This is a genomic window from Escherichia sp. MOD1-EC5189 (assembly GCF_002966045.1).
GTDB lineage: Bacteria > Pseudomonadota > Gammaproteobacteria > Enterobacterales > Enterobacteriaceae > Escherichia > Escherichia coli_F.
In genome coordinates this window covers 111454-169124 of the sequence record NZ_PTRX01000003.1, presented here as the reverse complement: position 1 = coordinate 169124, position 57671 = coordinate 111454, and the positions used below count along the sequence as shown (strand labels likewise).

The following is a 57671-nucleotide window of genomic DNA, read 5'->3' as shown; positions in this document are numbered from 1 at the left end:
ATTGATATCAGTGCCACTTCGAAGAAAATCATTTTCTGCGGCACATTAACTGCGGGCAGTTTAAAAACAGAAATTGCCGACGGCAAATTAAATATAGTCCAGGAAGGACGGGTGAAGAAATTTATTCGGGAACTACCGGAAATTACTTTCAGCGGAAAAATCGCTCTCGAGCGAGGACTGGATGTTCGTTATATCACTGAGCGCGCCGTATTCACGCTAAAAAAAGACGGCCTGCATTTAATCGAAATCGCTCCTGGCGTCGATTTACAAAAAGATATTCTCGACAAAATGGATTTCACCCCAGTGATTTCGCCAGAACTCAAACTGATGGACGAAAGATTATTTATCGATGCGGCGATGGGTTTTGTCCTGCCTGAAGCGGCTCATTAACAGGAGTATAATGATGGATTTTTCTTTAACTGAAGAACAAGAACTGCTGCTGGCCAGTATTCGCGAGTTGATTACGACCAACTTCCCGGAAGAGTATTTCCGCACCTGCGATCAAAACGGGACATACCCGCGTGAGTTTATGCGGGCACTGGCGGATAACGGCATTTCTATGCTTGGCGTGCCGGAAGAATTTGGTGGCATCCCTGCGGATTACGTCACCCAGATGTTGGCGCTGATGGAAGTGTCAAAATGCGGTGCTCCGGCATTTTTGATTACCAACGGTCAATGTATTCACAGCATGCGCCGTTTCGGTTCTGCGGAGCAGCTACGTAAAACGGCAGAAAGCACCCTGGAGACGGGAGATCCCGCCTATGCCCTGGCGTTGACGGAACCAGGCGCAGGATCAGACAACAACAGCGCCACCACTACTTACACGCGTAAAAACGGCAAGGTTTACATCAACGGCCAGAAAACCTTTATTACCGGCGCGAAAGAGTACCCATATATGCTGGTGCTGGCGCGCGATCCAGAACCGAAAGATCCCAAAAAAGCCTTCACCCTGTGGTGGGTCGACTCCAGTAAGCCCGGCATTAAGATTAACCCGTTGCATAAAATCGGCTGGCATATGCTCAGCACCTGCGAAGTCTATCTCGACAACGTTGAGGTTGAAGAGAGCGACATGGTGGGCGAAGAAGGAATGGGGTTCCTCAATGTGATGTATAACTTTGAGATGGAACGCTTGATCAATGCCGCGCGCAGCACCGGCTTTGCCGAATGCGCCTTTGAAGATGCCGCCCGCTATGCCAATCAGCGTATCGCTTTTGGTAAGCCAATTGGGCATAACCAGATGATTCAGGAAAAGCTGGCACTGATGGCAATTAAGATCGACAACATGCGCAATATGGTGCTGAAAGTGGCATGGCAAGCTGACCAGCATCAGTCACTGCGCACCAGCGCGGCGCTGGCAAAACTGTACTGCGCACGTACCGCAATGGAAGTCATTGATGATGCGATTCAAATCATGGGCGGTCTGGGCTATACCGATGAGGCGCGCGTCTCCCGCTTCTGGCGTGATGTCCGTTGTGAACGTATCGGCGGCGGTACAGACGAAATTATGATTTACGTAGCAGGTCGGCAGATCCTGAAAGATTATCAGAACAAATAATCTGCAGGCGGCGCAGCTTCTTAACAAACTGCGCCGCCAGATTTATCCGGCAAGACTTACCGGTTGAGGAAATTCAGATAGGATTTCTTGTTCTGCAAAACAGTTTTTAAATTGCCTGCGGTAATCGCTGGGCGAACAGCCGACATGGCGCAAAAACAGTTTGGCAAAGTGATCGACATTTTCATAACCCACACGCCAGGAGATCTCTGCCTGTGATAATTCAGTATTGGTGAGTGACCATTTCGCTTCCGTCATACGCCGTTGAATAACATAGTTAATAGGGGAAATACGATACTCTTTGGTAAATTCATGGCAAATATAACTGACGCTGGCACGAAATTTTTTCGATAACTGCTCTAAAGTGATTTTTTCGCGATAATTATTATTCAGATAGAAAAGAATATCTTTTATCAGAACATCTTTTTTAATATATCCCTGCTCCGAACGATAAGCATTTTTAAAGTTTTCGTAGTAAAGAATTGCTAACGTATAGGCAAATGCGTCCCATAACGAAGATGTTTGGCTATTTTTACTTTGCGGCAAAATCACACTTAGCTCATTAAATAAGGTTTTAATGACTTCTTTTCCCTGCCCTGCGGCAATGACCGGGCAAGAATGCGGTTGCAGTAGCTGATTTTCCTCAGTCCCCTGAAACTGAAAGCCGTACAGCGCACAGGTACACGTCGTTGCTGGATCGTTAACGTCAGAGGCCACCGCATGCAACCTGCCACGTTCTATCACCACAATGTCATCGGCATGCGCGACATATAACGAAGAATCGATGGTAAACCTTGCTACCCCTTTCTTGACGTAAATCAGCTCGGTTTCATTGTCATGAACGTGATGTCCGGACTCCCATTTTGGATCATCGCTAAATGCAAAACGTGAAAGCCGTGGCGTTTTACCGGCGACAAACAGCGTTTCGCTGGCGTTATCAAAACAGCGTTGATACATGACAACCTCCCTATTCCATGAGCAAGCAAAAACAATATATGCCGGATAAAATACGGCGTGTATTGCGGTTATACAACCGCGTTTAGCGAGAGCTAAACAAGATTATTTACACTGAATGCAAGATTGTACGGTCATGGAATAACTATATTGCCGCAAATTGCACTTTTGTTTTAGCGATCGCATTTTTTTTGCAAGATTGTTGGCAAGGAAAACAGCTTGCTCCGTCGAAAACCCCGCACCGCTATCGCACACTATTTTCAGGCCATTTTTACCTTCCATCGGAGATGGTTCCGTATGCGACTCACAGGAGAAATCATGAAAATAATAACCTGCTTTAAGCTGGTGCCTGAAGAACAGGACATTGTTGTCACTCCAGAATATACCCTGAATTTCGACAATGCCGACGCCAAAATCAGCCAGTTCGATCTCAATGCCATTGAAGCTGCAAGCCAGATTGCAACAGATGACGATGAGATAGCCGCGCTGACCATTGGCGGCTCATTGTTGCAGAACTCGAAAGTGCGCAAAGACGTGCTATCCCGCGGGCCGCATAGCCTGTATTTGGTGCAGGATGCGCAACTTGAACATGCACTGCCTCTCGATACCGCAAAGGCGCTGGCGGCAGCAGTTGAAAAGATCGGCTTCGATTTACTGATCTTTGGTGAAGGTTCCGGCGACCTTTATGCCCAGCAGGTTGGCTTGCTGGTCGGAGAAATTCTGCAACTTCCGGTGATTAATGCAGTGAGTGCTATTCAGCGTCAGGGCAATACACTGGTGATTGAACGCACGCTTGAAGATGATGTTGAAGTTATTGAGCTCTCTGTTCCAGCCGTGCTCTGCGTCACCTCCGATATTAACATGCCACGCATTCCTTCGATGAAAGCCATTCTCGGCGCGGGTAAAAAACCGGTAAATCAGTGGCAGGCAAGTGATATTGGCTGGAGCCAGAGCACACCACTTGCTGAACTGACCGGCATTCGCGTACCGCCGCAAACAGAACGTAAGCACATCATTCTCGATAACGATTCGCCGGAGGCCATTGCCGAGCTGGCGGAACATCTGAAGAAAGCCCTGAACTGAAGCCTACGGAGAAGAAACGATGAGTCAATTAAACAGCGTCTGGGTCTTTAGCGATAATCCTGAACGTTATGCTGAACTGTTTGGCGGCGCTCAGCAATGGGGCCAACAGGTGTATGCCATTGTACAAAATACCGACCAGGCGCAGGCAGTTATGCCTTATGGGCCAAAATGTATTTATGTTCTTGAGCAAAACGACGCGCTGCAACGTACTGAAAATTACGCCGAAAGCATTGCTGCCCTGCTGAAAGATAAACACCCCGCTATGTTGCTGCTGGCCGCGACGAAACGAGGTAAAGCTCTGGCAGCACGGTTAAGTGTGCAACTGAATGCGGCGCTGGTGAACGATGCCACTGCGGTGGATATTGTCGATGGTCACATTTGCGCCGAACACCGGATGTATGGCGGGTTAGCGTTCGCACAGGAAAAGATCAACAGCCCGCTGGCGATCATTACCCTTGCGCCCGGTGTTCAGGAGCCGTGCATCAGTGATACCTCTCATCAGTGCCCAACAGAAATAGTACCTTATGTTGCCCCGCGTCATGAAATTCTCTGTCGCGAACGCCGTGCGAAAGCGGCAAGCAGTGTGGACCTGAGCAAAGCAAAACGCGTGGTTGGCGTCGGTCGCGGTCTGGCGGCGCAGGATGACCTGAAAATGGTCCACGAACTGGCGGCGGTGCTGAATGCTGAAGTCGGCTGTTCACGTCCAATTGCCGAAGGCGAGAACTGGATGGAGCGTGAACGTTATATCGGTGTCTCCGGCGTGTTGCTGAAATCCGATCTCTACCTGACGCTGGGGATCTCCGGGCAGATCCAGCATATGGTTGGCGGCAACGGTGCAAAAGTGATTGTCGCCATTAATAAAGATAAAAATGCGCCAATCTTCAACTATGCCGACTACGGTCTGGTGGGCGATATCTACAAAGTCGTCCCTGCCCTGATTAGTCAGTTGAGTCGCTAATTCCCTTTCAACCACATCTCCCGCTGTAAACGCAGCGGGAAGGGAGCATAACGCATGTCGGATGACAAATTTGATGCCATTGTGGTCGGTGCGGGCGTTGCCGGTAGCGTTGCTGCACTGGTCATGGCGCGCGCCGGGCTGGATGTCCTGGTGATAGAACGCGGCGACAGTGCCGGATGCAAAAATATGACCGGCGGGCGTCTTTATGCCCACACACTTGAAGCTATCATTCCGGGCTTTGCTGCATCAGCACCGGTAGAACGCAAGGTCACACGCGAGAAAATCTCCTTCTTAACCGAAGAGAGTGCCGTTACCCTCGATTTTCACCGCGAGCAACCAGATGTTCCGCAACACGCGTCTTATACCGTATTGCGTAATCGTCTGGACCCGTGGTTGATGGAACTAGCGGAACAGGCTGGCGCGCAGTTTATCCCGGGCGTTCGTGTCGATGCGCTGGTTCGTGAAGGAAATAAGGTCACTGGCGTTCAGGCCGGGGATGATGTTCTTGAAGCGAATGTGGTGATTCTGGCTGATGGCGTTAACTCGATGCTTGGCCGCTCGCTGGGAATGGTTCCCGCCTCCGATCCGCATCATTACGCTGTTGGCGTTAAAGAAGTTATTGGCCTCACGCCGGAGCAAATCAACGATCGCTTTAATGTCACCGACGATGAAGGTGCCGCCTGGCTGTTTGCCGGTTCCCCTTCTGACGGCCTGATGGGCGGCGGATTCCTCTATACCAACAAGGATTCCGTATCGTTGGGGCTGGTTTGTGGATTGGGTGATATCGCCCATGCACAAAAAAGCGTGCCGCAAATGCTGGAGGATTTTAAACAACACCCCGCAATTCGCCCGCTGATTAGCGGCGGCAAACTGCTTGAATATTCCGCGCATATGGTGCCGGAGGGCGGTCTGGCAATGGTACCGCAGCTGGTTAATGAGGGTGTGATGATCGTCGGTGACGCCGCAGGTTTCTGCCTCAATCTGGGCTTTACGGTTCGCGGAATGGATTTAGCCATCGCATCGGCCCAGGCTGCCGCCACAACGGTGATCGCCGCCAAAGAACGCGCGGATTTCTCCGCCAGCAGTCTGGCGCAATACAAACGTGAGCTGGAACAAAGTTGTGTTATGCGCGATATGCAGCATTTTCGCAAGATCCCGGCGCTGATGGAAAACCCGCGCCTGTTTAGCCAATACCCACGAATGGTCGCCGACATCATGAACGAAATGTTCACTATCGACGGTAAGCCTAACCAACCGGTACGCAAAATGATCATGGGACATGCGAAGAAAATTGGGCTGATCAACTTGCTGAAAGATGGCATTAAGGGAGCAACCGCGCTATGAGCCAGAACGCTACGGTTAACGTCGACATCAAATTAGGTGTCAATAAATTCCATGTTGATGAGGGCCATCCGCATATCATTTTGGCGGCAAATCCCGATATCAATGAATTCCGTAAATTAATGAAAGCTTGCCCTGCCGGACTTTATAAGCAGGATGACGCAGGAAACATACATTTTGATTCCGCCGGTTGTCTGGAGTGCGGCACCTGTCGGGTGCTGTGCGGCAACACTATTCTCGAACAGTGGCAATATCCCGCAGGCACCTTCGGTATTGATTTTCGCTACGGCTAATCATGCATCCCACAGGCCCGCATCTCGGGCCTGATGTTCTGTTTCGAGAGTCCAAAATGAAAGTGACATTAACGTTTAACGAACAACGTCGTGCGGCGTATCGTCAGCAAGGGTTATGGGGCGATGCTTCACTGGCCGATTACTGGCAGCAGACCGCTCGTGCGATGCCAGACAAAATTGCCGTGGTCGACAATCATGGTGCAACGTACACCTATAGCGCGCTCGATCACGCCGCGAGCTGTCTGGCAAACTGGATGTTAGCGAAGGGTATTGAATCAGGCGATCGCATCGCATTTCAACTGCCAGGCTGGTGTGAATTTACCGTTATCTATCTTGCCTGCCTGAAAACCGGTGCGGTTTCCGTGCCGCTGTTACCTTCCTGGCGGGAAGCAGAACTGGTGTGGGTGCTCAATAAGTGTCAGGCAAAAATGTTCTTTGCACCGACGTTGTTTAAACAAACGCGTCCGGTAGATTTAATCCTGCCGCTGCAAAATCAGCTTCCACAACTACAACAAATTGTCGGCGTGGACAAACTGGCTCCCGCCACCTCTTCCCTCTCATTAAGTCAGATTCTCGCCGACAATACCCCACTGACTACGGCGATAACGACCCACGGCGATGAATTAGCCGCTGTGCTATTTACCTCCGGAACCGAGGGTCTGCCAAAGGGCGTGATGCTAACGCATAACAATATTCTCGCCAGTGAGCGGGCTTATTGCGCGCGGCTGAATCTGACCTGGCAGGATGTCTTTATGATGCCTGCGCCACTTGGTCACGCAACGGGCTTTCTGCATGGCGTAACAGCACCTTTTTTGATTGGTGCTCGCAGCGTGTTGTTAGATATTTTCACTCCTGATGCGTGTCTCGCGCTGCTTGAGCAGCAGCGTTGCACCTGTATGCTCGGCGCAACACCGTTTGTCTATGACCTTTTGAATTTACTGGAGAAACAGCCCGCAGACCTTTCAGCGCTGCGCTTCTTTCTTTGCGGCGGCACCACGATCCCCAAAAAGGTGGCGCGTGAATGCCAACAACGCGGCATTAAATTATTAAGTGTTTATGGTTCCACAGAAAGTTCGCCGCATGCGGTGGTAAATCTCGACGATCCTTTGTCGCGCTTTATGAACACCGATGGTTACGCTGCCGCAGGCGTAGAGATTAAAGTGGTCGATGATGCACGCAAGACCTTACCGCCTGGTTGTGTAGGTGAAGAGGCTTCGCGTGGTCCCAATGTGTTTATGGGTTATTTTGATGAACCGGAATTAACCGCCCGTGCGCTGGATGAAGAAGGCTGGTATTACAGCGGCGATCTCTGCCGAATGGATGAAGCTGGCTATATAAAAATAACCGGGCGCAAGAAAGATATTATTGTCCGCGGCGGCGAAAATATTAGCAGCCGTGAAGTGGAAGATATTTTATTACAGCATCCTAAAATTCATGATGCTTGTGTTGTGGCAATGCCCGATGAACGCTTAGGTGAACGTTCATGCGCTTATGTCGTGCTGAAAGCGCCACATCATTCAATATCGCTGGAAGACATAGTGGCTTTTTTTAGCCGTAAACGGGTAGCAAAATATAAATATCCTGAACATATTGTGGTAACAGAGAAATTACCGCGTACTGCATCAGGTAAAATACAAAAGTTTTTGTTAAGGAAAGATATTATGCGGCGATTAACTCAGGATATCTGCGAAGAGGTTGAATAAGTTTCATACTCGGGGATCACGTAAACCCGGCGACAAAACGCCGCCGGGTATTTATTTTATTTCTTCAGTTCAGCCAGGCTTAACCAGGTTTGTACCACAGTGTCCGGGTTCAGGGACAAGCTATCGATCCCCTCTTCCATCAGCCAGGCGGCAAAGTCTTCATGGTCGGACGGACCCTGACCGCAAATCCCGACATATTTGCCCTGCTTCTTCGCGGCACGAATCGCCATCGACAGCAGTGCTTTCACTGCATCGTTGCGCTCATCGAACAGTTCAGACACCACGCCAGAGTCTCGGTCCAGACCAAGCGCAAGCTGCGTCATATCGTTTGAGCCAATTGAGAAGCCGTCGAAATATTCGAGGAACTGCTCTGCCAGTAAGGCGTTGGACGGAATTTCACACATCATGATGATCTTCAGCCCGTTCTCACCACGTTTCAGCCCCTGACGCGCCAGTTCGTCAACCACCGCTTTCGCCTGATCTACGGTACGCACGAACGGGATCATGATCTCAACGTTGGTCAGTCCCATGTCGTTGCGCACACGTTTCACCGCTTCACACTCCAGTGCGAAGCAGTCGCGGAAGCTGTCGGAAACATAACGTCCCGCGCCACGGAAGCCGAGCATTGGGTTCTCTTCATCTGGCTCGTAACGTTCACCACCGACCAGGTTGGCGTATTCGTTCGACTTAAAATCAGAGAGACGGACAATGACACGCTTCGGATAAAACGCAGCACCCAACGTCGCGATCCCTTCAGTCAGACGACCAACGTAAAACTCACGCGGAGAATCAAAACCTTTCATCATCTCGCGGATTTCGTTTTGCAACTGCGGTTCCTGATCGTCAAACTCAAGCAGTGCGCGTGGGTGGACGCCAATCATACGGTTGATGATAAATTCCAGACGCGCAAGGCCCACGCCTTCGTTCGGCAGGCAGGCGAAATCGAAAGCACGGTCCGGGTTACCGACGTTCATCATCACTTTCAACGGCAGATCCGGCATCGTTTCCACGCTGGAGCTTTTCACGCTAAATTCCAGCAACTCAGCATAGACGTAACCGGTATCACCTTCTGCACAAGAAACAGTGACGTTCTCACCGTCTTTCATCCGTTCTGTTGCATCACCACAGCCCACTACCGCCGGAATGCCCAGTTCACGAGCGATGATCGCCGCGTGACAGGTACGTCCGCCACGGTTAGTGACGATAGCCGATGCTTTCTTCATGATCGGTTCCCAATCTGGGTCGGTCATGTCAGTGACCAGCACGTCGCCAGGTTCAATGCGGTTCATTTCGCTGATGTCATGGATGACTTTCACCGGACCCGCGCCGATGCGATGACCGATAGCGCGGCCTTCGGCGATAATCTTGCCCTGTGAATGCAGCGTATAACGTTCCATAACCTGACCGCGAGAACGCACGGTTTCCGGACGCGCCTGCACAATGAACAGTTTGCCGGTGTGGCCATCTTTCGCCCACTCAATATCCATTGGGCGACCGTAGTGTTTCTCAATTTGTACGGCCTGTTTTGCCAGTTCCTGCACTTCTTCGTTGGTCAGCGAGAAGATGTCACGCTGTTCCTGCGGTACGTCTTCGATTTTAACCTGCTTGCCGTGCTCCTGGGTCGGCGCGTAAACCATGCGGATTTTTTTTGACCCCATGGTGCGGCGCACGATAGCCGGGCGATTCGCCGCCAGTGTCGGTTTGTGCACGTAAAACTCATCCGGGTTAACCGCACCCTGCACGACCATTTCACCAAGGCCCCATGCGGAAGTGATAAACACCACCTGGTCAAAGCCGGATTCGGTATCAATGGAGAACATCACGCCAGAAGATGCGAGGTCGGAGCGCACCATCCGCTGAACACCGGCGGAGAGCGCCACGCCACGGTGATCGTAACCCTGGTGCACACGATAAGAGATGGCGCGATCGTTAAACAGAGAAGCAAATACATGTTTCACTGCCACGAGAACGGCGTCAAAACCCTGAACGTTGAGGAAAGTTTCCTGCTGACCGGCAAACGAAGCGTCCGGCATATCTTCTGCAGTAGCAGAGGAACGCACCGCAAAAGAGGCGTTTTCGTCATCGGCGGAAAGCTGTGCATAGGCTTCGCGGATGGCGTTTTCCAGCTCAGGCTGGAAGGGAGTGTCGATAATCCACTGGCGGATTTGCGCGCCCGCTTTCGCAAGCTGGGTAACATCGTCAATATCCGTTTTATCCAGCAGTTCATAAATGCGCTGGTTTACGCCGCTTTGGTCCAGAAACTGGTTAAACGCGTCGGCGGTTGTGGCGAAACCATTCGGAACGGAAACACCCATTCCGGAAAGGTTAGTAATCATTTCACCCAGGGAGGCATTTTTGCCCCCAACCCTGTCTACATCATTCATGCCGAGTTGGTTATACCAAAGCACCAGCGGTGACGAGCCATTGTTGGACATCGAACAATCCTTTTGTGATAAATGAACGGTTTGAGAAACACATTTCTGCGCATTTATCTTTGCATATTTAACCGGATGAAAAAAACGGTGAATCGTTCAAGCAAATATATTTTTTTACTTTTTAAGACTGATCCCAGCGTTGCGCAAATCTGCTCTCTTCGACAATTTCCACATAAACCATCGGTATAAACGAAACCGTAAAAATGAAATACTGTTTTCATAAAAAATAAAATTGAAGGTTCATTTTATAAACCAGACATAACGTTCTACGCTTCTGTGCGTTTTTAATTTATGCTTTCATAGAATTATGTCTGCATTACGGGAAGAACAAAATGGATAATGCTGTTGATCGCCACGTTTTTTATATTTCTGATGGTACGGCAATAACTGCGGAGGTATTAGGACACGCAGTAATGTCACAATTTCCCGTCACTATCAGCAGCATTACGCTGCCGTTTGTCGAAAATGAGAGCCGTGCACGGGCAGTGAAGGATCAGATTGACGCAATTTATCACCAGACAGGTGTGCGCCCACTGGTCTTCTACTCCATCGTGTTGCCGGAGATTCGCGCCATCATTTTGCAAAGCGAGGGATTCTGTCAGGATATTGTTCAGGCGCTGGTTGCCCCGCTACAACAAGAAATGAAACTGGACCCGACGCCGATTGCTCATCGTACCCACGGCCTTAACCCTAATAATCTCAATAAATACGATGCGCGCATTGCGGCGATTGATTACACCCTTGCCCATGACGACGGCATTTCGTTGCGCAATCTGGACCAGGCTCAGGTGATCCTGCTCGGCGTTTCTCGCTGTGGTAAAACCCCCACCAGTCTGTATCTGGCAATGCAATTTGGTATCCGCGCGGCAAACTACCCCTTTATTGCCGACGATATGGATAATCTGGTGCTACCCGCGTCGCTCAAACCGCTTCAGCATAAATTGTTCGGCCTGACTATCGACCCGGAACGTCTGGCGGCGATTCGCGAGGAACGTCGGGAGAACAGTCGCTATGCCTCGCTTCGTCAGTGCAGGATGGAAGTCGCGGAAGTGGAAGCGTTGTACCGTAAAAATCAGATCCCATGGATTAACAGTACCAATTATTCGGTAGAAGAGATTGCCACCAAGATCCTTGATATCATGGGCCTTAGCCGTCGAATGTACTAGAGAACTAGTGCATTAACTTGTTTTTTTGTTATCATGCTAACCACCCGGCGAGGTGTGACACACCTCGCACTTGAAATCAGCTGCGATTGGTTTATCGTGATGCGCATCACTTCCCGGTAGTCCTGCCGTAGAAGCAACAAATTTCTGAGACTTGTAATGAACAGAACTGACGAACTCCGTACTGCGCGTATTGAGAGCCTGGTAACGCCCGCCGAACTCGCGCTACGGTATCCCGTAACGCCTGGCGTCGCCACCCATGTCACCGACTCCCGCCGCAGAATTGAAAAAATACTGAATGGTGAAGATAAGCGACTGTTGGTCATTATTGGCCCCTGCTCGATCCACGATCTCACCGCTGCAATGGAGTACGCCACCCGTCTGCAGTCGCTGCGCAACCAGTACCAGTCACGGCTGGAAATCGTAATGCGCACCTATTTTGAAAAACCACGAACTGTTGTCGGCTGGAAAGGGCTAATCTCCGATCCGGATTTAAACGGCAGCTATCGGGTAAATCACGGTCTGGAGCTGGCGCGCAAATTACTTTTACAGGTCAATGAGCTGGGCGTCCCTACCGCGACTGAGTTCCTCGATATGGTGACCGGTCAGTTTATTGCTGATTTAATCAGTTGGGGCGCGATTGGCGCACGTACTACCGAAAGTCAGATCCACCGTGAAATGGCTTCGGCACTCTCCTGTCCGGTAGGTTTTAAAAATGGTACCGATGGCAACACGCGGATTGCCGTGGATGCTATCCGCGCAGCCCGCGCCAGCCATATGTTCCTCTCGCCAGACAAAAATGGTCAGATGACCATCTATCAGACCAGTGGCAACCCGTATGGCCATATTATTATGCGTGGCGGCAAAAAACCGAATTACCATGCCGATGATATTGCCGCAGCCTGCGATACGCTGCACGAGTTTGATTTACCTGAACATCTGGTGGTGGATTTCAGCCACGGCAACTGCCAGAAGCAGCATCGTCGCCAGTTAGAAGTTTGTGAGGATATTTGTCAGCAAATCCGCAATGGCTCTACGGCGATTGCTGGAATTATGGCGGAAAGTTTCCTGCGCGAAGGAACGCAAAAAATCGTCGGCGGTCAGCCGCTCACTTACGGTCAATCGATTACCGACCCGTGTCTGGGCTGGGAAGATACCGAACGCCTGGTCGAAAAACTCGCCTCTGCGGTTGATACCCGCTTCTGAATGCGTGCCCATTCCTGACGGAATGGGCATTTCTGCGCAACTTGTTGTCTTCTCAACAAATTACTGCTTGCTCTGGCCCGCCAGAATATTGATAATAAGAATCATTGTTATATCAATTATTATTAATTTTTATGCGTTATACGGATAGCAGAAAACTCACGCCTGAAACGGATGCCAATCACAAGACCGCCTCCCCGCAGCCCATTCGGCGAATTACCAGCCAGACACTGTTAGGTCCGGATGGCAAACTGATTATCGATCATGACGGGCAAGAATATCTGCTCCGTAAAACTCAGGCTGGCAAGCTGCTGTTGACCAAGTAGCCTTTAACTCGAGCAGCTGACTTCAAGCCGTTTACCCCAGTCAGGTGGACGACTGACATAGTCATCATCCCTGTCGCTGAAAGGATTTCGCAACGCCTCATGCAGGCGGTGCAATTCCGTCATATCACCCTTTTCTGCCGCTTCAATCGCCCGTTGCGCCAACCAGTTGCGCAACACCAGCGAAGGATTTACGCTTTGCATCAGCTGCTGACGCTCACTATCGGTAACCTCGTCTTGTTGCAAACGTACCCGATAACGTGCAAACCAGTCATCAAATGCCGCACGATCGATAAACTCATCACGTAGCGGTGACGCCGCGCTGTACTGCTCGGTCAGACTCAGCATGCGGAATGTTCGGGTATAATCGCTGCGCTCTCGCGCCATCAGACTGAACAATTCATTCAGTAGCGCGTTATCCTCTTTTTGCTCCGTCATGAAGCCCAGTTTCTGCCGCATCCGTTGTCCATAATGCGTCAACAAAACCTGCTGATAGCTGTCCAGGGCCTCATTCAGGGCATCTACGGCAACAAATGGTGACAATGTCTGCGCCAGACGCTGTAAATTCCACAACGCGACGGCAGGTTGATTATCAAAGCTGTAACGCCCCTGGTGATCCGAGTGATTACAAATAAAACCGGGTTCGTAATCATCAAGAAAACCAAACGGCCCGTAATCAAGCGTCAGCCCCAGCAGCGACATGTTGTCGGTATTCATCACCCCATGAGCAAAGCCGACCGTCTGCCATTGGGCAATTAACGATGCGGTACGTGCGACAACATCGGTAAACCAGAGACGGTATTTGTCCTCATCATCTGCAAGATGTGACCAGTAATGACGAATAGCAAATTCAGCTAACTGACGAACCTTTTCCGGCTCGCGGCGATAGTAAAAATGTTCGAAATGACCAAAGCGCAGATGGCTTGGTGCCACACGCATCAGCATCGCGCCTGGCTCCACCGTTTCCCGATACACTGGCGAATCGCTGGTGACGATACTCAACGCGCGGGTCGTCGGAATGCCCAGATAATGCATCGCCTCACTGGCGAGACTTTCTCGTATCGTCGAACGTAAAACCGCCCGTCCATCACCCATTCGCGAATAAGGCGTCAGGCCAGCACCTTTCAGATGCCAGTCCATTGTAGTGCCATCAGCAAGCCGTTGTTCGCCGAGTAAAATGCCGCGCCCATCACCCAGTTGGCCCGCCCAGACGCCGAACTGATGACCACTGTAAACCTGCGCCAGTGGTGACATACCAGGCAGTAGGGTTTCGCCACCCCAGACACCTGCGCCATTTTTAAACAGTGACGATGGAATACCCAGCGTGTTAGCCAGTTCGGCATTATGCCAAATCAGCCGGGCATTATTTAAAGGCGTAGGGGAAAGTGTTGTATAGGTTGCTGGCAATTCATCGCGCCAACGGGTAATAAAAGACAGGGTCATAGATCCTCCTGTTTGATAGTGTAGACGGTTACTCTCGTCTTAAACACCAGCAAACAGGAGGGTTATCGCTGAACCAACGTCGTTATCTGATTTACAGGAACGGCAGGCCACAGGCATCCCTGGAGAGCATGGAAATCAAAGGGGGTAATCTGTGCCATTATTTCTGGCGTATCAATGCCCCCCGCGATGATGCAATTGCAACATGGGGAAATTTGCGCCTGGATCGCACGAATAAACGGTTCGAAGGAGCGATGCGTGATTTGTTGCTGAATAAAACTTTTATCCAGCATGACGCGGGTGAAAAGACCATCAAAAACCGCTTTCATTGTGCTATTGCCTGCGCCCAAATTACCTAACACAAGGGGATACATTTGCGATAAGGACAAAAGATCGCGATTATCTTTTCCTTCATCGAGATGCGGGTAATTCTCATTAATCAACAGTTCAATAAACGGATATTTTAATAGTTCGCCCGCGTAATTATCCCTGTCTAATAATAAAGTAGCCACTTGTGGGGTTAAATTAAGCCAGGCAAAGAGTTTATGTTGAATAAAAAAGTGTTGGCATGATTTTAGCAATTCCAACTGCTCAGAAAATAATTGCCAATGTTGCTCCTCGGTAAGTTGCGCTATAACCCGACTCGTCGGTATACGAACCGTACCATCTTCACTGGAGAAATGGGTAATTAACTCAACGCCGACAAGGTCTTGCTGGTTATCTCTTATCGGCAGGAAATAGCAATCAGAATGATAAAGATTCTCCAAAAAAATCTTCATGGTAACCGTCCCTCTCGAAGGATGTTTTTCAGTATCCGGCTAAAAGGGATGAGGCCATAAGACATAACAATTACAGAAGGAGTAACTTTCATTTGTTCCATGTTAACCACTTTTTCAGGGGTCCTTTTTTTAGATTATCCTGATTATAAACGAATAATCCATTTACGGTATTTTTGTCTGTAAAATACTACTGTATTCAGGAGTAAATGGACGGAGATGTATCATCGCCGTCCATTTTTCGACATACTAGATTCGTCTCGCCTGCCAGAAATTTTTCTGCCAATAGACATTATCAAGAGAGGAACGCATCACTCCCTTGCTGGTAGAGGCGTGGATAAATTGGTTGTTGGTATCGTAAATACCTACATGCAAACCATTTTGTCCAGAACCCGTTTTGAAAAAGACCAGATCGCCAGGCAGCAACTCGTCTTTATCAATTTGCGTGCCGATAGAGGCTTGTTGTTTGGTTTCACGGGGCAGCTGCAAATCGAAACGATCGCGCATCGTCACAACCACAAACCCCGAACAGTCCACACCGCGCCGCGTCATGCCACCATAACGATACGGCGTGCCATGCCAGCTCTGTAGCTGGTCGTTCAAACCGGCAATAACGGTAATCGAATCAGAAAGTCTGGCATTTGGCGGCGGTGCTTTATGGTGGCTACACCCGGCCAGAAACAGTGCTGTGATCAAAATAAGGCAGAAACGCATTCCGTACGGTTCCTCTGTTTTTTATTCTTGCATTAATTTAGCGTCGTAATTACCCGATTTTCAAGATACTCATGAAATCAGATGGTCGAAATCAGCATTCTGTGACCTTCGATATCCAGACGGCGAAAATTCATCCCATAGGCCTGCGCCAGATTTGGCGGCGTGAGCACCTCTTCTCTGCGTCCACTGGCCAGCATTTTTCCACCTTTTAGCAACCACGCCCGATGCGCATGACGCAAGGTGTGGTTGAGATCGTGACTGCTCATCACAATCGCCAGTCCTTGCTGACACAGCGCGCTCAGAATTTTGTCTAACGCACTTTGTTGCGCAACATCAAGACTGTTCATAGGCTCATCAAGAAGTAGTAATTGGCCTGCGGGATTGGCTTGTGGTGTGATTTGCAGCACCACCGCAGCAAGACGTACGCGTTGCCATTCGCCGCCGGAAAGTTGATTGGTGCTACGTCCGAGTTTGTCATCAAGAGCCAGCGCCCCTGCGACATCATTCAGCAGTTCGGTACGCGTTTTATCGTGCTGATGCAGTGTCAGGTAGTGCCAGACCGGCATTGCAAACGGTGGCGTCTGTTGTTGTGAAAGATAGGCGCGATGCAGCGCGAGTTTTGTTGCGGACCATGCTTCCAGTGGTTGCCCCGCGAACTGAATGCTTCCCTTACCGCTGGTCATTCCGGCCATTCGCGCCAGTAAGGTACTCTTACCCGCGCCATTCGGCCCCACCAGATGCAGGATCTCCCCAGCCCGAACCTCGCCAGAAAGCGGCCCAAGGCGGGTTGATTCCGCAACATCCTGTAGCTGCATCACAATAGACATTATTTCGCCAACGCCAGTTTAATGCTTTCCATCACAATGGGATCTTCCGGCGTCATATCCGGGGAAAAACGCTGGATGACCAATCCGTCCCTGCCAACTAAAAATTTCTCAAAATTCCATAAAATATCATCAGGGTACAGCGGTGCACGACCTTTGCTGACCATACGGGCATAGAATCCGCTCTCTTCCGGCGCGACTGCCGTCGGCGCTGCGGCAATCAATTTTTGATACAGCGGATGGCGTCCTTCGCCATTAACTTCAATCTTACTGAACATCGGGAACGTCACCCCCCAGGTAGTGGTGCAGTAAGTTTTAATCTCTTCATCGCTGCCCGGTTCTTGCTCCAGAAACTGGTTGCACGGGAATCCCAGCACCACAAAACCACGATCGGCCCAGGCTTTCTGAATATTCTCCAACTGCTCATATTGCGGCGTTAAGCCACACTTTGAGGCGACATTGACAATCAACAGCACATTACCGGCGTACTTCTCCAGCGTGGTCACTTCACCGTCGATATCTTTCACTACGGTCGTCAGAATGGAATCTTGCATCGTTTCTCCTGGGTGGTCAGTAAAAATCTTAGCTTTTAATCATAGACCGTCTTTTTGCGGCTAACGTCCTGCTTTTAACAATAACCAGATAAACACCGGCGCACCCAACGTTGCGGTGACCACGCCAATAGGCAGCTCTGCGGCAGCTAATGCCAGGCGCGCTACAACATCGGCCAGCAGCAATGCGCTCGCCCCTGCCAGCGCGCAGCCGGGAAGTAATACGCGATGATCGGTCAAACCACATAACCGGAGAATATGTGGGATCACCAGACCAATAAAGCCGATAGCACCCGCCAACGCCACACTGACGCCAACCATCCAGCCGGTCGCTGCCACCAGCACATTGCGCCAGAACCACAGGGGTAAACCCAGTTGCCGCGCCGAGATCTCGCCAAGTGCTAACATATTCATCGGTCTGGACTGACAACAGATCCACAACAACACGGGGATCAATGCCAGCATCAGCCAACTTTGCCGCCAGTCTACGCCGCCAAAACCGCCCATCATCCAGTACATCAGCTGACGTAAATCAACAGAGGTGGAAAAGTAGATAGCCCACGTCATTAGTGCGCTACAGATAATCCCTAATGCAACGCCTGCCAGCAATAACCGACTGGTCGAAAGATGACGACGGGCAAAACGTAAGAGTATTAAAGTGATGATAAGCGCGCCAGCAATCGCACACAGCCCTAGTGCCCAGTTTGGGAGTTGCCCTTGCCCAAGCAATACCGCGGCGATAAGCCCTACGCCTGCGCCGTTAGAGACGCCAAGTAGTCCAGGTTCTGCCAGAGGATTTTCAAACAATGCCTGCATTACAGCGCCGGATATAGCCAGCGCCGCACCAACCAGCAATACAGCCAGCGTACGTGGCAGGCGAATTTGCCAGACGAACAGTTCGCCACGAGGAGTAAACCAGTCACCTGGCGAAATCCATTGTTCACCGGCGCAAAGGCTTAAGAGAAGCGCCAGCAGCATCAAAACTGACAGGCATAATAACCAGCGAATATTTTGTCGCTGTTGTTGGCGGGCAAGTGTCAGCATGGTATCCGTTCTGCTGAAGTGTCATGGCGTTGATTTTACGGTGACTCTTCGACAGTGAAAAGAAAAAAGGCCGCAGAGCGGCCTTTTTAGTTAGATCAGATTACTCGTCTTTGGGCGAAGCGTTTTCGACCCGGCTTTTTAACTTCTGCCCGGGTCTGAAGGTCACCACGCGCCGTGCTGTAATGGGAATATCCTCGCCCGTTTTCGGGTTACGTCCCGGGCGTTGATTCTTATCACGCAGATCGAAGTTACCAAAACCAGAGAGTTTCACCTGTTCGCCGTTTTCCAGAGCTCGACGGATCTCTTCGAAAAACAGTTCAACCAGTTCTTTGGCATCCCGCTTGCTAAGCCCAAGCTTATCAAACAGATATTCTGACATTTCAGCTTTTGTAAGCGCCATAGGTTCAATCCCTCAATGATGCCTGGAATCGCTCTTTTAATGCCTCTACACATTTGGCGACGGTAGCGGCAATCTCCTCTTCTTCGAGTGTACGGCTGGTATCTTGCAGGATCAGGCTTATGGCGAGGCTCTTATACCCCTCCGCAACACCCTTACCGCGGTACACGTCAAATAAGTTTACGCCAACTACCTGATTTACGCCAACTTTCTTACATTCGGATAAAATATCCGCTGCGGGAACGTTTTCTGCGACCACCACCGCGATGTCACGACGGTTCGCCGGGAAGCGAGAAATTTCGCGCGCCTGAGGCACCACGCGGTCTGCGAGCTTGTTCCACTCCAGTTCGAACACCAGAGTGCGACCGTTAAGATCCAGTTTACGTTCCAGTTCAGGATGAACAACCCCAACAAAACCAATACGTTCACCTTTCAGATAAATCGCTGCGGATTGCCCCGGATGCAGTGCCGGATTCGCTTCTGCACGGAACTCAACCTCATTCAGTTTACCGGTCAGGTCGAGAACGGATTCAAGATCGCCTTTCAAATCATAGAAATCAACGGTCTCTTTTGCCAGGTTCCAGTGCTCTTCGTAACGGTTACCGCAAATCACACCGGCTAACATCAGATCCTGACGAATGCCCAACGGTGCCTGAGTATCTGGCACGAAACGCAGACCACTTTCGAAAATGCGCACACGGTTCTGCTGACGGTTCTGGTTGTACACCACGGTTGCCAGCAGGCCGGTCCACAGGGAAAGACGCATTGCTGACATTTCAACGGAAATAGGGCTTGGCAGCAGTAAGGCTTCAACGCCTGGATGGATCATCTGCTGCACTTTCGGATCAACGAAGCTGTAGGTGATCACTTCCTGATAGCCTTTGTCGTTGAGCAGCGTTTTCACGCGCTTGAGCGACAGATCGGCTTCGCGGTGAGTACCCATAATCAGGTTTGCCTGCACCGGCTCATCAGGGATGTTGTTGTAGCCGTAAACACGCGCGACTTCTTCGACCAGATCTTCTTCAATCTCCATGTCGAAACGCCAGCTCGGCGCAACTGCCTGCCACTCGTCTTTGCCTTCGGTCACTTCGCAGCCGAGACGACGCAGAATGTCAGTGACCTGCTCATCGGCAATATGATGGCCAATCAGGCGATCCAGTTTGCTGCGACGCAAAGTGATGGTTGCACGCTTCGGCAGCGTTGCTTCGTTGGTGATATCAATTACCGGACCAGCCTCACCACCGCAGATGTCGATCAGCAGACGGGTCGCACGTTCCATCGCTTTGTGCTGCAGTGCCGGATCAACGCCACGCTCATAACGGTGAGACGCATCAGTATGCAGGCCATGACGACGAGCACGACCGGTGATAGACAGCGGGCTGAAGAAAGCGCATTCCAACAGGACGTTTTGCGTTTCGTCATTCACGCCAGAGTGTTCGCCACCAAAGATGCCGCCCATCGCCAGCGCCTTGTTGTGGTCGGCGATGACCAGGGTGTCAGCGTTCAGCTTCGCTTCGGTACCGTCGAGCAGTACCAGCGTTTCGCCCTCTTTCGCCATCCGCACCACAATGCCGCCTTCAATGCGATCTTTATCGAAAGCGTGCATCGGCTGGCCCAGTTCGAGCAGCACATAGTTGGTGACGTCAACAACTGCATCGATAGAACGGATCCCGCAACGACGCAGTTTTTCTTTCATCCACAGCGGAGTTGGCGCTTTAACGTTAATGCCTTTTACCACACGGCCAAGATAACGCGGGCAGGCTTCCGGCGCTTCTACTGCAATCGGCAGCGTGTCGTCGATGGTCGCACCAACCGGAACGATTTCCGGTTCAACCAGCGGAAGCTGGTTCAGCACGGCAACATCACGCGCCACGCCGATAATGCCTAAGCAATCGGCACGGTTTGGTGTCACGCTGATTTCGATGGTGTTGTCATCGAGTTTCAGGTATTCGCGGATGTCGGTGCCAATCGGCGCATCCGCTGGCAGTTCGATAATGCCGCTGTGATCGTCAGAAATTCCCAGCTCAGAAAAGGAGCACAGCATCCCTTCAGACGGTTCGCCGCGCAGTTTTGCCGCTTTAATTTTGAAATCACCCGGCAGAACAGCACCAATGGTCGCTACCGCCACACGCAGGCCCTGACGGCAGTTTGGCGCACCGCAGACAATGTCCAGCAGGCGATCGCCGCCGACATTCACTTTTGTCACTCGCAGTTTGTCAGCGTTCGGATGCTGCGCACACTCAACCACTTCACCCACAACCACGCCGTGGAAGCTACCGGCAACCGGTTCTACACCGTCAACTTCCAGGCCCGCCATAGTGATTTGATTTGCCAGCGCATTGCTATCAATCGCCGGGTTCACCCATTCGCGTAACCACAGTTCACTGAATTTCATAATCTATTCCTGCCTTATTTAAACTGTTTGAGGAAACGCAGATCGTTTTCGAAGAATGAACGCAGGTCGGTGACGCCGTAACGCAACATAGTCAGACGCTCCATCCCCATCCCGAAGGCGAAACCAGAGTAAACTTCCGGATCGATGCCAACATTACGCAGCACGTTCGGATGCACCATCCCGCAGCCCAGTACTTCCAGCCATTTACCGTTTTTACCCATGACGTCCACTTCTGCAGAAGGTTCGGTAAACGGGAAGTAGGAAGGACGGAAGCGGATCTGCAAATCTTCCTCAAAGAAGTTACGCAGGAAGTCGTGCAGCGTGCCTTTCAGGTTGGTAAAGCTGATGTTGGTATCAACAATCAGACCTTCCATCTGATGGAACATCGGCGTGTGAGTCTGGTCGTAGTCGTTACGATAAACGCGGCCAGGCGCGATGATACGAATCGGTGGCTGCTGAGCTTTCATGGTGCGGATCTGTACGCCAGAGGTCTGGGTACGCAGCAGGCGGGTAGCGTCAAACCAGAAAGTGTCGTGGTCAGCGCGCGCCGGGTGGTGACCAGGAATGTTCAGAGCATCGAAGTTATGATAATCGTCTTCGATTTCCGGCCCGGTTGCCACGGTAAAGCCAAGCTCACCGAAGAAACTTTCGATACGGTCGATGGTACGGGTCACCGGATGCAGACCGCCGTTTTCAATACGACGACCCGGCAGGGAGACATCAATCGTTTCCGCAGCCAGACGCGCATTCAGCGCTGCGCTTTCCAGTTCCGCTTTACGTGCATTCAGCGCCTGCTGAACCTGCTCTTTCGCTTCGTTGATAACCGCACCGGCTGCCGGGCGTTCTTCTGGCGGCAGCTCACGCAGGGTCGTCATCTGAAGGGTTAAGTGCCCTTTTTTACCCAAATATTCGACGCGCACATTGTCTAACGCGGCAACATCTGACGCCTGGCTAATGGCCGCCTTCGCACTGGCAACCAGTTCTGCGAGATGTGACATGGTTTTCCTCATTGTGTCAGTGGTGACACTGGTTCGTTGGACTTAGAGCCTATCCCATCAGGCTATTTTACTTGCCATTTTGGTCCCGGGCAGTGCTCGAAATCCTCACGTACTTAAGTACGCTCCGGTTTCTCCGCGCTGGCCGTGCCCAGACTGGCTGCGACAATTACGCCTGATGAGACAGGCTTTTTATTTTTCAAAACGCGCATACAAAAAAAGCCTCCACTGGGAGGCTTTCAGGCGCTGTTTTCCGTTTCTCTTCTCACGCGCTAGCCTCCTGGAGTCAGGTGCTAAAGTAAAAAAAGAAGCGGAAAATAGCAGCATTCATTGCTTGCGTTACCTTTTGGTACTTTTCAAAAGACCTTTATTGAAAAGGCTACGGCGATAAAAGTCAATGTTTTGATGGCGTTGAAACGAAAAGAGGGAGACTAGCTCCCTCTTTCAACTGGCTTATGCCAGAGCTGCTTTCGCTTTTTCAACCAGAGCGGTGAACGCTACTTTGTCGAATACTGCGATATCAGCCAGGATCTTACGGTCGATTTCAACAGAGGCTTTTTTCAGGCCATTGATGAATTTGCTGTAAGAAATACCGTTCTGACGTGCTGCTGCGTTGATACGCGCAATCCACAGTTGACGGAACTGACGCTTACGTTGACGACGGTCACGGTAAGCATACTGACCAGCTTTGATAACAGCCTGGAAGGCAACGCGGTATACGCGAGAACGCGCACCGTAGTAGCCTTTAGCTTGTTTCAAAATTTTCTTGTGACGTGCGCGTGCAATAACACCACGTTTTACGCGAGCCATATGTGCTCTCCTGTATCTATATTCTAATTAAAAAGTTAAAAAACGTTAACGGCTTATGCGTACGGCAGGCACGCGATTACCAGGCCCAGATCGCCTTTGGAAACCATGGCTTTCGGACGCAGGTGACGTTTACGTTTGGTCGCTTTTTTGGTCAGAATGTGACGCAGGTTAGCGTGCTTGTGCTTAAAACCACCTTTACCGGTTTTTTTGAAGCGCTTAGCAGCACCGCGTACGGTCTTAATTTTTGGCATTTTAATAACTTCCACTTCGCATTGTTAATAAACGAAACAAAGGCGAACAAAGCCTATGAAGCCCAAAGGCTCCACAGACAGTGCTACTTGAAGGCCTTACTGTTTCTTCTTAGGAGCGAGCACCATGATCATCTGGCGGCCTTCGATCTTCGTTGGGAAGGATTCGACCACTGCCAGTTCTTGCAAATCGTCTTTCACGCGATTAAGCACTTCCATACCGATTTGCTGGTGCGCCATCTCACGACCGCGGAAACGCAGCGTGATTTTGGCTTTATCACCCTCTTCGAGAAAGCGAATCAGGCTGCGGAGTTTTACCTGATAGTCGCCTTCATCTGTACCAGGACGGAATTTAATTTCCTTAACCTGGATAACTTTTTGCTTTTTCTTCTGTTCCTTAGAAGACTTGCTCTTTTCATAGAGGAATTTGCCGTAATCCATTATACGACAAACCGGCGGCTCGGCGTTAGGGCTGATCTCGACTAAGTCTACTCCGGCTTCTTCTGCTTTCTCCAGAGCTTCTCTCAGACTCACAATACCAAGCTGCTCGCCTTCCAGACCTGTTAAGCGAACTTCCTGGGCGCGAATTTCGCCATTGATACGGTTAGGGCGCGCCGTTTGAACTCGTTTTCCGCCTTTAATACCTTATTCCTCCAATTGTTTAAGACTGCGGCTGCGAATCTCTTGTTGCAGCTTCTCGATCACTTCATTTACGTCCATGCTTCCCAGGTCTTTACCACGGCGGGTGCGAACGGCAACTTTGCCTGATTCCACCTCTTTATCACCACAGACCAGCATATATGGGACGCGACGCAAAGTGTGCTCGCGGATTTTAAAGCCAATCTTCTCATTTCTCAAGTCTGCTTTAACACGAATGCCCGCATTTGATAGTTTTTGCGTCAATTCGTTAACGTATTCAGACTGTGAATCGGTAATATTCATGATAACAACCTGAACCGGCGCAAGCCAGGTCGGGAAGAAACCAGCGAATTCTTCGGTCAGGATACCGATGAAACGTTCCATCGACCCCAGAATTGCGCGGTGAATCATTACCGGTACCTTACGCTCGTTGTCTTCACCCACATAGGAGGCGCTCAGACGAGACGGCAAGGAGAAGTCCAGCTGTACTGTACCGCACTGCCATGCACGATCGAGGCAGTCATACAGGGTAAATTCAATTTTCGGACCGTAGAAAGCGCCTTCACCCAGTTGATATTCAAACGGGATGTTGTTTTCTTCCAGCGCAACTGCCAGGTCCGCCTCAGCACGATCCCACATTTCGTCGCTGCCAATACGTTTTTCAGGACGAGTGGAGAGTTTGACGACGATCTTCTCGAAGCCAAAAGTGCTGTACATATCATAGACTAAACGGATACATCCGTTAACTTCATCGCGAATTTGTTCTTCAGTACAGAAGATATGCGCGTCATCCTGGGTAAAACCACGTACACGCATCAGGCCATGCAGCGAACCTGACGGCTCGTTACGGTGGCAGCTACCAAACTCGGCCATACGCAGCGGCAGATCGCGATAAGACTTCAGCCCCTGGTTGAAAATTTGTACGTGACCCGGGCAGTTCATCGGCTTAATGCAGTATTCACGGTTCTCAGAAGACGTGGTGAACATTGCATCTTTGTAGTTGTCCCAGTGACCGGTTTTTTCCCACAGAACACGGTCCATCATGAACGGACCTTTAACTTCCTGATACTGGTACTCTTTCAGTTTAGAACGAACAAACACTTCCAGTTCACGGAAGATGGTCCAACCGTCGTTGTGCCAGAAGACCATACCCGGCGCTTCTTCCTGCATATGGTACAGGTCGAGCTGTTTACCGATTTTACGGTGGTCGCGTTTCGCGGCTTCTTCCAGGCGCTGCAGGTAAGCGTTTAGCGCTTTTTTGTCTGCCCACGCCGTACCGTAAATACGTTGCAACATTTTGTTGTTGCTGTCGCCACGCCAGTAAGCCCCTGCCGTTTTCATCAGTTTGAAATGATGGCAGAAACGCATGTTCGGTACGTGCGGACCGCGGCACATGTCGACATATTCTTCATGGAAGTACAGACCTGGCTTGTCATCATGGGCGATGTTTTCGTCAAGAATGGAGACTTTGTAGCTCTCCCCACGGTTGGCGAAAGTTTCACGCGCTTCGTGCCAGCTGACTTTCTTTTTAATGACGTCGTAGTTTTTCTCAGCAAGCTCATGCATCCGCTTCTCGAGTGCTTCGACATCTTCCTGGGTTAACGTGCGGTCAAGATCAACGTCGTAATAAAAACCGTTGTCAATAACCGGGCCGATTGCCATTTTGGTATGCGGCCAAAGTTGTTTAATCGCGTGCCCTAACAGGTGCGCACAGGAGTGACGAATGATCTCCAGACCTTCTTCGTCTTTGGCGGTAATGATCGACAGTTGTGCGTCGTTTTCAATCAGATCGCAAGCATCAACCAGTTCACCATTAACGCGCCCTGCGATACAGGCTTTCGCCAGACCTGGACCAATGTCCAGCGCAACATCCATGGGGCTTACAGCGTGGTCGTAATGGCGTTGGCTGCCATCAGGAAGAGTTATAACAGGCATTTTATATCCTTATTTGCAGTGGTGACCCACACGAAAGATCACATACAAAGAAAAATTTGTTTATTAACAGTTCATTGCGAAACCATCTAGCCAACAAATGCTAAATTGGTTCGCAATCAGGTACACAAATGAAAGACATTAACCTCTCACCTTCCACCCGGTTGAACGATGTTAACACTAAAAAAAGGGAGATTGTACCTTTCCGTTTCACATTGATTCGATTCGCAATTCGTTTGTAGTGAGTACACCAGCAAAACGCTTAAAGAACCACTGATAACATCACGCAGCGTCTGAAAGGTTTACTGCGAGCGGATTTACGCAGATAAACTGAATCCAGCAAAGTTCGTTGCGCTATTTGGCGGTGGTATTTAAACGATCATGAGATTAATGACGAACTGGTCATATCGCAATGATAAAAGTGACACAATTCTTATAGCAATTTTTCGTGCACATTTCGTTCTGGCGATAATAATTAATCATCATACTCAAAACCTCCAGACATATATAAGGCGAATAGATTATGAGTGAAAACGATATCATTATCAGAACTCATTATAAGTCTCCTCATAGAGTGCACATCGATAGCGACATACCAACACCTTCAGCAGAGCCTATTAATCAATTTGCGCGCCAGCTCATCACCCTACTTGATACCTCTGATTTAAGTTCGATGCTGTCATACTGTGTTACTCAGGAATTTACCGCAAGCTGTCGAAAAATATCACAAAATTGTTATTCCACTGCCCTTTTTATCATTAACTTTGCCACTTCCCCCATCCATGCAGAAAATATACTAATTACATTACACTATAAAAAAGAAATCATTTCCTTACTTCTGGAAACCACGCCCATTAAAGCTAACCATTTGCGAAGCATACTGGATTATATTGAACAGGAACAGTCAACTGCCGAAAAACGTAACCATTGCATGAAGCTGTCAAAAAAAACCCATAGAGAAAAAACTATACAACCAACAGTAAATCTCAATGGTAGTGCATTTTTTTTGCAATCTCCTTCTGACGCTATTTTTTGTCGCCATCTGTCATTACAATACGCCCTTGATTCATTGGGAAATGGAAAAGGCAAAGTCAACCTGATTAAACATTACTCCTCCGTTGAATCCATACAACAGCATGTCCCTATAGTCCGGGACGCGGAGTTCAGAGCATTACTTCGCCATCCTCCTGCAGGGAGTCGCGTTATCGCGAGTAAGGATTTTGGCTTCGCTTTAGATATTTTCTTCTGTCGAATGATGGCAAACAATGTCAGTCATATATCCGCGATTTTATATATAGACAATCATACTTTGTCAGTAAGGCTACGAATAAAGCAGTCAGCGTATGGACAATTAAGTTATGTTGTGTCCGTTTACGACCCGAACGATACCAACGTTGCTGTCAGAGGTACCCACAGGACTGCACGGGGCTTTCTCTCGCTTGATAAGTTCATCAGTTCAGGTCCCGATGCTCAGACCTGGGCTGATATGTATGTTCGCAACTGTGCAATTGCAATTCTCCCTCTATTACCTGAGGGAGTTCCAGCGGCTATTTTCGCGGGTATTGCGACACGAATGCCATTTGCCCCTATACATCCATCGGCAATGTTGTTAATAATGGCCACAGGACAGACTCAACAGCTTATTACATTATTCAAACAGTTACCCATACTCCCTGAAAAAGAAATCATTGAAATAATAACTGCGCAGAATAGCGTTGGTACTCCTGCTTTATTTCTGGCTATGATGAACGGACATACTGACAACGTAAAAATATTTATGCAAAAAATTCAGTCACTGGTAAATAGTCGCATCATTCATAAAAATAATCTAGTTAAGTTACTGCAAACTAAAAGTGCCAATGACACACCTGGACTCTACATTACCATGTTGTATGGATTCGATGAAATAATCAATATCTTCCTTAATACATTAACCACTCCAATAGCACAAGAGCTTTTAAACAAAAAGCTGGTAATGGATATTTTAGCAATGAAAACACGTGATGGTGAGCCTGGATTATTTGCTGCAATGGAAAATAATCACCCTTTGTGTGTCACACGGTTCCTCTCAAAAATTTATGGAATCGCCTTTAAATATAACCTCAGTAAAATTAACATCATGGATTTATTAAAAGGCGCAACAGCACATGGAACTCCTGCTTTATACATCGCCATGAGCAAGGGTAATGAAGACGTCGTGCTATCTTATATATCGACGCTGTGTACTTTTGCAAAAAAATATTCTTTTAGTCAACATCAGTTATTCACACTGTTGGCCGCTAAAAATCATGACAACATATCAGCTGTTCATATAGCCATTCATCATAATCATTATAAAACGGTAGAAACATATTATGCAGCTATAAATGTAATCAGCCAAAGCCTGAGCTTTAGTCCAGATGAACTACAGGCGTATTTATAACTAAATATTTACGATGTATATGTTGATACATATACTTTAAACTCAATAACAGTGACCGGGTGCACAACGCCACCCGACGGCTGCAATTGCAAAAAATCCCTTGTTGCCTGTCCCTTTTGTTACACTCCGTTATCACGCACAAGAGATATGCAGGACACTGGTATGCCGACTAAACGCTTTGATAAAAAACACTGGAAGATGGTGGTGGTGCTACTGGCAATCTGTGGCGCTATGTTGTTGCTACGTTGGGCAGCAATGATTTGGGGCTGAGCAGTGACAAACGAAAACAGCCAGACCGCATACTACGGTCCGGCAGATAATGTTACATGCTGTAGCCCAGCGATAAGGTTGTCCGACGATCGGTATGTTCCGGTGCAGACTCTGGAGGTTCAGAGTTCCATGTGACGTTGTAAGCCACCTTCAGTCCAAAATGTTCATTAATAGCAACATTTAATGCGCTTTCAGAGTTCAGCGTTGTGTCTTCCGCGCCAAAGACGGAAACACCCTGCGTAAATTTAGCGTTGTCAGTCAACTGCCATGCATAAGCCCCGGAGGCATAACCCAGCGGCTGGGTTTCACTGGCATTGTCGGTATATTTGTCGTAACGCACACCTGGACCGAATTCAAAGCGGAAACTGTGTACCGGGCCATTCAAAAACTGGCGACCATAACCCGCGGTCAACACATCGCGCTCTCGATAGCCGTTATAACGGTCTGTCAGCCAGCTTGCCTGCCCAAATAAATAGTCATAATCAGTTAAATTAAAACGGCTACGCCCGCCCGCCGCATATTTTTCTGAAGAACGCTCATCATTAGAAGAGGTATTACTGGCGTTCCCCCACAGCGACCAGGCAGTGGTTTGTCCATACCAGGTCATGGTAGTGTCAGCCGTAAGTGAGGAGCTTTTCGTATTGCCTGATTGTGCAAGATATCCTGCATTCAGATTACCTTCGAAAGGTTTTTTAGCGCTGGCAGGATCGTCCATGACAGTAAAAACGGAATCATCGGCAGCTGCATTCAGTGACGCAAACATGCCCCCCGCCAACATAACGATGGCAGGAACTGTCTTCAAAAGCTTCATTTATCAAGAGTCCGTACAACAAAAAAAGAGACCTTCGCGGTCCCGGAAACTTTCTTAAGGATCAAAGATTAGCGTCCCTGGAAAGGTAACGAATTATAAAAAGGCGCGAATAACTTAGCAATGTATTCTTATTTCATTTTTTGAATAAGCATGTGGCGAAAACAGATTTTTATTTATATATATTTATCTGCAAAATTTTAAATAAAGCTCTAATAAATCATATTGTTAATTTCTTCACTTTCCGCTGATTCGGTGCCAGACTGAAATCAGCCTATAGGAGGAAATGATGGTACGTATCTATACGTTGACACTTGCGCCCTCTCTCGATAGCGCAACAATTACCCCGCAAATTTATCCCGAAGGAAAGCTGCGCTGTACCGCACCGGTATTCGAACCCGGAGGCGGCGGCATCAACGTCGCCCGCGCCATTGCCCATCTTGGAGGCAGTGCCACAGCGATCTTCCCGGCGGGTGGTGCGACCGGCGAACATCTGGTTTCACTGTTGGCAGATGAAAATGTCCCCGTCGCTACTGTAGAAGCCAAAGACTGGACCCGGCAGAATTTACACGTACATGTGGAAGCAAGCGGTGAGCAGTATCGTTTTGTCATGCCAGGCGCGGCATTAAGTGAAGATGAGTTTCGCCAACTTGAAGAGCAAGTTCTGGAAATTGAATCCGGTGCTATCCTGGTCATAAGCGGAAGCCTGCCGCCAGGTGTGAAGCTAGAAAAATTAACCCAACTGATTTCCGCTGCGCAAAACCAAGGGATCCGCTGTATCGTCGACAGTTCTGGCGAAGCGTTAAGTGCAGCACTGGCGATTGGTAACATCGAGTTGGTTAAGCCTAACCAAAAAGAACTCAGTGCGCTGGTGAATCGCGAACTCACCCAGCCAGACGATGTCCGCAAAGCCGCGCAGGAAATCGTTAATAGCGGCAAGGCCAAACGAGTTGTCGTTTCCCTGGGTCCACAAGGGGCGCTGGGCGTTGATAGTGAAAACTGCATTCAGGTTGTGCCACCACCGGTGAAAAGCCAGAGCACCGTTGGCGCTGGTGACAGCATGGTCGGCGCGATGACACTGAAACTGGCAGAAAATGCCTCTCTTGAAGAGATGGTCCGTTTTGGCGTAGCTGCGGGGAGTGCAGCCACACTCAATCAGGGAACACGCCTGTGCTCCCATGACGATACACAAAAAATTTACGCTTACCTTTCCCGCTAACTGAAACATTCCCCCTGCATTGGGGGAATCACCACCAACCTGTCGGCAACGCGTTTCTCCGACTATGCTCAAAAGTCATGTGATAACAAAGGGGTGAACTATGGCCAGTGGCGATCTTGTCCGTTATGTCATAACCGTCATGTTGCACGAGGATACATTGACTGAAATTAACGAGTTGAATAATTACCTGACTCGCGACGGTTTTTTGCTCACCATGACGGATGATGATGGAAATATCCATGAGCTGGGGACTAACACTTTTGGACTTATCAGTACCCAAAGTGAAGAAGAAATTAGAGAACTGGTTTCGGGGCTTACCCAAAGTGCAACCGGCAAAGATCCTGAAATCACCATCACGACCTGGGAGGAATGGAATAGCAACAGAAAATAAATGGTTTTTGGGCAATAATCAGTCTGTGGTGTGCGTTAGCTCGTGTTTTTACACCGCATTCTTGCGCTAACCTTATGATCTGGCAGACAACATGGGAGAGACATCATGTGGCAGGCAATCAGTCGTCTTTTGAGCGAGCAGTTAGGTGAAGGCGAAATCGAACTGCGTAATGAACTGCCTGGCGGAGAAATCCATGCCGCATGGCATTTGCGCTATGCAGGACGTGACTTTTTCGTCAAATGTGATGAAAGGGAACTGCTTCCCGGTTTTACCGCCGAAGCCGACCAACTGGAGTTACTGTCGCGTAGTAAAACCGTCACCGTGCCTAAGGTTTGGGCAGTTGGCGCTGACCGTGACTACAGTTTTCTGGTGATGGATTATCTCCCACCTCGCCCGCTGGATGCGCATAGCGCATTTATTCTTGGTCAGCAAATTGCGCGTTTACATCAATGGAGCGACCAACCGCAATTTGGCCTCGATTTCGATAACGCGCTCTCCACAACTCCCCAGCCCAACACCTGGCAACGTCGCTGGTCAACTTTTTTTGCTGAACAACGGATTGGCTGGCAGCTGGAACTGGCGGCAGAAAAAGGGATCGCTTTCGGCAATATCGATGCCATCGTCGAGCATATTCAGCAGCGTCTGGCCTCGCATCAACCGCAGCCTTCTCTGTTGCACGGCGATTTATGGTCCGGCAACTGTGCGCTGGGTCCGGATGGCCCGTACATTTTCGACCCGGCCTGCTACTGGGGTGACCGAGAGTGCGACCTGGCGATGTTACCGCTGCATACTGAACAGCCGCCACAAATCTATGACGGCTATCAGTCAGTATCCCCGCTACCTGCCGATTTCCTTGAACGTCAACCGGTTTACCAACTCTACACGCTGTTAAATCGTGCAAGGTTATTTGGCGGTCAGCATTTGGTTATTGCTCAGCAGTCACTGGATAGATTATTAGCAGCATAATATGGGGTGAGGATAATGGCCGCTCCGTGCGGCCTTTTGATTAAATAAACCCCAGCAGAGAAAAGAACACATAACCTGCAGCAATACAAATAACCGGCAGGATATACAGCGAGAAAAACTGCAGGAAAATAGTATGGTGCGGCACAACAATACGTGACTCAATTTGTTCACGCGTTAGCCCCTCTTCCCCTTTGGCTTTTTCCAGAATGAGTTGATCTTCAACACCTTCCCGCAAGAAGCGCGCCTGGCGACTCATCCGGGCACCGGAATCCTGCAACGCTAGTCCGACAAAAATCAGGATGAAAATCACCCAGAACATAACGTTCACGCCACCATTAAAATTGGGCGTCGGGGAGTTATACCAGAACAGATTCAAAAAAGGCGTATTCGCCTGCATCATATCGATCATGACATGAGTAAAGTCGAGCATGACCGCATTAATGCCTTCCTGGTTTTCCTGCCGGGTATTCATAAATTTCAGCAAAGAAATCAATGTAGAGATCAATGCAGGTATAAAAATCACCCAACCTAAAATCCTTTTCAAAACAGCAATGCGTCCAGCTTGTTGATACGTCATGAGTTCTCCTTGATTAAGACGCGTCGTTTCACTTAGTTTACCTGTAGATATCTGTTTTCGCCCATTCTTTAAAGGCGATATGATAGGCGCTTAATCATAAGCACGGCTTAATACCTTACACATAATGCTCTAAAGGAGAGGTTGTAATGTCAACCCCGCGTCAGATTCTTGCTGCAATTTTTGATATGGATGGATTACTTATCGACTCAGAACCTTTATGGGATCGGGCCGAACTGGATGTGATGGCAAGCCTGGGGGTGGATATCTCCCGTCGTAACGAGCTGCCGGACACCTTAGGTTTACGCATCGATATGGTGGTCGATCTTTGGTACGCCCGGCAACCCTGGAATGGTCCAAGCCGTCAGGAAGTAGTAGAACGGGTTATTGCTCGTGCCATTTCACTGGTTGAAGAGACACGCCCATTATTGCCAGGCGTGCGTGAAGCCGTTGCGTTATGCAAAGAACAAGGTTTATTGGTGGGACTGGCCTCCGCGTCACCACTACATATGCTGGAAAAAGTGTTGACCATGTTTGACTTACGCGACAGTTTCGATGCCCTCGCCTCGGCTGAAAAATTGCCTTACAGCAAGCCGCATCCGCAAGTATATCTCGACTGCGCAGCAAAACTGGGCGTTGACCCGCTGACCTGCGTAGCGCTGGAAGATTCGGTAAATGGCATGATCGCCTCTAAAGCAGCCCGCATGCGTTCCATCGTCGTTCCTGCGCCAGAAGCGCAAAAAGATCCACGTTTTGTATTAGCAAACGTCAAACTCTCATCGCTGACAGAACTCACCGCAAAAGACCTTCTCGGTTAATAACCAAGGGCAGTTATCACGCTGCCCCTGGTTCTTTATCTGAATTTGCATTCAACTGGCGGATTAATCGTCAATTTAAGAGAAAGAGTTACACCGTCACTACTTCCGTGCACTGTATAAAAACCCTATACTGTACGTATCGACAGTTTAGTGAGTTTTATCATGACGGCGGAAGGTCACCTTCTCTTTTCTATTGCTTGTGCGGTATTTGCCAAAAATGCCGAGCTGACGCCCGTGCTGGCACAGGGTGACTGGTGGCATATTGTCCCTTCCGCAATCCTGACGTGTTTGTTACCGGACATCGATCACCCAAAGTCGTTTCTTGGGCAGCGATTAAAGTGGATATCAAAACCGATCGCCCGCGCTTTTGGGCATCGTGGTTTTACCCACAGTCTGCTGGCGGTATTTGCGCTGCTGGCAACCTTTTACCTTAAGGTTCCTGAAAGCTGGTTCATTCCGGCTGATGCGTTGCAGGGAATGGTACTGGGTTATTTGAGCCACATACTTGCCGATATGCTGACACCCGCCGGTGTTCCCCTGCTCTGGCCATGCCGCTGGCGTTTCCGCTTGCCTATCCTGGTTCCCCAAAAGGGCAACCAACTGGAACGTTTTATCTGCATGGCATTATTTGTCTGGTCGGTATGGATGCCCCATTCATTACCCGAAAACAGCGCTGTTCGTTGGTCATCGCAAATGATCAATACCTTGCAGATCCAGTTTCATCGGCTTATTAAGCATCAGGTTGAATACTAAAAAGGCAAAAATCGCCTTTCTGGAATAAGCAATTCCATTTGAATATAAGAGCCAGCTCACAGTTCTGTTAATCTTGCGCCAACACTATGACTGCTACGCAGTGATAGAAATAATAAGATCAGGAGAACGGGGATGAACTTTCCATTAATTGCGAACATCGTGGTGTTCGTTGTACTGCTGTTTGCGCTGGCTCAGACCCGCCATAAACAGTGGAGTCTGGCGAAAAAAGTGCTGGTGGGTCTGGTGATGGGTGTGGTTTTTGGCCTCGCCCTGCATACCATTTATGGTTCTGACAGCCAGGTACTTAAAGATTCTGTACAGTGGTTTAACATCGTTGGTAACGGCTATGTTCAACTGCTGCAAATGATCGTTATGCCGTTAGTCTTCGCCTCTATTCTGAGCGCGGTTGCCCGTCTGCATAACGCATCACAGTTAGGCAAAATCAGTTTTCTGACCATCGGAACGCTTTTGTTTACCACGCTGATTGCGGCGCTGGTCGGTGTGCTGGTCACCAACCTGTTTGGTTTGACGGCTGAAGGTCTGGTTCAGGGTGGTGCAGAAACTGCACGTTTGAACGCCATCGAAAGTAACTATGTTGGTAAAGTCTCTGACCTGAGCGTTCCGCAGTTGGTCTTGTCCTTTATCCCGAAAAACCCGTTTGCCGATCTGACCGGAGCCAATCCGACGTCAATTATCAGCGTGGTAATTTTTGCCGCATTCCTCGGTGTAGCTGCGCTGAAACTGCTGAAGGATGATGCGCCGAAAGGTGAACGCGTCTTAACCGCTATCGATACCCTGCAAAGCTGGGTGATGAAACTGGTTCGCCTGGTCATGCAGCTGACCCCTTACGGCGTTCTGGCGCTGATGACCAAAGTGGTTGCAGGTTCTAACCTGCAAGACATCATCAAACTGGGTAGTTTCGTTGTCGCGTCCTACCTCGGTCTTCTGATTATGTTTGCAGTGCATGGCCTTCTGCTGGGCATTAATGGCGTGAGCCCGCTGAAGTACTTCCGTAAGGTATGGCCAGTACTGACGTTTGCCTTTACCAGCCGTTCCAGCGCCGCGTCTATCCCGCTTAATGTGGAAGCACAAACGCGTCGTCTGGGTGTACCTGAATCTATCGCCAGTTTCGCCGCCTCTTTCGGTGCGACCATTGGTCAGAACGGCTGTGCCGGTTTGTATCCGGCAATGCTGGCGGTGATGGTTGCGCCTACGGTTGGCATTAACCCGCTGGACCCGATGTGGATTGCGACGCTGGTCGGTATTGTTACCGTTAGTTCCGCAGGCGTTGCCGGTGTCGGTGGTGGCGCAACTTTCGCCGCACTGATTGTGCTGCCTGCGATGGGCCTGCCTGTAACGCTGGTGGCATTGTTAATCTCCGTTGAACCGCTTATCGACATGGGCCGTACGGCGCTAAACGTTAGTGGCTCGATGACCGCTGGCACGCTGACCAGCCAGTGGCTGAAGCAAACCGATAAAGCCATTCTGGATAGCGAAGACGACGCCGAACTGGCACACCGTTAATTCTTATGCTGGCAACGGTCCGTTTTGTATAGGGGCCGTTGCCTTACTTTTTAAATATTCCATCGCGGCGATGCATACTGACTCATATTTAAACAGATCGTCAGCGAAAAAAATGGCTAACTTATCAATACATTCCTGACTCAATGAATGTGCTTGTAGCGAGAAGCTTAAAACCTCATACCCAAGACGTTTTCTAAGTGAACTATCTGAAATACTCATAATCTCTTCAAGCACACCACTTCCCATTCCCGGAAGATTCAGTGGATTAAAAAGAAGATTGACATTAAGCATTGATATTACCGAAGGGAAGTTTAACAAACGTTCATTATTTTGAATTGCAGAAAAAATACTCCCGGCAGGATGTATATAATCTTGATCATAGTAAATGGTTGTCAAATAATAAATCACCAACTTATTTTTTATATTAATCAAATTAGTCATCTTATCTGGGCGAAAGACAAAAGCGAAATCCATTCCGGCAAAACTCTCATTAACACTTCTTATACGAAGTTCACTACCATTGGGATTGTCAATTATAACTTTATATTTAATATTATCTGGCAGAGACGTGTCAAAACTAAGCACTGGTGCTCTGGGTATGGATACGTCATACTTAATATTAGACATAGAGGCAATCATATAATTAAAGTGTGATTCAACGATTTCATCGCTGCCACATTGCCCCGTTGATATAAAGAAAGCGAGTTCTGTCAGGGTCGATTGAAGCTTTCCCTTATAGAGTTCGAATGCCTGATTTTGAATATTCACATTGTAATAATTACTCTGTATTAGACTTGTATAAATCATCTATCACCTCAGTTTATAAACCCTAATCATTACGCATTTTGATTTGAGTAATTGACAATCTAAGTTTAAGAGTAACGTCACAGAATGAACTATCAAAAATAGCTCATCCTGACCAGGATAATTTTGACATTTTAGAACTAATAACCAGTTAAAGAAAAAAGAGCATTTATTTTATAGCAGTAGATCGTTAAATGCAGTTTTTTGTTACAGGTGATTTGAATGAATGTAGCATCGAAATACAGAATTTCAGGCCATGTAACTCCCGGCAAAACCGGGAGGTACGTAATCCTTACTCAGTCACTTCCCCTTCCTGGCGGATCTGATTTGCCCAACGCTGGGCGGATTCAGGCACAGTAAACGCCGGTGAGCGCAGAAATGACTCTCCCATCAGTACAAACGCAACATATTTGCCACGCAGCATCCAGACATCACGAAACGAATCCATCTTTATCGCATGTTCTGGCGGCGCGGGTTCCGTGCGTGGGACATAGCTAATAATCTGGCGGTTTTGCTGGCGGAGCGGTTTCTTCATTACTGGCTTCACTAAACGCATATTAAAAATCAGAAAAACTGTAGTTTAGCCGATTTAGTCCCTGTACGTCCCGCTTTGCGTGTATTTCATAACACCGTTTCCAGAATAGTCTCCGAAGCGGGATCTGGCTGATGGTCTATAGTTAGAGGGTTTTTTGACCAAAACAGCGGCCCTTTCAGTAATACATTAAGGAGACGAGTTCAATGTCGCAACATAACGAAAAGAACCCACATCAGCACCAGTCACCACTACACGATTCCAGCGAAGCGAAACCGGGGATGGACTCACTGGCACCTGAGGACGGTTCCCATCGTCCAGCGGCTGAACCGACGCCACCGGGAGCGCAGCCAACCGCGCCAGGGAGTCTGAAAGCCCCTGATACGCGTAACGAAAAAATCAATTCTCTGGAAGACGTTCGCAAAGGTAGTGAAAATTATGCACTTACCACCAACCAGGGCGTGCGCATCGCCGATGATCAAAACTCACTGCGTGCCGGTAGCCGTGGTCCAACGCTGCTGGAAGATTTTATTCTGCGCGAGAAAATCACCCACTTTGACCATGAGCGCATCCCGGAACGTATTGTTCATGCACGCGGCTCAGCCGCTCACGGTTATTTCCAGCCATACAAAAGTTTAAGCGATATCACCAAAGCGGATTTCCTCTCAGATCCGAACAAAATCACCCCAGTATTTGTACGCTTCTCTACCGTTCAGGGTGGTGCTGGCTCTGCTGATACCGTGCGTGATATCCGTGGCTTTGCCACCAAGTTCTATACTGAAGAGGGTATTTTTGACCTCGTTGGCAATAACACGCCAATCTTCTTTATCCAGGATGCGCATAAATTCCCCGATTTTGTTCATGCGGTAAAACCAGAACCGCACTGGGCAATCCCACAAGGGCAAAGCGCCCACGATACTTTCTGGGATTATGTTTCTCTGCAACCTGAAACTCTGCACAACGTGATGTGGGCGATGTCGGATCGCGGGATCCCGCGCAGTTACCGCACCATGGAAGGCTTCGGTATTCACACCTTCCGCCTGATTAATGCTGAAGGGAAGGCAACGTTCGTACGTTTCCACTGGAAACCACTGGCAGGTAAAGCCTCACTCGTTTGGGATGAAGCACAAAAACTAACCGGACGTGACCCGGACTTCCACCGCCGCGAGTTGTGGGAAGCCATCGAAGCAGGCGATTTTCCGGAATACGAACTGGGCTTCCAGTTGATTCCTGAAGAAGATGAATTCAAGTTTGACTTCGATCTTCTCGATCCAACCAAACTCATCCCGGAAGAACTGGTACCCGTTCAGCGTGTTGGCAAAATGGTGCTCAATCGCAACCCGGATAACTTCTTTGCCGAAAACGAACAGGCGGCTTTCCATCCTGGGCATATTGTCCCCGGTCTGGATTTCACCAACGACCCGCTGTTGCAGGGGCGTTTGTTCTCTTATACCGATACACAAATCAGTCGTCTTGGCGGACCAAATTTCCATGAGATTCCGATTAACCGCCCGACCTGCCCTTACCATAATTTCCAGCGTGACGGCATGCATCGTATGGGGATCGACACTAACCCGGCGAATTACGAACCGAACTCGATCAACGATAACTGGCCGCGCGAAACACCGCCGGGGCCGAAACGTGGCGGTTTTGAATCATACCAGGAACGCGTGGAAGGCAATAAAGTTCGCGAGCGCAGTCCATCGTTTGGCGAATATTATTCCCATCCGCGTCTGTTCTGGCTAAGTCAGACGCCATTCGAGCAGCGCCATGTTGTCGATGGTTTCAGCTTTGAGTTAAGCAAAGTAGTTCGTCCGTATATTCGTGAGCGCGTTGTTGACCAGCTGGCGCATATTGATCTCACTCTGGCCCAGGCGGTGGCGAAAAATCTCGGTATCGAACTGACTGACGACCAGCTGAATATCACCCCGCCTCCGGACGTCAACGGTCTGAAAAAGGATCCATCCTTAAGTCTGTACGCCATTCCTGACGGTGATGTAAAAGGTCGCGTGGTAGCGATTTTGCTTAATGATGAAGTGAGATCGGCAGACCTTCTGGCCATTCTCAAGGCGCTGAAGGCCAAAGGCGTTCATGCCAAACTGCTCTACTCCCGAATGGGTGAAGTGACTGCGGATGACGGTACGGTGCTGCCTATAGCCGCTACATTTGCCGGAGCGCCTTCGCTGACGGTCGATGCGGTTATTGTCCCTTGCGGCAATATCGCGGATATCGCTGACAACGGCGATGCCAACTACTACCTGATGGAAGCCTACAAACACCTTAAACCGATTGCGCTGGCGGGAGACGCGCGCAAGTTTAAAGCAACAATCAAGGTCGCTGACCAGGGTGAAGAAGGGATTGTGGAAGCTGACAGCGCCGATGGTAGTTTTATGGATGAACTGTTAACGCTGATGGCAGCACACCGCGTGTGGTCACGCATTCCTAAGATTGACAAAATCCCGGCGTAAATATGGATAAGGTCACGCCCCCTGGGGAGTGACCTTACCACCTTACTTACACATCAAGATAACTCCCCAACCGATAACCACGCTCAGCAATCGCATATTTCAACGACGCTGAAGTCAGCACATCCAGTTCCGTTAACCGAGGGAAGCAATAAGCACTCTGGCGAATCGTATTATCGATAAACGCCGGGTGGCACATCACTTCCAGAGAGCGCTCGCCGCGATGACTGGAGTCATCAAGCACTTGCAGGAACAGTGTCTCGCTAATCTCTTCACCATAAAACGCGCTACTGAATCCCTGCGAACTGCGCAGATTAGCCGGTAAATCACCAACGTTAGATAGCGGCTGACGGTCGATGCGTAACGCTATCCCCTCTTCAGCCGCAAACCTGGCAACAATCGGGAAAATCTGCGGGAACATATGCACATGATGATGGCTATCAAGATGCGTAGGTTTGCGTCCAAATAGCTCAATGAAACGCAAATACTGACTGGCGAGCTCCTGAGTAATTTCTTCCAGCGGTAAAGCATCTTCTTCTGCCAACTGCCAGATCCATTTTCCCAGCACACCATCGCGGGTTAACCCCGGCATAGCTGTCAGTGCCTTGCCCATAGTAAGGACAAAGTGCATCCCTATGGCCAGACTCGGTTCATCACGACTCAACTGCACTGCATGGTCAATAGCCTGCCCATTCACCAGCGCCGTCGTCGACGTGACAATCCCATTGCGACAGGCCTCGATAATGCCGTAGTTCTGACCTTTGCTTAAGCCAAAATCATCGGCATTAACAATCAGTAAGCGTTCCATAATCAGCCTCGGTTAATGTGCTTTTTTAAGCTCTGCGATGCAGTCGGCAAAATTTGGCAGCCATTTCTCGTGCGCCAGAATCATCTCGCGTGCCAGCAGCTCAGCATCGCGATCGGAATGCACCAACGGACTAAGGTTTAGCGCCAGTAACACATCGTTAAATTCCCCGCTAAGAGCGGCGTTGCTGGCAGCAATCTCGAAGCCTTTGATGGTGTGAATCAGCCCCATCACTTTATCATCGAAATGCGTAATGCGCGGATGTGGCGTCGCGCCATCGCGCCCCAGCGTACAGGTCATTTCTACCGCCCAGTCTGCCGGAATATTATCAATATGCCCATGATGCGGGATATTAACGTAATGTTCTGCTTGCTTGTCGTTGTAGATAGCGTTGATCACTTCGCACGCTGCATCAGAGTAATAAGCCCCACCGCGCTGTTCCAGCTCTTTCGGCTTAACATTCAACTCCGGGTTTTTATATAGCTCAAAAAGTTGTTTCTCGACTTTCTGTACTACCTGCGCACGTGCGCCGCCTTTGTAGTATTCGCCCATTTCAATAGCCAGCATCTCTTTTTGCTTGAAGTAATAAAGCAAATAAGAACACGGCAACAGATTCAGAGAACGAATTAAGCCTTCGCTAAATGGCAGATCGAAAATATTTTTAACGCCAGATGCTTTTAACTGCCCGGATGCCACACCATCAAGCAATTCGGCAAAGCGTGATTTGCCATTTACCAGCACATCCTTAATGAACACCATATGGTTGAGGCCGAACAAATCGATAGATAAATCATCGCTGTCTTTCAGCATCAGAACATCGCAAATAAACATCTTCATGCCGATCGGAATATTACACACGCCGATAAAGCGTTTAAATCCGGTATGACGATAAACGGCTTCAGTGACCATTCCCGCCGGGTTAGTGAAGTTAATCACCCATGCATTCGGACAAAGTTCTTCGACATCTTTTACGATGTCAAAAATCACCGGAATGGTACGCAGACCTTTAAACAAACCGCCCGCGCCGTTAGTTTCCTGACCAAGATAACCATGACTTAATGGAATACGTTCATCCAGTTCGCGCGCCGGTAATTGGCCTACGCGCAGTTGGGTAGTAACGAAATCAGCATCTTTCAATGCTTCGCGGCGATCCAGCGTTTTATAAAGCTTCATCGGGACGCCAGCGTTATCAATCATCCGTTGGCAGAGATCAAAAATAATATCCAGTTTCTCTTTACCATCTTCGACATCCACCAGCCATAATTCGCTGACCGGCAATTCGTGATAACGCTTAATAAATCCTTCCAGTAATTCCGGGGTATAGCTGCTCCCGCCACCAATAGTGACGACTTTTAATATCTGGTTCATAAACTCTCCCTTCAGTACAGAGTACTGATATCTGGCATATCTGCCCCCCCGGACATAAATAATCCAGCAACAGGACAGATATGTGAATTGTCAGGTATAACGACTTACTGATTAAATTCAGTCAATTTCTTACGATAGCTCTTAGGCGTAAAGGACGTTAATTTCTTAAACGTTTTAATAAACAAGCTCGGGCTACTATAACCGGCCTCAAACGCAATATCCGTCACAGAATAGTTGGTCATTTCCAGTTGTTTTTTGGCAAAATTAATACGGATCTCATTAATAATCTGCATTGGTGTTTTGCCATAATATCGTTGAGTCGCTCGCGTCAAATATTCCTGTGATTTGGCTGACAACGTCACCATATTCTCCAGTGCCGATTCACTAAACTGCTCTTTATCATGCATCTTTTCTACCGTACTTTTCAGCCACTGCGGTACATCATCAATCACCTGTTCTTCGCGGTAATGACGCAAACGGTTAATGACATAAAAAGTAACCATCTCAACAAACTCTTCCAGCCCTGTTTCGCGGAAATTCAATGAAGAAATCACGGTTTCCACATAGGTGAGAAAAGCGTTATTGGTCCGGTATACCTGCGAAGCGACAAAGCAATAAGGCAACAACGGCAGGTAATGCTGCTCAAAAAAGCGTTTACTGATCCCAACGTTCAATATGCGCGTGGCACCAAACTCATAAAAACTTTGATGGTGCGAACCTAACGGAATAAAAACAAAATCGCCCCGTTCCAGTAACACGCGCTTACCGTTAATCTCCTGGAAATAACGCCCGGTTAATACCAGAGTAAATTCATAATAGTCGTGCTGATGCAGTCCGCTGATACTCTCAGTTTTGTTGTAGATAAACACATGGAAGTTTTTGCCATTAAACAACTGCTGTTCTCGGGCAGTGGCAATTTCCGGCGCGTTAATCACTGGCTGCATCATCGACTCCTTATGCCTTCAGTTTTTCATGAAGCTCAATTAATTCAGTAATCAGTTCACGCGCAAGCATGGACGTCATTAAATGATCCTGAGCGTGGACCAGCACCAGACTCACTTTCATCTTACCTTCGCCCGCATCGCCTTCAATCAGTTTCGTCTGTACCAGATGCGCTTCATTCAATGCCATCCGTGACTGATCCATCATCGCTTTTGCTGCGGCAAAATCGCCCTGCTTCGCCTGTTTCAGTGCGGCATACGCCAGGCTGCGCGCTTGTCCGGAGTTGATGATAAGCCCCATCACCACTTCTTCCAGCTCTTCAGCTTCTGTTTACGTATCAGGAATATTGTCAAGATCCATCATATATCGTTCCTCATTTATTCCCGGTACAGCGTTACCCGTACCGGTATCGATTAAAATTTCAGGGCATTAGCAATATCTTCTTCACTCTCTTCTTTATCAATCGCGTTTTGTGCTTTGTTAGCCACCACAACAAAGGGCAGATAAATTAACGTTGCGATACCAAGGTTGAAGAGTGCGACCAGCAATGCAGCGACGCTACCGTTGGTGTTAAAGAAGGCTCCCAAACCGGTTGGCATGGTCCACGGTGCAATATTGGTCACCGGAGGAATAATGCCCATGTAGTACGCTGCCAGAGTGATTGCCGCCAGAATCGGTTGTACCAGTACAAACGGGATAAACATCACCGGGTTCATGATAATTGGCAAACCAAACAGAATCGGTTCGTTAATCTGGAAGATGCCGGACGGCAGCGCCAGTTTTGCCACCTGACGATAATCAGCACGGCGAGAAGCGATAAAGATAGCCAGGATCAGACCCAAAGTCGCACCACTGCCACCGAGGAAAATAAAGGAGTCCAGCATCGGCTTGGCCCAGATATGGAAGGTCTTACCGGCTGCCAGCGCCGCTTCGACGGAACCATATTGCTGATAGGTCGCGATATTTTCCAGCGCCCAAGGCGTCATAATGCCGTTGTCCAGTGCGGTCAGCGCCAGCGCACCATGAATACCGAAGAACCAGAGTAGTGGAACAAAGATCACATAGGCCCAGCCCACCACGCTACCCAACGATGCCAGTGGGGTTGAGATGGTATCCATAATGATCTGATGGAAGTTGGTGCCCCAGGTATTCAACGCCCAGGCAATAATCCCCATCACGGAAAGAATAATAAAGCCGGGAATTAATGCCGAGAAGGAACGCGATACTGAAGCAGGTACGCTGTCGGGCAATTTAATGACCCAATTGCGGCGGACAATAAAGGTAAACATTTCTGCCACCACCAGGCCAATAATAATCCCGGAGATGATATTCGCCCCACCTAACCAGTTTGCGCCAACCGCATAGGCCTCACCGACACTATATGGGGTGACGGTCATAAATGCTGCAACGGATAACAACCCAGCCGCCAGCGCATCGACTTTACGCTCTTCTGCCAGCGCCATGCCAATAAAGAACGGTGCCATTAAAGACATTATCCCTAATGTTCCGTTATATACGTTGCCGCCAATACCTTTCAGACCATTAAGTGTTTCAATGGTTGAGGCATCCAGGCGAATACCTAAGGAATAAAAAAACGACCCCTCCCCAAAGCTTAGAAAAACGTTGTTAATTAATACAAACATGGCCCCCGCAAGGGTTAACGGCATTAAGCGAATAAAGCCATTTTTGATTGCATTAACGTGTGGCTGCTTTCCTATTTTAACTGCAAAAGGGAGGAGTACCTTTTCAAGCGATGCAATAACATTACTCATAGAAAAATACCCTTAAAAACCGCAATTTAAATATTGCGGTATTGATTTATGAAATAACTCTTTGACGGGAAAATTTAAAATAAATTAATTTGCTGCGGCTTTTTTAATCGCTGCAACCGCAGCCTTAAGCACGCCTAAACCATCGACTTTGCCATAAAGCAGCGAGTCAATTACTTCAACCGGTTTGTTGGGTAACAAACGCTGGATTTCGGGCAACATATAAGCAATCTGCGGCCCTAATAACACGACATCGGCATTCTGACCTTTTTCACCAGCCAGTGTTTCCGGAAATGCTTCAATAATGACCGGAACTTCATATTTTTCTGCCTGTGCGCGCATTTTTGATACCAGTAAAGAGGTAGACATGCCCGCAGAACAAAACAGATAAATGTGTTTCTTTTCCATAAAACAGCCCTCATCGACGATTATCTGTCAGCCAGACACTCCGCAAGCCTTAACCTGCTTCCATGCTCTGGGTAACTTGCGAAACCAACATGACTTTTTTTGTGGCTGAAAGGAGTATACGGTATAGACCTGAGCAATAGTATTTCTTTGACCTTATAAATTGTCTCTCCTTGACCTGTGGTTATGACCCTCTTCACATTTCGGGCAAATAATTCGCGAAGATAATTAAGAACACAGGCCAAAAAAAACCGGCGCAATGGCCGGTTTCCGTTGTTACTCAAGCTTTCAGGCGAAGTGATTAATTCGCAGCCTGTGGATCAGTGTCGTATTCAGCACAGGTCTGATAACCGGAGTTGATGACATGTCCGGTATCATCTAACGCGACAAAGTAGGTTTCTGCTTTACCATCACGTTGACCCAGGATGTAGGTCTGGCAAGTACCACGAGCATGAATCATGCTCACTTCAGACGAAGGTTTACCCGCAATTTGTGCAACCTGCGCCCGGCTCATGCCTTTTTTGACGTCTTTCACCACAGGCTGTACAAACTGGTCTTTGGTACGATCATAAGCCGTACAACCCGCCAGCATGGTTAATACCGCCGCTGCACTCAGAATTCCTGCCATATTCTTGTTCATATTCCGTCCTCTTGTTTATCAGCGTGTTAGATAAGCCTGGAATACATTGGGCGCTTTTTCAAGCCCGTGAACGAAACGGCTCCGCTTTCAGAGGATTCCTGTATGACGTTTTAACCACCATTCAGCCCGCTGTCGCTTGTCGTTTCAGTAGCAACGGGTTAGCTTTAAGGAAGTTTTGTCTTTTCTGTCTGGAGGGGTTCAATGACATTGCAACAACAAATAATAAAGGCGCTGGGCGCAAAACCGCAGATTAATGCTGAAGAGGAAATTCGTCGTAGTGTCGATTTTCTGAAAAGCTACCTGCAAACTTATCCGTTCATTAAATCACTGGTGCTCGGGATCAGCGGCGGTCAGGACTCCACGCTTGCCGGTAAGCTGTGCCAGATGGCAATTAATGAGCTGCGCCAGGAAACCGGCAACGAATCGCTGCAATTTATTGCCGTACGCCTGCCCTATGGTGTTCAGGCCGACGAACAAGATTGTCAGGATGCCATTGCCTTTATTCAACCGGATCGCGTATTAACCGTTAATATCAAGGGCGCGGTATTGGCCAGCGAACAGGCGCTGCGCGAAGCGGGTATTGAATTAAGTGATTTTGTCCGTGGCAATGAAAAAGCGCGTGAGCGGATGAAAGCACAATATAGCATTGCGGGTATGACCAGCGGTGTCGTGGTGGGCACCGATCATGCAGCAGAAGCCATTACCGGATTCTTCACTAAATATGGTGACGGCGGTACGGACATTAATCCGCTGTATCGCCTCAACAAACGTCAGGGTAAACAGTTACTGGCAGCATTAGATTGCCCGGAACACCTTTATAAGAAAGCCCCAACTGCCGATCTGGAAGATGATCGCCCTTCTCTGCCAGATGAAGTGGCACTCGGCGTGACCTATGACAATATCGACGACTATCTGGAAGGGAAAAACCTACCTGAACAGGTCGCCAGAACAATAGAGAACTGGTATCTGAAAACCGAACATAAACGCCGTCCGCCAATTACCGTTTTCGATGATTTCTGGAAAAAGTAATAATTTGCACATTTGGTTTGTGCGAAAAAGAGTACTTTGTTCACGCCGGATGCGGCGTGAACGTCTTATTCGACCTACAAAACTATGCAAATTCAATACATTGCAGGAGTCGAATAGGCCTGACAGGCGTAGCACGTCTCATGGTGTAACCTTTGTCATCGACCCGCCTCTTTTTTAATCGCTCCCCGCCTGTTACACTGGATAGATAACCAGCACTCGGAGTCAACAGTGGTACGGCGTTTAACTTCTCCGCGGCTCGAATTTGAAGCTGCGGCAATTTATGAATATCCCGAACATTTACGTTCATTCCTTAATGACTTACCCACCCGACCAGGGGTGTATCTGTTTCATGGCGAAAGTGACACCATGCCGCTCTATATCGGCAAAAGCATTAACATCCGCAGCCGCGTCCTTTCTCATTTACGCACCCCTGATGAAGCCGCCATGCTGCGACAATCCCGACGCATCAGCTGGATATGTACCGCCGGTGAAATCGGCGCTCTGCTCCTTGAAGCGCGATTAATCAAAGAGCAGCAGCCGCTATTTAATAAACGCTTGCGCCGCAATCGCCAGCTCTGCGCCCTGCAGCTGAATGAAAAGCGTGTTGATGTGGTGTATGCCAAAGAGGTGGATTTTTCACCAGCCCCCAACCTGTTTGGCCTGTTTGCCAATCGCCGTGCGGCTTTACAAGCATTGCAGACCATCGCTGATGAACAAAAACTTTGTTATGGCCTGTTGGGACTGGAACCGTTAAGCCGCGGTCGTGCATGTTTTCGTTCTGCATTAAAACGTTGCGCTGGAGCGTGTTGCGATAAAGAGAGCCCTGAGGAACATGCGCTACGCTTGCGCCAGGCTCTGGCGCGTTTGCGGGTGGTGTGTTGGCCTTGGCAAGGTGCGGTGGCACTGAAAGAACAGCACCCGGAAATGACTCAATATCATATTATTCAAAACTGGCTGTGGCTGGGGGCGGTTAATTCGCTGGAAGAAGCGACAACGTTAATTCGGACACCCGCGGGGTTTGATCACGACGGTTATAAAATTCTTTGTAAGCCGCTGCTTTCCGGTAACTATGAAATTACTGAACTTGATCCGGCGAATGACCAGCGAGCCAGTTGATTTCACTGAATAACAGTTTACCTTGCGGTTGTAAAAGCCGCAGGGTGTGTTTGCCATCATACCAGCACGCTCCCTGGTCAGTAGTGAGCAGTTTATCGCCCAATTGCCACGCCCCGTTAATGACAAACACTACCCCGCCGCGTGAGCCAAAGGTAGTAAACGTACGTTCGGCAATTCTGACTTTCGCCTTACAGACATCCAGGCGTGTCATGATGTTGAAATCCATCGACATCTGCCCTGCCGTCAGTTTCGCTTTAACCACCTGGTCCGCCGCAAAGGCAAAAGGCTGTAACGGTTTTAAGGTATGTTTAAAGCGGTCTGCACTTTCAAGGAACATCTCGCCGCCTTCCAGCAACGTCACTATCCTTTCCATACCTGGAAACAAAGAAAACTCCCCATTCGCCGCGATGGATGCAATGCTGGCTCGCCAGTAAAAATCACGTTTTGCCGGTGGAAAAGTACAGATTTCGCGGGTTTCACCGGCAGCGTTTCGCCACAGATTCACCGACATTTTACGTATATCAAAGTATTCCATACTCGCTCCCGGCCCGTTCTTTTCATTGTTATCGTTCAGGTAACCGTGGATGGTTATCGGCAACTCGGGTGATTTACGTTAGTGGCGATCAGTTTTTTTTTGCATCTGTTTGAGAACAAAAAAGAAAACCGCCGACCCTGTCCACCGCATTACTGCAAGGTAGTGGACAAGACCGGCGGTCTTAAGTTTTTGGCTGAAAGATTATTCAGCAGTTGCAGGCATTTTACCTTTTGCCGCTGGACGTTCTGTCAGACGCTTCTCAAAATTAGCATTAAATTGCTTTTTCTGTTCCGGCGTCAGGATGTTGTAAATCTTGTTCTGGGTTTCCATGTGCGCCAACATATTGGCTTTGCGCTGTTCTTCCATTTTTGCGATCTGCGCTTCAGCTTTTGCTTTATCGAAGGTATCGCTGGCAATGATGTCATGCATTGCGCGACGTTCTTCCAGCGGCGGACGTTTCATCTGGTCACGCTGGCCTTTCATGATTTCGCGAATCTGCTGTTTCTGCGCGTCGGTCAGGTTCAGGTCTTTGAACATCATGTCCTGATGCGGACCGAACTTGCCTTTGTGGTGCATCATCGGCTTCGCGTCAGCCGGTGCTGCGGTAGTGGTGTCTGCGGCATGGGCCAGGTTAGCCGCGCCAAGAGCCAGGGTAGAGGCAACAAACAGTGCAGTTAATTTACGCATATTCTATATCCTTCCTTTCAGTTATTTATTACGGCTTTCTTAAGTAGCGTGCCGTGTTGACGAGATTAACTTTACTGATTTTAGCGTCAATTAATCAGAGCAACGGTAAAACAATGAAAGTGTAAAAAACACTTTTGCGCCAATTATGGAGAAAAAAAGAAAATTTGATGGAGAGTGATGAGAGAATATTACAACATGATGATTTTGCAGAGATTATGAAGAACTATACCGGATGACTGGTGATAAATAAAGCAAATAACCAGGATTAATCTGTATTAATTTATAAGAAAGTAACTTAATACCCGCAGAATGATTTCTGCGGGTAAGTATTAGCTTATTTTTTCGAGCATTAATCCCGCGCGTAATCCCAACGCTACCAACGGATTAGGGAATAACACATACTCTACATCATGGGTTACGGTAAAACGTTCCTCACCGTCCTGCGCCAGCAACGTTCCTTTCTTAAACGGCATAAAATTCAGCGTGTCACTTGCCATATGCATTTCGAAGGACGGCGAGTGGCGAGTAATTTGCGAAACCACCCGATAACGGAGTGGCGGCGTTCTCACGATACCGACACTCTCACCAGATAGCAGCGCAGCAATTGCGCTGGCAGTGACTGCAAACTGGCGAAGATCGTTTTGCCCAAAGGGTAACGCTTTGCCAAGTTCCAGCGTACAGGCCAGCGCGCCAAAATGTCTGGCGCTGAAATGAGTAAACGTACCACCAGGCGTCTGATGGAATACCAGTGCCTCCAGCCCCGCCGCCCCCAGCCACGTCAGAAATTTCTCGTCCCAGGGAATGTCGCGTTGCGGTAATACACCGAACTGCGGATGCAAGGAGCCACGAATTGCGGTATGTAGATCAAGGTGCCAGCGCACAGATTCTTTGCCCTGGTCATAAAAATCTTTCAGGCACTGTTCCAGTTCGCGCGCGCGACAGGTTTCCCCGCTTTCAGCAAATAGCTGCCAACGTCCGCCAAACATTCGGTTCATATCGCTATGGCAATAACGTTTCCCTTGCTTCAGCGCAGGAGGATTCCCGAGGATCACCAGCAGCCGCCAACGTAACGGGATCTCGCCGTGAGATATCGCGCCAAGCAACGCGTCCAGCATCTCCACAGGTGCCGTCTCATTACCGTGTATTCCCGCTGAAATCACCAGCGCACCTTGCGGTGGCGTTAATGGCGTCAGTTCCAGCACGCCATCGCCCAGCCAGCGCCAGCGAACACCGTTGATTTCTCGCTCGGTGATAACCGGTTTTTTACCCGTTAAGGTTAGAGCAAGAAAATTATCCATTGCCCCCTCCCTCACGCTGGAACGGATAAACCGAACCAAGATCCAATAATTGAGTCAGTGTATCCAGTGCTTCCCTTCCTTCGCGCAGCAGCAGCGGATCGGCAAGATCCGCAGCAGTAAGATGATCGCGGTAGTAACGATCCACCCAGTCATTGAGGGCACTAAACAAGGTATCGTTCATCATCACCGCCGGATTTACCGCCCGTCGCTCTTCTTCTGTCAACACCACGCGCAACCGCAGGCACGCCGGACCGCCGCCGTTTGCCATGCTTTCACGTAAATCAAAGACTTTCAGTGAGCTTATTGGGTTATCAGCAGCAAGCAATTCATTGAGATAACGCCATACTCCCGCATGTTCCCGACACTCCTGCGGCAGCACCAAAACCATGGAACCATCATTACGGCTCAACAACTGGCTGTTAAACAGATATGTAGACACCGCATCTGACACGGAAACCTGAGTCGCCGGAACTTCTATCGCCATAAAACCGTTTACCCGCGCACGCAGATTTGCCAGTAATTGCGCCTGGCGAGCGAACGCCTGCTGATGGCAAAACAGCACCTGACGGTTACTTACGGCAATCACATCATTATGAAAAACGCCCTGGTCGATAACATCCGGGTTTTGCTGGGCGAAAATCACCTGTTGGGGATTCACCTGATTCAGCCTTGCCACCGCTTCGCTGGCTTCGCGGGTCTGCCGCGCCGGATAGCGGGAAGGTCGGGAAACATTGCCCTCTTCTCGCCCGTAGACAAAAAGCTGAATACCCGGTTCACCATAATGGCCGCCGAGACGATTGTGGTTTGCCGCCCCCTCGTCACCGAGCAAGGCCACCTGTGGCAACGCCGAATGGATAGCGAATTTTTTCTCCTCGTTGAAAATCGCTTTTAACAGCGATTCGGTCACAGGCGCTTCCAGCGAACGGTGAAATTTATTGTTCAGGTTGGCAACGGTGAGATGCACTTTGCCATCCAGCGTATCGGCAGATGGCGCTACCGTGGCTGCATTGGCTACCCACATTGGCGAAGCAGAACTGACGCTGGAAAGCCATTGCGGTGCCTGGCGTGCAACCTTTTCCAGTACCTGCTCATCGCTACCACTGAATCCCAACTGACGTAAAACCGGAATAAACGGGCGCTCGTGCGGTGGGATCACCGCCTGGGGAAATCCCAAATCGGCAAGGGCTTTCATTTTCAGTAAGCCCTGTTTCGCCGCCAGTCGTGGGTTAGACACCTGAAAACGGTGACTGGTAGAAGCTTCATTACCAAACGACAGGCCCGCGTAATGATGCGTCAGCCCCACCAGTCCGTCGAAATTGACTTCCCAGGCGTTCATCGCTCCACCTCCTCGGAAAAATCCAGACCTGGGTTAAGCGTGGCGGGCAACGTTAACGAGTCTGACTCCAGGCTTGCCATCGGCCAGGCGCAGTAATCGGCGGCATACCAGGCGCTGGGGCGATGGTTACCGGAAGCGCCAATACCGCCGAATGGCGCGGTACTGGCAGCACCGGTAAGCGGTTTATTCCAGTTAACAATCCCCGCTCGCGCTTCCAGCAACAGTTGTTCGAATTTTTCCCGCTCGGGGGAAACCAGCCCGCAAGAGAGGCCAAAGCGGGTGTTATTCGCCATTCGAATCGCTTCATCGAAATTGTCATAACGCCAGACGCGCAATAGTGGCCCGAACACTTCTTCATCCGGCACGCCAGCAACGCCCGTCATTTCAACGATCCCCGGCGTAAGCAACGATGTTCCTGCGCGCAGTAAACGTGGCGCAAGTAGGGTTCGTCCACCCATCGCTTCCAGCTCCTGCCAGGCAGTAACCACCTGCTGTGCGGCCTGCTCTGATATCAGCCCGCCAATAAACGGTTGGGGTTCATCGTCCCAGTTGCCCGGCGTTAATCGCTGGCTGACGGCAACCAGACGGGCAAGAAATGCATCGCCCTGCGCCCCGCTTTTAAGCAATAAACGGCGGGCGCAGGTACACCGTTGCCCGGCAGTGACAAATGCTGACTGAATAGTCAGATGGACAGCGGCATCGATATCCGTCACCTCATCGATTATTAGCGGGTTATTACCACCCATCTCAAGGGCGAGAATTTTCTCCGGCTGACCAGAGAGCTGGCGATGTAACTGGTAGCCGGTATTGGCGCTGCCGGTAAACAGCAAGCCGTCGAGATCATCCAGCGCACTCAGCGCCTGCCCTGTTTCACGCCCGCCCTGCACCAGGTTCAGCACGCCCGGCGGCAAGCCAGCCTGCTGCCATAAGCGCATTACCACTTCGCCGCTCCAGGGTGTCAGTTCGCTGGGTTTAAAGATAATTGTGTTACCTGCCAGCAATGCCGGAACGATATGCCCGTTCGGCAGATGCCCGGGGAAATTATACGGCCCAAACACAGCCAGCACGCCGTGTGGGCGATGTCGCAGGCTCGCCGCGCCGTCCGGCATTTCGCTACGCTGCTCGCCGGTACGAACGTGATACGCCTTAATTGATATCGCGATTTTATTGATCATCGCCGTCACTTCGGTTGCCGCTTCCCATCGCGGCTTACCGGTTTCTCTGGCAATAATCGCGGTTAATTCGGCTTTATTGCTTTCCAGCAATCCGGCAAAGCGTTCAACTCTTACCTGACGATCGCCAAAGGAGAGTCGCGCCCAGCGCGGAAACGCCGCTCGGGCAGCCCGACAAGCCTGCTCGACCTGAGCGGCATCGGCATCATTGCCTTGCCATAGCACCTCGCCCGACACCGGATTACACTTCACACGCAATGCGCCCTGGCCCGTAACCCAGTCACCGTTGATCCATAAAGTCATGCTGTTTTCTCCTCTGCGCAAAGGCGCACCAGACGAACGCGATCCCCTGCGTGGCATTTGAGGGCATCCAGTTGTGCGGCGGTTAAAATCAAACGCTCGGTCGCTGGATCGGTACGCACCAGCACCACGCGGAAATGGTGATAATTTTCATTGGCGACCAGGCAGGCCGGGAATTCGCCCTGCGCAGGCTGACCTTCTGCCACTTCCACCAGCCGACTTTTGCGAATGGCTCGCACGCGGTCGATGTCACACTCAAGCGTCGGCCCGCCGTCAAAAATGTCGATATAGTTACGGTAGCGAAAACCTTCTTTCTCCAGCACCGCGCGGGCAGGCGCGGTCTGCGGATGTACCTGACCGATGACGTCCTGCGCTTCCTGGGATAAAAAGTGGGTATAGATCGGATGTTTCGGCATCAGTTCTGCAATAAACGCCTTTTGCCCGGTGCCGCAGAGAAAATCGGCGCGGCTAAAATCCATCGAAAAGAAGCGTTTACCGAGGCTTTGCCAGAACGGTGAATAGCCGTGTTCGTCTATCACCCCGCGCATTTCGGCGACCACTTTGTCATTAAACTTGTCGCGAAAAGCCGCCATAAACATAAAGCGCGATTTCGACAGCAAATAGCCGTTGCCCTCTTTGCGCCACTCCGGATCGAGAAATAGCGTGCACAGCTCGCTGCTGCCGGTGTGATCGTTACTGAGAAACAGCGTCGGCAACGCGTTATAGACATTCAGCTCTTTCGAAGCGTGAACCAGCGTGCCGACGCGATAGTTATACCAGGGATCGTTCAGACCAACCGCAACCTCTATAGCGCAAATTCCCGCCACAGTGCCTGTCTCACTATCTTCCAGTACAAACACATAGCCCTGCTCACTTTTGGGCAGTTCGCCTTGCCAGGTTTTGATTGCCCTTTCAATACGCGCCGAAAGCGTGGCTTCATTGGCGGGAAGCGACGTCAGGCCGCCGCCCGTTTTGCTGGCAAGCTGCATTAACGCTGAGACATCAGTGCGTTCAACGGGACGGATGACCATCATGATGAACCTCGGCTAACAAAGTGTTCGCAAGCAGCTGCAAAGCGATCCAGTCCGGTCGTCACCTCTTCTTCGCTGACGTTGAGCGCAGGCGCAAAACGCACCACGTTGCCACCCGCAATCAGTACCATCACGCCTGCTTTCGCCGCTTCCTGAGAAATTTGTTTCGCTTGCCCGGCGTAATCAACATTCAGTACACAGCCAATTAAAAGACCTAAGCCGCGAACTTCACTGAACAAACCATAGCGGTGATTAATGGTATTAAGACGCTCAACAAACCAGTCATGACGCTGTTTAACGCCATTAAGCATCTCTGGCGTGTTGATGAGATCCAGCACTTTGCCTGCCACCGCCGAGGCCAGCGGATTACCGCCATAGGTGGTGCCGTGGGTGCCAACAGTCATCACGCTGGCGCACCCTTCGGTTGCCAACAGAGCGCCAACGGGGAAACCGCCGCCCAGCGCTTTGGCGGTAGTTAACAGATCAGGCGTCACGCCGTAGTGCATATAGGCATACAGTTCCCCGGTACGCCCGACGCCCGTTTGTACTTCATCAAAAATCAGCAATGCGTTGTGGCGGTCACACAGTTCGCGAAGTCCCTGTAAAAATGCGTTGCTGGCTGGCACCACACCACCTTCTCCCTGAATGGGTTCGACAATCACCGCACAGGTAGAGTCGTCAATCAGCGCACTGGCAGAGTTAATATCGTTATATGCAGCATGACGAATATCCGGCGGCAGTGGCGCAAAATCCTGTGAATAGGCTGGCTGTCCGCCCGCGCTGACGGTAAACAGCGTGCGCCCGTGGAACGCATTTTTAAACGCCACGATGCCGCTCTTATGGCTGCCGAAGCGGTCGTGAGCGAATTTACGTGCCAGTTTGAGCGCCGCTTCATTGGCTTCCGCACCAGAGTTACAGAAGAACACGCGATCGGCAAAAGTGGCGTCGATCAATTTTTTCGCCAGTCGCAGTACCGGCTCGTTGGTGTAACCATTACCGGTATGCCAGAACTTACTCGCCTGTTCGTTCAGCGCCTCGCGCAGTTCCGGGTGCGCATGGCCCAGTGCGTTCACCGCAATGCCACCCGCGAAGTCGATATACTCTTTCCCCTGCTGATCCCACAAGCGCGAACCTTCGCCACGTACCGGAATAAATGGTGCCGGAGCGTAAACAGGTATCATCCATTCATCAAAGTTTTCACGCGTAATTGGCTGAGACATAGCGACCTCTACAGTAAATAATTCGTTATTTATATGTTAATAATAAGTAATGTTTGCGCTGTAAATGTAGATTGCAGGGTTCGTGCCAGCCAGTGATAAAATTGCATAAAAGGGGGCGATTAACTGATAATCAAGGAGTTATAACTGTACGCTATGCATTTAAAGTGCATAAAAAGTGAATATGCTTGCAATGATGGTGAATAGAAAGAATAAAAAACGCAATATTATGCAAAAGTAAAATATAATTCTGGAATTGTGATCATTGACGAAATTTACTGGAAATTACTGCGCCATTCTGACGCAGCGCGCACCAAAAGCGGGCATTTTTTGCGCCATCGTTGACATCATTAACAACTATCGATCAAATCACTTAACAACAGGCGGTAAGCAAAGCGAAATTCTGCTACCATCCACGCACTCTTTATCTGAATAAATGGCAGCGACTATGAAATTTGTCTCTTTTAATATCAACGGCCTGCGCGCCAGACCTCACCAGCTTGAAGCCATCGTCGAAAAGCACCAACCGGATGTGATTGGCCTGCAGGAGACAAAAGTTCATGACGATATGTTTCCGCTCGAAGAGGTGGCGAAGCTCGGCTACAACGTGTTTTATCACGGGCAGAAAGGCCATTATGGCGTGGCGCTGCTGACCAAAGAGACGCCGATTGCCGTGCGTCGCGGCTTCCCTGACGACGGCGAAGAGGCGCAGCGGCGAATTATTATGGCGGAAATCCCCTCGCCGCTGGGCAATGTCACCGTGATCAACGGTTACTTCCCGCAGGGTGAAAGCCGCGACCATCCGATAAAATTCCCGGCGAAGGCGCAGTTTTATCAGAATCTGCAAAATTATTTGGAAACCGAACTCAAGCGTGAAAATCCGGTGCTGATTATGGGCGATATGAATATCAGTCCTACCGACCTGGATATCGGCATTGGCGAAGAGAACCGCAAACGCTGGCTGCGTACTGGTAAATGTTCTTTCCTACCTGAAGAACGTGAATGGATGGACAGGCTGATAAGTTGGGGGCTGGTGGATACCTTCCGCCATGCGAATCCGGAAACAGCAGATCGTTTCTCATGGTTTGATTACCGCTCAAAAGGTTTTGACGATAACCGTGGTCTGCGTATCGACCTGCTGCTCGCCAGCCAACCGCTGGCAGACTGTTGCGTAGAAACCGGCATCGACTATGAAATCCGCAGCATGGAAAAACCGTCCGATCACGCGCCTGTGTGGGCGACCTTCCGCCGCTAATTTAGCTGCTCTCCTGGCTCAAACGGAGTCAGGAGAATTAACCTTGAGAAAAATCAACAAACTGTCAGTAATGATTTGTTGCTTGTCGTCCTTTGTTATACCGTCACAGCGTTTTTAGTTGTCTGACCACTTCTCTATTATCAAGTTTGATATAGGAAACTCCACAATGAACGCTGAGCGTAAATTTCTTTTTGCCTGTTTTATTTTTGCGCTGGTCATTTACGCTATCCACGCTTGCGGTTTATTCGATCTGCTCACCGATTTACCCCACTTACAAACTCTCATTCGCCAGAGCGGATTGTTCGGTTATTGCCTTTATATTGTGTTATTCATCATTGCCACCCTCTTTCTGTTACCAGGAAGCATACTGGTGATCGCTGGAGGCATAGTTTTTGGCCCGATCTTAGGGACACTACTCTCATTAATTGCCGCCACGCTGGCCTCCTCGAGTTCATTCCTGTTGGCACGCTTTTTGGGGCGCGATTTATTGCTGAAATACGTTGGTCACAGCCATACCTTCCTGGCCATTGAAAAAGGCATTGCACATAACGGTATCGATTTTTTAATTCTTACCCGCTTAATCCCGCTGTTTCCTTACAATATTCAAAATTACGCCTACGGATTAACCACTATCGCCTTCTGGCCTTATACCTTTATTTCGGCACTCACTACCCTGCCCGGTATCGTTATTTATACCGTGATGGCCAGCGATCTCGCCAGTGAAGGCATTACGCTGCGCTTTATTTTACAACTCTGTCTGGCGGGCCTGGCACTGTTTATTCTCGTCCAGCTTGCCAAACTCTACGCCCGACACAAACACGTGGATCTGTCTGCTTCGCGCCGCAGCCCACTTACTCACCCAAAAAATGAAGGATAGAACGATGTTGCAACATTATTCAGCGTCATGGAAAAAAGGACTGGCTGCACTGTGTTTACTGGCCGTTGCCGGGCTTAGTGGCTGCGATCAAAAAGAGAATGCGGCAGCAAAAGTGGAATACGACGGGCTTTCAGACAGCCAACCACTGCGTGTCGATAACAATAACCATACGGTCACCATGCTGGTACAAATTAATGGCCGTTTCCTGACAGACGACACTCGACACGGCATAGTGTTTAAAGATGGCTCCAACGGACATAAATCGCTGTTTATGGGTTATGCGACCCCGAAAGCATTTTATGAAGCACTGAAACAAGCCGGTGGTATCCCGGGCGAAAACATGACCATGGAGAATAAAGAAACGACTCATGTAGCGGGCAGCAAACTGGATATTTCGGTCAACTGGCAAGGGGCAGCAAAAGCGTATTCCTTCGATGAAGTGATTGTTGACAGTAATGGCAAGAAACTGGACATGCGCTTTGGCGGTAATTTAGCCGCCGCAGAAGAGAAGAAAACGGGCTGCCTGGTATGTCTGGATAGCTGCCCGGTCGGCATCGTCAGCAATGCAAC

General features: G+C 49.5%; 57 protein-coding genes, 1 pseudogene and 1 other annotated feature (2 of these 59 only partly in view). Of the genes and pseudogenes, 24 read left to right on the top strand and 34 right to left on the bottom strand.

Features of this window, described 5'->3' with window-relative positions; translation table 11 throughout:
- Positions 1–390: the 3' portion of an acyl CoA:acetate/3-ketoacid CoA transferase gene (locus ATB02_RS03825; RefSeq protein WP_105271100.1), read on the top strand. The gene continues 1206 nt to the left of window position 1, outside the view; the window shows 390 of its 1596 coding nt (coding positions 1207–1596); the start codon falls outside the window, past its left edge; its stop codon occupies positions 388–390.
- Positions 391–403: 13 nt separating this feature from the next.
- Complete coding sequence (locus ATB02_RS03820; RefSeq protein WP_000347836.1) at positions 404–1555, top strand: acyl-CoA dehydrogenase; 1152 nt, start codon at positions 404–406, stop codon at positions 1553–1555.
- A 42-nt stretch (positions 1556–1597) separates the two neighbouring features.
- Here the strand turns inward: ATB02_RS03820 and ATB02_RS03815 are convergent, their stop codons facing one another.
- Positions 1598–2509 carry an AraC family transcriptional regulator gene (locus ATB02_RS03815; protein WP_096984419.1) on the bottom strand — a complete coding sequence of 304 codons (912 nt, stop codon included), beginning with the start codon at positions 2507–2509 and terminating at the stop codon, positions 1598–1600.
- A 315-nt stretch (positions 2510–2824) separates the two neighbouring features.
- Here ATB02_RS03815 and ATB02_RS03805 point away from each other — a divergent pair, with 315 nt between their 5' ends.
- Genes ATB02_RS03805 through fadK form a run of 5 tightly spaced genes read left to right on the top strand, consistent with a single transcriptional unit; the run spans position 2825 to position 7884 of the window.
- A complete protein-coding gene (locus tag ATB02_RS03805) occupies positions 2825–3589 on the top strand; it encodes an electron transfer flavoprotein (RefSeq protein ID WP_000692119.1) in 765 nt (254 codons plus the stop codon).
- 19 nt (positions 3590–3608) lie between these two features.
- A complete protein-coding gene (locus tag ATB02_RS03800; RefSeq protein ID WP_105271099.1) occupies positions 3609–4547 on the top strand; it encodes an electron transfer flavoprotein subunit alpha in 939 nt (312 codons plus the stop codon).
- A gap of 54 nt (positions 4548–4601) precedes the next feature.
- Positions 4602–5891 carry an FAD-dependent oxidoreductase gene (locus ATB02_RS03795; protein WP_105271098.1) on the top strand — a complete coding sequence of 430 codons (1290 nt, stop codon included), beginning with the start codon at positions 4602–4604 and terminating at the stop codon, positions 5889–5891.
- The gene (locus ATB02_RS03790; RefSeq protein WP_000081071.1) at positions 5888–6181 is read left to right on the top strand and encodes a ferredoxin family protein; all 294 of its coding nucleotides are present in this window, start codon (positions 5888–5890) and stop codon (positions 6179–6181) included. Before ATB02_RS03795 ends, ATB02_RS03790 begins: the two co-directional genes overlap by 4 nt.
- 56 nt (positions 6182–6237) lie before the next feature.
- Positions 6238–7884 (top strand): medium-chain fatty-acid--CoA ligase, encoded by a 1647-nt coding sequence (gene fadK / locus ATB02_RS03785; RefSeq protein WP_105271127.1) that lies wholly within the window; start codon positions 6238–6240, stop codon positions 7882–7884.
- Between the two features lie 56 nt (positions 7885–7940).
- Here fadK and ppsA read toward each other — a convergent pair whose 3' ends face one another.
- Entirely contained in the window at positions 7941–10319 is a 2379-nt protein-coding gene (ppsA, locus tag ATB02_RS03780; RefSeq protein ID WP_000069370.1) for a phosphoenolpyruvate synthase, read from the bottom strand.
- 332 nt (positions 10320–10651) lie between these two features.
- On the opposite strand from ppsA, the gene ppsR reads away from it, so the two are divergent.
- The 3 genes from ppsR (at position 10652) to hemP (ending at position 13011) form a co-directional block, all read left to right on the top strand.
- A complete protein-coding gene (ppsR, locus tag ATB02_RS03770; RefSeq protein WP_000368046.1) occupies positions 10652–11485 on the top strand; it encodes a posphoenolpyruvate synthetase regulatory kinase/phosphorylase PpsR in 834 nt (277 codons plus the stop codon).
- 156 nt (positions 11486–11641) lie between these two features.
- A complete protein-coding gene (gene aroH, locus ATB02_RS03765; RefSeq protein ID WP_001082226.1) occupies positions 11642–12688 on the top strand; it encodes a 3-deoxy-7-phosphoheptulonate synthase AroH in 1047 nt (348 codons plus the stop codon).
- A gap of 131 nt (positions 12689–12819) precedes the next feature.
- Positions 12820–13011 carry a hemin uptake protein HemP gene (gene hemP / locus ATB02_RS03760; RefSeq protein WP_001270810.1) on the top strand — a complete coding sequence of 64 codons (192 nt, stop codon included), beginning with the start codon at positions 12820–12822 and terminating at the stop codon, positions 13009–13011.
- Positions 13012–13014: 3 nt separating this feature from the next.
- Here the strand turns inward: hemP and selO are convergent, their stop codons facing one another.
- The 14 genes from selO to thrS form a co-directional block, all read right to left on the bottom strand.
- Positions 13015–14451, bottom strand: coding sequence for a protein adenylyltransferase SelO (gene selO / locus ATB02_RS03755; RefSeq protein WP_000175609.1), 1437 nt, complete (start codon positions 14449–14451; stop codon positions 13015–13017).
- 62 nt (positions 14452–14513) lie between these two features.
- Complete coding sequence (gene ydiV, locus ATB02_RS03750) at positions 14514–15227, bottom strand: anti-FlhDC factor (protein WP_001563444.1); 714 nt, start codon at positions 15225–15227, stop codon at positions 14514–14516.
- 246 nt (positions 15228–15473) lie between these two features.
- On the bottom strand, positions 15474–15938 hold the full coding sequence (locus ATB02_RS03745) for a C40 family peptidase (protein WP_001209785.1): 465 nt from the start codon (positions 15936–15938) through the stop codon (positions 15474–15476).
- A 77-nt stretch (positions 15939–16015) separates the two neighbouring features.
- Complete coding sequence (btuD, locus tag ATB02_RS03740) at positions 16016–16765, bottom strand: vitamin B12 ABC transporter ATP-binding protein BtuD (RefSeq protein ID WP_000029466.1); 750 nt, start codon at positions 16763–16765, stop codon at positions 16016–16018.
- On the bottom strand, positions 16765–17316 hold the full coding sequence (btuE, locus tag ATB02_RS03735) for a bifunctional thioredoxin/glutathione peroxidase (protein WP_001154187.1): 552 nt from the start codon (positions 17314–17316) through the stop codon (positions 16765–16767). The genes btuD and btuE overlap by 1 nt, the downstream gene beginning before the upstream one ends.
- A gap of 60 nt (positions 17317–17376) precedes the next feature.
- Complete coding sequence (gene btuC / locus ATB02_RS03730) at positions 17377–18357, bottom strand: vitamin B12 ABC transporter permease BtuC (RefSeq protein ID WP_000956530.1); 981 nt, start codon at positions 18355–18357, stop codon at positions 17377–17379.
- 100 nt (positions 18358–18457) lie between these two features.
- Positions 18458–18757, bottom strand: a complete 300-nt coding sequence (ihfA, locus tag ATB02_RS03725) for an integration host factor subunit alpha (RefSeq protein ID WP_001229265.1) — start codon at positions 18755–18757, stop codon at positions 18458–18460.
- Positions 18758–18761: 4 nt separating this feature from the next.
- Positions 18762–21149 carry a phenylalanine--tRNA ligase subunit beta gene (gene pheT / locus ATB02_RS03720; protein WP_105271097.1) on the bottom strand — a complete coding sequence of 796 codons (2388 nt, stop codon included), beginning with the start codon at positions 21147–21149 and terminating at the stop codon, positions 18762–18764.
- A 14-nt stretch (positions 21150–21163) separates the two neighbouring features.
- The gene (gene pheS, locus ATB02_RS03715; protein WP_000018588.1) at positions 21164–22147 is read right to left on the bottom strand and encodes a phenylalanine--tRNA ligase subunit alpha; all 984 of its coding nucleotides are present in this window, start codon (positions 22145–22147) and stop codon (positions 21164–21166) included.
- 209 nt (positions 22148–22356) lie between these two features.
- Positions 22357–22481, bottom strand: a sequence feature (Phe leader region).
- On the bottom strand, positions 22431–22475 hold the full coding sequence (gene pheM, locus ATB02_RS26330; RefSeq protein ID WP_001386830.1) for a pheST operon leader peptide PheM: 45 nt from the start codon (positions 22473–22475) through the stop codon (positions 22431–22433). (Overlaps the previous feature by 45 nt.)
- Positions 22482–22597: 116 nt before the next feature.
- Positions 22598–22954: a 50S ribosomal protein L20 gene (gene rplT, locus ATB02_RS03705; RefSeq protein ID WP_000124850.1), complete on the bottom strand. Its 357-nt coding sequence runs from the start codon at positions 22952–22954 to the stop codon at positions 22598–22600.
- A 53-nt stretch (positions 22955–23007) separates the two neighbouring features.
- Positions 23008–23205 carry a 50S ribosomal protein L35 gene (gene rpmI, locus ATB02_RS03700; protein WP_001124225.1) on the bottom strand — a complete coding sequence of 66 codons (198 nt, stop codon included), beginning with the start codon at positions 23203–23205 and terminating at the stop codon, positions 23008–23010.
- Positions 23206–23301: 96 nt separating this feature from the next.
- Positions 23302–23844, bottom strand: coding sequence for a translation initiation factor IF-3 (gene infC / locus ATB02_RS03695; RefSeq protein WP_001700733.1), 543 nt, complete (start codon positions 23842–23844; stop codon positions 23302–23304).
- Positions 23845–23847: 3 nt separating this feature from the next.
- Entirely contained in the window at positions 23848–25776 is a 1929-nt protein-coding gene (gene thrS / locus ATB02_RS03690; RefSeq protein ID WP_001144202.1) for a threonine--tRNA ligase, read from the bottom strand.
- Positions 25777–26296: 520 nt separating this feature from the next.
- On the opposite strand from thrS, the gene espL1 reads away from it, so the two are divergent.
- Positions 26297–28195: a type III secretion system effector EspL1 gene (gene espL1, locus ATB02_RS03685; RefSeq protein ID WP_032184350.1), complete on the top strand. Its 1899-nt coding sequence runs from the start codon at positions 26297–26299 to the stop codon at positions 28193–28195.
- Positions 28196–28357: 162 nt separating this feature from the next.
- Positions 28358–28465: a small membrane protein YniD gene (gene yniD, locus ATB02_RS03680; protein ID WP_001142445.1), complete on the top strand. Its 108-nt coding sequence runs from the start codon at positions 28358–28360 to the stop codon at positions 28463–28465.
- A 52-nt stretch (positions 28466–28517) separates the two neighbouring features.
- On the opposite strand, the gene ATB02_RS03675 is transcribed toward yniD, so the two are convergent.
- Entirely contained in the window at positions 28518–29276 is a 759-nt protein-coding gene (locus ATB02_RS03675) for a DUF481 domain-containing protein (RefSeq protein ID WP_000771396.1), read from the bottom strand.
- 286 nt (positions 29277–29562) lie between these two features.
- On the opposite strand from ATB02_RS03675, the gene pfkB reads away from it, so the two are divergent.
- The 3 genes from pfkB to ATB02_RS03660 all read left to right on the top strand — a co-directional run bounded on the left by pfkB (position 29563) and on the right by ATB02_RS03660 (position 31849).
- A complete protein-coding gene (gene pfkB, locus ATB02_RS03670) occupies positions 29563–30492 on the top strand; it encodes a 6-phosphofructokinase II (protein ID WP_000251742.1) in 930 nt (309 codons plus the stop codon).
- Between the two features lie 100 nt (positions 30493–30592).
- On the top strand, positions 30593–30883 hold the full coding sequence (ghoS, locus tag ATB02_RS03665) for a type V toxin-antitoxin system endoribonuclease antitoxin GhoS (RefSeq protein ID WP_000146149.1): 291 nt from the start codon (positions 30593–30595) through the stop codon (positions 30881–30883).
- Between the two features lie 105 nt (positions 30884–30988).
- Positions 30989–31849, top strand: a complete 861-nt coding sequence (locus tag ATB02_RS03660) for a fructosamine kinase family protein (protein ID WP_032184351.1) — start codon at positions 30989–30991, stop codon at positions 31847–31849.
- 40 nt (positions 31850–31889) lie between these two features.
- Here the strand turns inward: ATB02_RS03660 and ATB02_RS03655 are convergent, their stop codons facing one another.
- A complete protein-coding gene (locus ATB02_RS03655) occupies positions 31890–32426 on the bottom strand; it encodes a YniB family protein (protein ID WP_000222172.1) in 537 nt (178 codons plus the stop codon).
- 146 nt (positions 32427–32572) lie between these two features.
- On the opposite strand from ATB02_RS03655, the gene hxpB reads away from it, so the two are divergent.
- The 3 genes from hxpB (at position 32573) to tcyP (ending at position 35518) form a co-directional block, all read left to right on the top strand.
- Positions 32573–33241, top strand: a complete 669-nt coding sequence (gene hxpB / locus ATB02_RS03650) for a hexitol phosphatase HxpB (RefSeq protein ID WP_032184353.1) — start codon at positions 32573–32575, stop codon at positions 33239–33241.
- Positions 33242–33403: 162 nt separating this feature from the next.
- A complete protein-coding gene (locus tag ATB02_RS03645; RefSeq protein WP_001295408.1) occupies positions 33404–33994 on the top strand; it encodes a metal-dependent hydrolase in 591 nt (196 codons plus the stop codon).
- Positions 33995–34126: 132 nt separating this feature from the next.
- Positions 34127–35518 (top strand): cystine/sulfocysteine:cation symporter, encoded by a 1392-nt coding sequence (gene tcyP, locus ATB02_RS03640; RefSeq protein WP_001010714.1) that lies wholly within the window; start codon positions 34127–34129, stop codon positions 35516–35518.
- A gap of 3 nt (positions 35519–35521) precedes the next feature.
- Here the strand turns inward: tcyP and ATB02_RS03635 are convergent, their stop codons facing one another.
- Positions 35522–36325, bottom strand: a complete 804-nt coding sequence (locus ATB02_RS03635; protein ID WP_032184355.1) for a hypothetical protein — start codon at positions 36323–36325, stop codon at positions 35522–35524.
- A 289-nt stretch (positions 36326–36614) separates the two neighbouring features.
- The gene (gene cedA, locus ATB02_RS03630; RefSeq protein ID WP_001241561.1) at positions 36615–36878 is read right to left on the bottom strand and encodes a cell division activator CedA; all 264 of its coding nucleotides are present in this window, start codon (positions 36876–36878) and stop codon (positions 36615–36617) included.
- A 182-nt stretch (positions 36879–37060) separates the two neighbouring features.
- On the opposite strand from cedA, the gene katE reads away from it, so the two are divergent.
- On the top strand, positions 37061–39322 hold the full coding sequence (gene katE, locus ATB02_RS03625) for a catalase HPII (RefSeq protein WP_000077828.1): 2262 nt from the start codon (positions 37061–37063) through the stop codon (positions 39320–39322).
- Positions 39323–39368: 46 nt separating this feature from the next.
- On the opposite strand, the gene chbG is transcribed toward katE, so the two are convergent.
- The 7 genes and pseudogenes from chbG to osmE all read right to left on the bottom strand — a co-directional run bounded on the left by chbG (position 39369) and on the right by osmE (position 45248).
- Positions 39369–40127, bottom strand: coding sequence for a chitin disaccharide deacetylase (gene chbG, locus ATB02_RS03620; RefSeq protein WP_032184358.1), 759 nt, complete (start codon positions 40125–40127; stop codon positions 39369–39371).
- A 12-nt stretch (positions 40128–40139) separates the two neighbouring features.
- Positions 40140–41492, bottom strand: coding sequence for a 6-phospho-beta-glucosidase (gene celF / locus ATB02_RS03615; RefSeq protein ID WP_105271096.1), 1353 nt, complete (start codon positions 41490–41492; stop codon positions 40140–40142).
- A 104-nt stretch (positions 41493–41596) separates the two neighbouring features.
- A complete protein-coding gene (gene chbR / locus ATB02_RS03610) occupies positions 41597–42439 on the bottom strand; it encodes a transcriptional regulator ChbR (RefSeq protein ID WP_000983653.1) in 843 nt (280 codons plus the stop codon).
- A 7-nt stretch (positions 42440–42446) separates the two neighbouring features.
- Positions 42447–42797: pseudogene (chbA, locus tag ATB02_RS03605) on the bottom strand (PTS N,N'-diacetylchitobiose transporter subunit IIA).
- Between the two features lie 50 nt (positions 42798–42847).
- Entirely contained in the window at positions 42848–44206 is a 1359-nt protein-coding gene (gene chbC, locus ATB02_RS03600; protein WP_000073041.1) for a PTS N,N'-diacetylchitobiose transporter subunit IIC, read from the bottom strand.
- 84 nt (positions 44207–44290) lie between these two features.
- Entirely contained in the window at positions 44291–44611 is a 321-nt protein-coding gene (gene chbB / locus ATB02_RS03595; protein ID WP_000412169.1) for a PTS N,N'-diacetylchitobiose transporter subunit IIB, read from the bottom strand.
- A 298-nt stretch (positions 44612–44909) separates the two neighbouring features.
- The gene (gene osmE, locus ATB02_RS03585; protein WP_105271095.1) at positions 44910–45248 is read right to left on the bottom strand and encodes an osmotically-inducible lipoprotein OsmE; all 339 of its coding nucleotides are present in this window, start codon (positions 45246–45248) and stop codon (positions 44910–44912) included.
- Positions 45249–45449: 201 nt separating this feature from the next.
- Here osmE and nadE point away from each other — a divergent pair, with 201 nt between their 5' ends.
- Positions 45450–46277, top strand: a complete 828-nt coding sequence (gene nadE / locus ATB02_RS03580) for an ammonia-dependent NAD(+) synthetase (protein WP_105271094.1) — start codon at positions 45450–45452, stop codon at positions 46275–46277.
- Positions 46278–46505: 228 nt separating this feature from the next.
- On the top strand, positions 46506–47393 hold the full coding sequence (gene cho / locus ATB02_RS03570; RefSeq protein WP_105271093.1) for an excinuclease Cho: 888 nt from the start codon (positions 46506–46508) through the stop codon (positions 47391–47393).
- Here the strand turns inward: cho and ves are convergent.
- The 7 genes from ves to astC all read right to left on the bottom strand — a co-directional run bounded on the left by ves (position 47353) and on the right by astC (position 54972).
- The gene (gene ves / locus ATB02_RS03565; protein WP_001354711.1) at positions 47353–47928 is read right to left on the bottom strand and encodes an environmental stress-induced protein Ves; all 576 of its coding nucleotides are present in this window, start codon (positions 47926–47928) and stop codon (positions 47353–47355) included. The two genes, cho and ves, sit on opposite strands and share 41 nt — an antisense overlap.
- Positions 47929–48129: 201 nt before the next feature.
- Positions 48130–48615, bottom strand: a complete 486-nt coding sequence (gene spy, locus ATB02_RS03560; RefSeq protein ID WP_001228981.1) for an ATP-independent periplasmic protein-refolding chaperone Spy — start codon at positions 48613–48615, stop codon at positions 48130–48132.
- 329 nt (positions 48616–48944) lie between these two features.
- Complete coding sequence (gene astE / locus ATB02_RS03555) at positions 48945–49913, bottom strand: succinylglutamate desuccinylase (RefSeq protein WP_105271092.1); 969 nt, start codon at positions 49911–49913, stop codon at positions 48945–48947.
- Positions 49906–51249 (bottom strand): N-succinylarginine dihydrolase, encoded by a 1344-nt coding sequence (gene astB, locus ATB02_RS03550; protein WP_105271091.1) that lies wholly within the window; start codon positions 51247–51249, stop codon positions 49906–49908. Before astB ends, astE begins: the two co-directional genes overlap by 8 nt.
- A complete protein-coding gene (gene astD, locus ATB02_RS03545; RefSeq protein ID WP_105271090.1) occupies positions 51246–52724 on the bottom strand; it encodes a succinylglutamate-semialdehyde dehydrogenase in 1479 nt (492 codons plus the stop codon). Before astD ends, astB begins: the two co-directional genes overlap by 4 nt.
- Entirely contained in the window at positions 52721–53755 is a 1035-nt protein-coding gene (astA, locus tag ATB02_RS03540; RefSeq protein ID WP_000989455.1) for an arginine N-succinyltransferase, read from the bottom strand. The genes astD and astA overlap by 4 nt, the downstream gene beginning before the upstream one ends.
- The gene (gene astC, locus ATB02_RS03535) at positions 53752–54972 is read right to left on the bottom strand and encodes a succinylornithine/acetylornithine transaminase (protein WP_105271089.1); all 1221 of its coding nucleotides are present in this window, start codon (positions 54970–54972) and stop codon (positions 53752–53754) included. The genes astA and astC overlap by 4 nt, the downstream gene beginning before the upstream one ends.
- Positions 54973–55417: 445 nt before the next feature.
- On the opposite strand from astC, the gene xthA reads away from it, so the two are divergent.
- The 3 genes from xthA to ydjY form a co-directional block, all read left to right on the top strand.
- Positions 55418–56224 (top strand): exodeoxyribonuclease III, encoded by an 807-nt coding sequence (xthA, locus tag ATB02_RS03530; RefSeq protein ID WP_000673911.1) that lies wholly within the window; start codon positions 55418–55420, stop codon positions 56222–56224.
- Between the two features lie 166 nt (positions 56225–56390).
- Positions 56391–57101: a TVP38/TMEM64 family protein gene (locus ATB02_RS03525; RefSeq protein WP_105271088.1), complete on the top strand. Its 711-nt coding sequence runs from the start codon at positions 56391–56393 to the stop codon at positions 57099–57101.
- 4 nt (positions 57102–57105) lie between these two features.
- A protein-coding gene (gene ydjY / locus ATB02_RS03520) for a lipoprotein YdjY (RefSeq protein WP_105271087.1) crosses the window boundary here: on the top strand, positions 57106–57671 show its 5' portion. 112 nt of this gene lie beyond the right edge of the window; 566 of the gene's 678 nt are visible here — the first part of the coding sequence; it begins with the start codon at positions 57106–57108; its stop codon lies beyond the right edge, outside the window.

Coding starts and splice junctions, on each gene's coding strand:
- ATB02_RS03820 (WP_000347836.1), top strand. CDS start 404: ATGGATTTTTCTTTAACTGAAGAACAAGAACTGCTGCTGGCCAGTATT.
- ATB02_RS03815 (WP_096984419.1), bottom strand. CDS start 2,509: ATGTATCAACGCTGTTTTGATAACGCCAGCGAAACGCTGTTTGTCGCC.
- ATB02_RS03805 (WP_000692119.1), top strand. CDS start 2,825: ATGAAAATAATAACCTGCTTTAAGCTGGTGCCTGAAGAACAGGACATT.
- ATB02_RS03800 (WP_105271099.1), top strand. CDS start 3,609: ATGAGTCAATTAAACAGCGTCTGGGTCTTTAGCGATAATCCTGAACGT.
- ATB02_RS03795 (WP_105271098.1), top strand. CDS start 4,602: ATGTCGGATGACAAATTTGATGCCATTGTGGTCGGTGCGGGCGTTGCC.
- ATB02_RS03790 (WP_000081071.1), top strand. CDS start 5,888: ATGAGCCAGAACGCTACGGTTAACGTCGACATCAAATTAGGTGTCAAT.
- fadK (WP_105271127.1), top strand. CDS start 6,238: ATGAAAGTGACATTAACGTTTAACGAACAACGTCGTGCGGCGTATCGT.
- ppsA (WP_000069370.1), bottom strand. CDS start 10,319: ATGTCCAACAATGGCTCGTCACCGCTGGTGCTTTGGTATAACCAACTC.
- ppsR (WP_000368046.1), top strand. CDS start 10,652: ATGGATAATGCTGTTGATCGCCACGTTTTTTATATTTCTGATGGTACG.
- aroH (WP_001082226.1), top strand. CDS start 11,642: ATGAACAGAACTGACGAACTCCGTACTGCGCGTATTGAGAGCCTGGTA.
- hemP (WP_001270810.1), top strand. CDS start 12,820: ATGCGTTATACGGATAGCAGAAAACTCACGCCTGAAACGGATGCCAAT.
- selO (WP_000175609.1), bottom strand. CDS start 14,451: ATGACCCTGTCTTTTATTACCCGTTGGCGCGATGAATTGCCAGCAACC.
- ydiV (WP_001563444.1), bottom strand. CDS start 15,227: ATGAAGATTTTTTTGGAGAATCTTTATCATTCTGATTGCTATTTCCTG.
- ATB02_RS03745 (WP_001209785.1), bottom strand. CDS start 15,938: ATGCGTTTCTGCCTTATTTTGATCACAGCACTGTTTCTGGCCGGGTGT.
- btuD (WP_000029466.1), bottom strand. CDS start 16,765: ATGTCTATTGTGATGCAGCTACAGGATGTTGCGGAATCAACCCGCCTT.
- btuE (WP_001154187.1), bottom strand. CDS start 17,316: ATGCAAGATTCCATTCTGACGACCGTAGTGAAAGATATCGACGGTGAA.
- btuC (WP_000956530.1), bottom strand. CDS start 18,357: ATGCTGACACTTGCCCGCCAACAACAGCGACAAAATATTCGCTGGTTA.
- ihfA (WP_001229265.1), bottom strand. CDS start 18,757: ATGGCGCTTACAAAAGCTGAAATGTCAGAATATCTGTTTGATAAGCTT.
- pheT (WP_105271097.1), bottom strand. CDS start 21,149: ATGAAATTCAGTGAACTGTGGTTACGCGAATGGGTGAACCCGGCGATT.
- pheS (WP_000018588.1), bottom strand. CDS start 22,147: ATGTCACATCTCGCAGAACTGGTTGCCAGTGCGAAGGCGGCCATTAGC.
- rplT (WP_000124850.1), bottom strand. CDS start 22,954: ATGGCTCGCGTAAAACGTGGTGTTATTGCACGCGCACGTCACAAGAAA.
- rpmI (WP_001124225.1), bottom strand. CDS start 23,205: ATGCCAAAAATTAAGACCGTACGCGGTGCTGCTAAGCGCTTCAAAAAA.
- thrS (WP_001144202.1), bottom strand. CDS start 25,776: ATGCCTGTTATAACTCTTCCTGATGGCAGCCAACGCCATTACGACCAC.
- espL1 (WP_032184350.1), top strand. CDS start 26,297: ATGAGTGAAAACGATATCATTATCAGAACTCATTATAAGTCTCCTCAT.
- yniD (WP_001142445.1), top strand. CDS start 28,358: ATGCCGACTAAACGCTTTGATAAAAAACACTGGAAGATGGTGGTGGTG.
- ATB02_RS03675 (WP_000771396.1), bottom strand. CDS start 29,276: ATGAAGCTTTTGAAGACAGTTCCTGCCATCGTTATGTTGGCGGGGGGC.
- pfkB (WP_000251742.1), top strand. CDS start 29,563: ATGGTACGTATCTATACGTTGACACTTGCGCCCTCTCTCGATAGCGCA.
- ghoS (WP_000146149.1), top strand. CDS start 30,593: ATGGCCAGTGGCGATCTTGTCCGTTATGTCATAACCGTCATGTTGCAC.
- ATB02_RS03660 (WP_032184351.1), top strand. CDS start 30,989: ATGTGGCAGGCAATCAGTCGTCTTTTGAGCGAGCAGTTAGGTGAAGGC.
- ATB02_RS03655 (WP_000222172.1), bottom strand. CDS start 32,426: ATGACGTATCAACAAGCTGGACGCATTGCTGTTTTGAAAAGGATTTTA.
- hxpB (WP_032184353.1), top strand. CDS start 32,573: ATGTCAACCCCGCGTCAGATTCTTGCTGCAATTTTTGATATGGATGGA.
- ATB02_RS03645 (WP_001295408.1), top strand. CDS start 33,404: ATGACGGCGGAAGGTCACCTTCTCTTTTCTATTGCTTGTGCGGTATTT.
- tcyP (WP_001010714.1), top strand. CDS start 34,127: ATGAACTTTCCATTAATTGCGAACATCGTGGTGTTCGTTGTACTGCTG.
- ATB02_RS03635 (WP_032184355.1), bottom strand. CDS start 36,325: ATGATTTATACAAGTCTAATACAGAGTAATTATTACAATGTGAATATT.
- cedA (WP_001241561.1), bottom strand. CDS start 36,878: ATGCGTTTAGTGAAGCCAGTAATGAAGAAACCGCTCCGCCAGCAAAAC.
- katE (WP_000077828.1), top strand. CDS start 37,061: ATGTCGCAACATAACGAAAAGAACCCACATCAGCACCAGTCACCACTA.
- chbG (WP_032184358.1), bottom strand. CDS start 40,127: ATGGAACGCTTACTGATTGTTAATGCCGATGATTTTGGCTTAAGCAAA.
- celF (WP_105271096.1), bottom strand. CDS start 41,492: ATGAACCAGATATTAAAAGTCGTCACTATTGGTGGCGGGAGCAGCTAT.
- chbR (WP_000983653.1), bottom strand. CDS start 42,439: ATGATGCAGCCAGTGATTAACGCGCCGGAAATTGCCACTGCCCGAGAA.
- chbC (WP_000073041.1), bottom strand. CDS start 44,206: ATGAGTAATGTTATTGCATCGCTTGAAAAGGTACTCCTCCCTTTTGCA.
- chbB (WP_000412169.1), bottom strand. CDS start 44,611: ATGGAAAAGAAACACATTTATCTGTTTTGTTCTGCGGGCATGTCTACC.
- osmE (WP_105271095.1), bottom strand. CDS start 45,248: ATGAACAAGAATATGGCAGGAATTCTGAGTGCAGCGGCGGTATTAACC.
- nadE (WP_105271094.1), top strand. CDS start 45,450: ATGACATTGCAACAACAAATAATAAAGGCGCTGGGCGCAAAACCGCAG.
- ves (WP_001354711.1), bottom strand. CDS start 47,928: ATGGAATACTTTGATATACGTAAAATGTCGGTGAATCTGTGGCGAAAC.
- spy (WP_001228981.1), bottom strand. CDS start 48,615: ATGCGTAAATTAACTGCACTGTTTGTTGCCTCTACCCTGGCTCTTGGC.
- astE (WP_105271092.1), bottom strand. CDS start 49,913: ATGGATAATTTTCTTGCTCTAACCTTAACGGGTAAAAAACCGGTTATC.
- astB (WP_105271091.1), bottom strand. CDS start 51,249: ATGAACGCCTGGGAAGTCAATTTCGACGGACTGGTGGGGCTGACGCAT.
- astD (WP_105271090.1), bottom strand. CDS start 52,724: ATGACTTTATGGATCAACGGTGACTGGGTTACGGGCCAGGGCGCATTG.
- astA (WP_000989455.1), bottom strand. CDS start 53,755: ATGATGGTCATCCGTCCCGTTGAACGCACTGATGTCTCAGCGTTAATG.
- astC (WP_105271089.1), bottom strand. CDS start 54,972: ATGTCTCAGCCAATTACGCGTGAAAACTTTGATGAATGGATGATACCT.
- xthA (WP_000673911.1), top strand. CDS start 55,418: ATGAAATTTGTCTCTTTTAATATCAACGGCCTGCGCGCCAGACCTCAC.
- ATB02_RS03525 (WP_105271088.1), top strand. CDS start 56,391: ATGAACGCTGAGCGTAAATTTCTTTTTGCCTGTTTTATTTTTGCGCTG.